At 71.9% G+C, this 54,680-nt stretch carries 58 protein-coding genes and 1 tRNA gene (2 of these 59 only partly in view); 34 read left to right on the top strand and 25 right to left on the bottom strand.

The window, feature by feature from the left end; all coding sequences use genetic code 11:
- Together GUI43_RS03515 and GUI43_RS03510 are read right to left on the bottom strand one after the other, a co-directional pair.
- Positions 1-230, bottom strand: the 5' portion of a protein-coding gene (locus tag GUI43_RS03515) for a DUF3817 domain-containing protein (protein WP_091405661.1). Its footprint begins 100 nt before the window's first position; 230 of the gene's 330 nt are visible here — the first part of the coding sequence; it begins with the start codon at positions 228-230; its stop codon lies beyond the left edge, outside the window.
- 25 nt (positions 231-255) lie between these two features.
- On the bottom strand, positions 256-678 hold the full coding sequence (locus GUI43_RS03510; protein ID WP_211326636.1) for a hypothetical protein: 423 nt from the start codon (positions 676-678) through the stop codon (positions 256-258).
- A 131-nt stretch (positions 679-809) separates the two neighbouring features.
- On the opposite strand from GUI43_RS03510, the gene GUI43_RS03505 reads away from it, so the two are divergent.
- The 3 genes from GUI43_RS03505 to GUI43_RS03495 are packed head-to-tail and all read left to right on the top strand — an operon-like array spanning position 810 to position 2,082.
- A complete protein-coding gene (locus GUI43_RS03505) occupies positions 810-1,148 on the top strand; it encodes a DUF6158 family protein (protein ID WP_373861061.1) in 339 nt (112 codons plus the stop codon).
- On the top strand, positions 1,148-1,486 hold the full coding sequence (locus GUI43_RS03500) for an SRPBCC family protein (protein ID WP_112584088.1): 339 nt from the start codon (positions 1,148-1,150) through the stop codon (positions 1,484-1,486). The genes GUI43_RS03505 and GUI43_RS03500 overlap by 1 nt, the downstream gene beginning before the upstream one ends.
- A 53-nt stretch (positions 1,487-1,539) precedes the next feature.
- On the top strand, positions 1,540-2,082 hold the full coding sequence (locus GUI43_RS03495; RefSeq protein ID WP_112584089.1) for a DUF1360 domain-containing protein: 543 nt from the start codon (positions 1,540-1,542) through the stop codon (positions 2,080-2,082).
- Positions 2,083-2,138: 56 nt separating this feature from the next.
- Here GUI43_RS03495 and GUI43_RS03490 read toward each other — a convergent pair whose 3' ends face one another.
- The 3 genes from GUI43_RS03490 to GUI43_RS03480 all read right to left on the bottom strand — a co-directional run bounded on the left by GUI43_RS03490 (position 2,139) and on the right by GUI43_RS03480 (position 3,994).
- On the bottom strand, positions 2,139-2,333 hold the full coding sequence (locus tag GUI43_RS03490) for a hypothetical protein (RefSeq protein ID WP_091405645.1): 195 nt from the start codon (positions 2,331-2,333) through the stop codon (positions 2,139-2,141).
- Between the two features lie 49 nt (positions 2,334-2,382).
- Positions 2,383-2,616 (bottom strand): hypothetical protein, encoded by a 234-nt coding sequence (locus GUI43_RS03485; RefSeq protein WP_238410902.1) that lies wholly within the window; start codon positions 2,614-2,616, stop codon positions 2,383-2,385.
- A gap of 283 nt (positions 2,617-2,899) precedes the next feature.
- Positions 2,900-3,994: a 3-deoxy-7-phosphoheptulonate synthase gene (locus GUI43_RS03480; RefSeq protein ID WP_112601399.1), complete on the bottom strand. Its 1,095-nt coding sequence runs from the start codon at positions 3,992-3,994 to the stop codon at positions 2,900-2,902.
- 274 nt (positions 3,995-4,268) lie between these two features.
- Here GUI43_RS03480 and GUI43_RS03475 point away from each other — a divergent pair, with 274 nt between their 5' ends.
- A complete protein-coding gene (locus GUI43_RS03475; protein WP_091405628.1) occupies positions 4,269-4,487 on the top strand; it encodes a hypothetical protein in 219 nt (72 codons plus the stop codon).
- Here the strand turns inward: GUI43_RS03475 and GUI43_RS03470 are convergent.
- On the bottom strand, positions 4,454-5,203 hold the full coding sequence (locus tag GUI43_RS03470) for a phosphodiesterase (protein ID WP_112697972.1): 750 nt from the start codon (positions 5,201-5,203) through the stop codon (positions 4,454-4,456). The two genes, GUI43_RS03475 and GUI43_RS03470, sit on opposite strands and share 34 nt — an antisense overlap.
- Before the next feature lie 103 nt (positions 5,204-5,306).
- On the opposite strand from GUI43_RS03470, the gene GUI43_RS03465 reads away from it, so the two are divergent.
- From GUI43_RS03465 to GUI43_RS03450, 4 genes are all read left to right on the top strand, one after another.
- A complete protein-coding gene (locus tag GUI43_RS03465; RefSeq protein ID WP_112584093.1) occupies positions 5,307-6,596 on the top strand; it encodes a M16 family metallopeptidase in 1,290 nt (429 codons plus the stop codon).
- Positions 6,593-7,930 (top strand): M16 family metallopeptidase, encoded by a 1,338-nt coding sequence (locus GUI43_RS03460; protein ID WP_112584094.1) that lies wholly within the window; start codon positions 6,593-6,595, stop codon positions 7,928-7,930. The genes GUI43_RS03465 and GUI43_RS03460 overlap by 4 nt, the downstream gene beginning before the upstream one ends.
- Before the next feature lie 177 nt (positions 7,931-8,107).
- Positions 8,108-9,133, top strand: coding sequence for an aspartate-semialdehyde dehydrogenase (locus tag GUI43_RS03455; protein WP_112697971.1), 1,026 nt, complete (start codon positions 8,108-8,110; stop codon positions 9,131-9,133).
- Between the two features lie 195 nt (positions 9,134-9,328).
- A complete protein-coding gene (locus tag GUI43_RS03450; protein WP_030488140.1) occupies positions 9,329-9,769 on the top strand; it encodes a PPOX class F420-dependent oxidoreductase in 441 nt (146 codons plus the stop codon).
- A gap of 15 nt (positions 9,770-9,784) precedes the next feature.
- Here GUI43_RS03450 and GUI43_RS03445 read toward each other — a convergent pair whose 3' ends face one another.
- Complete coding sequence (locus tag GUI43_RS03445) at positions 9,785-10,366, bottom strand: nucleotidyltransferase family protein (RefSeq protein ID WP_112697970.1); 582 nt, start codon at positions 10,364-10,366, stop codon at positions 9,785-9,787.
- A gap of 114 nt (positions 10,367-10,480) precedes the next feature.
- On the opposite strand from GUI43_RS03445, the gene GUI43_RS03440 reads away from it, so the two are divergent.
- The 7 genes from GUI43_RS03440 (at position 10,481) to GUI43_RS03410 (ending at position 16,902) form a co-directional block, all read left to right on the top strand.
- Positions 10,481-11,164, top strand: a complete 684-nt coding sequence (locus GUI43_RS03440; protein WP_112584098.1) for a TMEM175 family protein — start codon at positions 10,481-10,483, stop codon at positions 11,162-11,164.
- A gap of 73 nt (positions 11,165-11,237) precedes the next feature.
- Complete coding sequence (locus GUI43_RS03435; RefSeq protein ID WP_091405600.1) at positions 11,238-11,654, top strand: CBS domain-containing protein; 417 nt, start codon at positions 11,238-11,240, stop codon at positions 11,652-11,654.
- A 295-nt stretch (positions 11,655-11,949) separates the two neighbouring features.
- Positions 11,950-12,321 (top strand): SCP2 sterol-binding domain-containing protein, encoded by a 372-nt coding sequence (locus tag GUI43_RS03430; protein WP_112698026.1) that lies wholly within the window; start codon positions 11,950-11,952, stop codon positions 12,319-12,321.
- Positions 12,321-14,381, top strand: a complete 2,061-nt coding sequence (locus tag GUI43_RS03425; protein ID WP_112601405.1) for an amylo-alpha-1,6-glucosidase — start codon at positions 12,321-12,323, stop codon at positions 14,379-14,381. Before GUI43_RS03430 ends, GUI43_RS03425 begins: the two co-directional genes overlap by 1 nt.
- A 95-nt stretch (positions 14,382-14,476) precedes the next feature.
- Positions 14,477-15,229, top strand: coding sequence for a lysophospholipid acyltransferase family protein (locus tag GUI43_RS03420; protein WP_112584101.1), 753 nt, complete (start codon positions 14,477-14,479; stop codon positions 15,227-15,229).
- Between the two features lie 79 nt (positions 15,230-15,308).
- Positions 15,309-15,917: an isochorismatase family protein gene (locus GUI43_RS03415; protein ID WP_181518419.1), complete on the top strand. Its 609-nt coding sequence runs from the start codon at positions 15,309-15,311 to the stop codon at positions 15,915-15,917.
- Positions 15,918-15,921: 4 nt separating this feature from the next.
- Positions 15,922-16,902 (top strand): GlxA family transcriptional regulator, encoded by a 981-nt coding sequence (locus GUI43_RS03410; RefSeq protein WP_112697969.1) that lies wholly within the window; start codon positions 15,922-15,924, stop codon positions 16,900-16,902.
- Here GUI43_RS03410 and GUI43_RS03405 read toward each other — a convergent pair.
- The 5 genes from GUI43_RS03405 to GUI43_RS03385 all read right to left on the bottom strand — a co-directional run bounded on the left by GUI43_RS03405 (position 16,784) and on the right by GUI43_RS03385 (position 21,156).
- Positions 16,784-17,506, bottom strand: a complete 723-nt coding sequence (locus tag GUI43_RS03405; protein ID WP_146765856.1) for a hypothetical protein — start codon at positions 17,504-17,506, stop codon at positions 16,784-16,786. The genes GUI43_RS03410 and GUI43_RS03405 overlap by 119 nt on opposite strands.
- Before the next feature lie 72 nt (positions 17,507-17,578).
- Positions 17,579-18,292, bottom strand: coding sequence for a response regulator (locus tag GUI43_RS03400; protein WP_091405585.1), 714 nt, complete (start codon positions 18,290-18,292; stop codon positions 17,579-17,581).
- Positions 18,265-19,473: a hypothetical protein gene (locus GUI43_RS03395; RefSeq protein ID WP_181541883.1), complete on the bottom strand. Its 1,209-nt coding sequence runs from the start codon at positions 19,471-19,473 to the stop codon at positions 18,265-18,267. Before GUI43_RS03395 ends, GUI43_RS03400 begins: the two co-directional genes overlap by 28 nt.
- On the bottom strand, positions 19,463-20,641 hold the full coding sequence (locus GUI43_RS03390; protein ID WP_112584169.1) for a sensor histidine kinase: 1,179 nt from the start codon (positions 20,639-20,641) through the stop codon (positions 19,463-19,465). Before GUI43_RS03390 ends, GUI43_RS03395 begins: the two co-directional genes overlap by 11 nt.
- Before the next feature lie 119 nt (positions 20,642-20,760).
- Positions 20,761-21,156, bottom strand: a complete 396-nt coding sequence (locus GUI43_RS03385) for a VOC family protein (protein WP_112698025.1) — start codon at positions 21,154-21,156, stop codon at positions 20,761-20,763.
- A gap of 139 nt (positions 21,157-21,295) precedes the next feature.
- Between GUI43_RS03385 and GUI43_RS03380 the strand changes: the two genes are divergently transcribed.
- Positions 21,296-22,294 (top strand): hypothetical protein, encoded by a 999-nt coding sequence (locus GUI43_RS03380; RefSeq protein ID WP_146763066.1) that lies wholly within the window; start codon positions 21,296-21,298, stop codon positions 22,292-22,294.
- A gap of 35 nt (positions 22,295-22,329) precedes the next feature.
- Here the strand turns inward: GUI43_RS03380 and GUI43_RS03375 are convergent, their stop codons facing one another.
- A complete protein-coding gene (locus tag GUI43_RS03375) occupies positions 22,330-22,653 on the bottom strand; it encodes a plasmid stabilization protein (RefSeq protein WP_112584105.1) in 324 nt (107 codons plus the stop codon).
- A 365-nt stretch (positions 22,654-23,018) separates the two neighbouring features.
- On the opposite strand from GUI43_RS03375, the gene GUI43_RS03370 reads away from it, so the two are divergent.
- Complete coding sequence (locus GUI43_RS03370) at positions 23,019-23,765, top strand: GAF and ANTAR domain-containing protein (RefSeq protein WP_112697967.1); 747 nt, start codon at positions 23,019-23,021, stop codon at positions 23,763-23,765.
- 178 nt (positions 23,766-23,943) lie between these two features.
- Positions 23,944-24,441: an STAS domain-containing protein gene (locus GUI43_RS03365; RefSeq protein ID WP_167457762.1), complete on the top strand. Its 498-nt coding sequence runs from the start codon at positions 23,944-23,946 to the stop codon at positions 24,439-24,441.
- 39 nt (positions 24,442-24,480) lie between these two features.
- Here GUI43_RS03365 and GUI43_RS03360 read toward each other — a convergent pair whose 3' ends face one another.
- A complete protein-coding gene (locus GUI43_RS03360; protein ID WP_112697966.1) occupies positions 24,481-25,524 on the bottom strand; it encodes a hypothetical protein in 1,044 nt (347 codons plus the stop codon).
- A complete protein-coding gene (locus GUI43_RS03355; RefSeq protein ID WP_112584109.1) occupies positions 25,524-26,021 on the bottom strand; it encodes a SigE family RNA polymerase sigma factor in 498 nt (165 codons plus the stop codon). Before GUI43_RS03355 ends, GUI43_RS03360 begins: the two co-directional genes overlap by 1 nt.
- A gap of 830 nt (positions 26,022-26,851) precedes the next feature.
- On the opposite strand from GUI43_RS03355, the gene GUI43_RS03350 reads away from it, so the two are divergent.
- Positions 26,852-27,154 carry a MerR family transcriptional regulator gene (locus GUI43_RS03350; protein ID WP_112584110.1) on the top strand — a complete coding sequence of 101 codons (303 nt, stop codon included), beginning with the start codon at positions 26,852-26,854 and terminating at the stop codon, positions 27,152-27,154.
- A 34-nt stretch (positions 27,155-27,188) separates the two neighbouring features.
- Here the strand turns inward: GUI43_RS03350 and GUI43_RS03345 are convergent, their stop codons facing one another.
- From GUI43_RS03345 to GUI43_RS03330, 4 genes are all read right to left on the bottom strand, one after another.
- The gene (locus GUI43_RS03345) at positions 27,189-27,569 is read right to left on the bottom strand and encodes a VOC family protein (protein ID WP_244220642.1); all 381 of its coding nucleotides are present in this window, start codon (positions 27,567-27,569) and stop codon (positions 27,189-27,191) included.
- A gap of 173 nt (positions 27,570-27,742) precedes the next feature.
- Positions 27,743-28,474, bottom strand: a complete 732-nt coding sequence (locus GUI43_RS03340; protein ID WP_112584112.1) for an LPXTG cell wall anchor domain-containing protein — start codon at positions 28,472-28,474, stop codon at positions 27,743-27,745.
- 488 nt (positions 28,475-28,962) lie between these two features.
- Positions 28,963-29,727 (bottom strand): hypothetical protein, encoded by a 765-nt coding sequence (locus tag GUI43_RS34435; protein WP_249037640.1) that lies wholly within the window; start codon positions 29,725-29,727, stop codon positions 28,963-28,965.
- 59 nt (positions 29,728-29,786) lie between these two features.
- Positions 29,787-29,859 (bottom strand) — tRNA-Arg (locus tag GUI43_RS03330).
- A gap of 160 nt (positions 29,860-30,019) precedes the next feature.
- Here GUI43_RS03330 and GUI43_RS03325 point away from each other — a divergent pair.
- Positions 30,020-30,715 (top strand): hypothetical protein, encoded by a 696-nt coding sequence (locus GUI43_RS03325; protein WP_112697965.1) that lies wholly within the window; start codon positions 30,020-30,022, stop codon positions 30,713-30,715.
- A 21-nt stretch (positions 30,716-30,736) separates the two neighbouring features.
- On the opposite strand, the gene GUI43_RS03320 is transcribed toward GUI43_RS03325, so the two are convergent.
- The gene (locus GUI43_RS03320) at positions 30,737-31,732 is read right to left on the bottom strand and encodes an alpha/beta hydrolase (protein ID WP_170158669.1); all 996 of its coding nucleotides are present in this window, start codon (positions 31,730-31,732) and stop codon (positions 30,737-30,739) included.
- Positions 31,733-31,903: 171 nt separating this feature from the next.
- Complete coding sequence (locus GUI43_RS03315; RefSeq protein ID WP_112584115.1) at positions 31,904-32,323, bottom strand: HPF/RaiA family ribosome-associated protein; 420 nt, start codon at positions 32,321-32,323, stop codon at positions 31,904-31,906.
- A gap of 303 nt (positions 32,324-32,626) precedes the next feature.
- On the opposite strand from GUI43_RS03315, the gene GUI43_RS03310 reads away from it, so the two are divergent.
- The 3 genes from GUI43_RS03310 to GUI43_RS03300 all read left to right on the top strand — a co-directional run bounded on the left by GUI43_RS03310 (position 32,627) and on the right by GUI43_RS03300 (position 36,303).
- Positions 32,627-33,415, top strand: a complete 789-nt coding sequence (locus GUI43_RS03310) for a single-stranded DNA-binding protein (RefSeq protein ID WP_112697964.1) — start codon at positions 32,627-32,629, stop codon at positions 33,413-33,415.
- A 294-nt stretch (positions 33,416-33,709) separates the two neighbouring features.
- Positions 33,710-34,768 carry a cobalamin biosynthesis protein gene (locus GUI43_RS03305; RefSeq protein WP_112697963.1) on the top strand — a complete coding sequence of 353 codons (1,059 nt, stop codon included), beginning with the start codon at positions 33,710-33,712 and terminating at the stop codon, positions 34,766-34,768.
- Positions 34,765-36,303 (top strand): cobyric acid synthase, encoded by a 1,539-nt coding sequence (locus GUI43_RS03300; protein ID WP_112697962.1) that lies wholly within the window; start codon positions 34,765-34,767, stop codon positions 36,301-36,303. The genes GUI43_RS03305 and GUI43_RS03300 overlap by 4 nt, the downstream gene beginning before the upstream one ends.
- Positions 36,304-36,397: 94 nt before the next feature.
- On the opposite strand, the gene GUI43_RS03295 is transcribed toward GUI43_RS03300, so the two are convergent.
- Entirely contained in the window at positions 36,398-36,799 is a 402-nt protein-coding gene (locus GUI43_RS03295; protein WP_112584171.1) for a rhodanese-like domain-containing protein, read from the bottom strand.
- Between the two features lie 201 nt (positions 36,800-37,000).
- Between GUI43_RS03295 and GUI43_RS03290 the strand changes: the two genes are divergently transcribed.
- The 5 genes from GUI43_RS03290 to GUI43_RS03270 all read left to right on the top strand — a co-directional run bounded on the left by GUI43_RS03290 (position 37,001) and on the right by GUI43_RS03270 (position 42,270).
- Positions 37,001-37,714, top strand: coding sequence for a uridine kinase family protein (locus GUI43_RS03290; protein ID WP_425271094.1), 714 nt, complete (start codon positions 37,001-37,003; stop codon positions 37,712-37,714).
- Positions 37,715-37,782: 68 nt separating this feature from the next.
- Positions 37,783-38,928, top strand: a complete 1,146-nt coding sequence (locus GUI43_RS03285; protein WP_112601440.1) for a M48 family metallopeptidase — start codon at positions 37,783-37,785, stop codon at positions 38,926-38,928.
- A gap of 36 nt (positions 38,929-38,964) precedes the next feature.
- The gene (locus GUI43_RS03280; RefSeq protein ID WP_181518425.1) at positions 38,965-40,308 is read left to right on the top strand and encodes a dipeptidase; all 1,344 of its coding nucleotides are present in this window, start codon (positions 38,965-38,967) and stop codon (positions 40,306-40,308) included.
- Between the two features lie 77 nt (positions 40,309-40,385).
- Positions 40,386-40,592, top strand: a complete 207-nt coding sequence (locus GUI43_RS03275) for a hypothetical protein (protein ID WP_030333429.1) — start codon at positions 40,386-40,388, stop codon at positions 40,590-40,592.
- Between the two features lie 85 nt (positions 40,593-40,677).
- Complete coding sequence (locus GUI43_RS03270) at positions 40,678-42,270, top strand: ATP-dependent DNA ligase (RefSeq protein ID WP_249037639.1); 1,593 nt, start codon at positions 40,678-40,680, stop codon at positions 42,268-42,270.
- Positions 42,271-42,280: 10 nt separating this feature from the next.
- Here the strand turns inward: GUI43_RS03270 and GUI43_RS03265 are convergent, their stop codons facing one another.
- Positions 42,281-43,102 carry an SURF1 family cytochrome oxidase biogenesis protein gene (locus tag GUI43_RS03265; protein ID WP_112584175.1) on the bottom strand — a complete coding sequence of 274 codons (822 nt, stop codon included), beginning with the start codon at positions 43,100-43,102 and terminating at the stop codon, positions 42,281-42,283.
- Between the two features lie 206 nt (positions 43,103-43,308).
- Here GUI43_RS03265 and GUI43_RS03260 point away from each other — a divergent pair, with 206 nt between their 5' ends.
- Together GUI43_RS03260 and GUI43_RS03255 are read left to right on the top strand one after the other, a co-directional pair.
- Positions 43,309-44,712, top strand: a complete 1,404-nt coding sequence (locus GUI43_RS03260; RefSeq protein WP_112584120.1) for a cobyrinic acid a,c-diamide synthase CobB — start codon at positions 43,309-43,311, stop codon at positions 44,710-44,712.
- On the top strand, positions 44,709-45,278 hold the full coding sequence (locus GUI43_RS03255; protein ID WP_091405515.1) for a GNAT family N-acetyltransferase: 570 nt from the start codon (positions 44,709-44,711) through the stop codon (positions 45,276-45,278). The genes GUI43_RS03260 and GUI43_RS03255 overlap by 4 nt, the downstream gene beginning before the upstream one ends.
- A gap of 42 nt (positions 45,279-45,320) precedes the next feature.
- On the opposite strand, the gene GUI43_RS03250 is transcribed toward GUI43_RS03255, so the two are convergent.
- A complete protein-coding gene (locus GUI43_RS03250) occupies positions 45,321-47,450 on the bottom strand; it encodes a transglycosylase domain-containing protein (RefSeq protein WP_112584121.1) in 2,130 nt (709 codons plus the stop codon).
- Positions 47,451-47,571: 121 nt separating this feature from the next.
- Here GUI43_RS03250 and cobC point away from each other — a divergent pair, with 121 nt between their 5' ends.
- From cobC to GUI43_RS03230, 4 genes are all read left to right on the top strand, one after another.
- Positions 47,572-48,657 carry an Rv2231c family histidinol phosphate aminotransferase CobC gene (gene cobC, locus GUI43_RS03245; protein ID WP_112601415.1) on the top strand — a complete coding sequence of 362 codons (1,086 nt, stop codon included), beginning with the start codon at positions 47,572-47,574 and terminating at the stop codon, positions 48,655-48,657.
- A complete protein-coding gene (locus GUI43_RS03240) occupies positions 48,657-49,775 on the top strand; it encodes a nicotinate-nucleotide--dimethylbenzimidazole phosphoribosyltransferase (RefSeq protein ID WP_112697961.1) in 1,119 nt (372 codons plus the stop codon). Before cobC ends, GUI43_RS03240 begins: the two co-directional genes overlap by 1 nt.
- Positions 49,776-49,815: 40 nt before the next feature.
- The gene (gene cobA, locus GUI43_RS03235) at positions 49,816-51,057 is read left to right on the top strand and encodes a uroporphyrinogen-III C-methyltransferase (protein WP_112697960.1); all 1,242 of its coding nucleotides are present in this window, start codon (positions 49,816-49,818) and stop codon (positions 51,055-51,057) included.
- A 159-nt stretch (positions 51,058-51,216) separates the two neighbouring features.
- Entirely contained in the window at positions 51,217-52,503 is a 1,287-nt protein-coding gene (locus GUI43_RS03230) for a hypothetical protein (protein ID WP_146765855.1), read from the top strand.
- 48 nt (positions 52,504-52,551) lie between these two features.
- Here GUI43_RS03230 and otsB read toward each other — a convergent pair whose 3' ends face one another.
- Positions 52,552-54,680, bottom strand: partial view of a trehalose-phosphatase gene (gene otsB / locus GUI43_RS03225; protein WP_112584176.1) — the 3' portion only. 436 nt of this gene lie beyond the right edge of the window; the window shows 2,129 of its 2,565 coding nt (coding positions 437-2,565); its start codon lies off the right edge, out of view; its stop codon occupies positions 52,552-52,554.

Below are 54,680 nucleotides of genomic sequence, written 5' to 3'. Positions count from 1 at the left end.
GCCAGCATCACCAGCAGCATCCGCTTCAGCGGCCAGTCGGCTCGGCGGCTCAGGTCGAACGCGGCCACCAGGTAGATCATGTAGAGGAAGCCGTGCGCCGGCCCGATCGTCTCCACGACGACCGGGTTGTCGAACGCGTACTTCAGTGGCATGCCGATCACGACCAGCAGGATCAGCACCACGCCCACGATCCAGGCGATCACGCGGTACCGGGTAAGGGCAGCGCCCACCTTCGTCCGTCCTTCCGAGCCCGGCTCAGCCGGGATAGTCACCGGGCCGGGCGCCCGGATTGGCGTTCAACCATGACAGGTAGTGGTTGTAGGCGGCCAGGTCGGTGTCCTCGACGGCATCGCCGGTGGCCGGCGTCCGGGACACCCGTACCGGTCGGCGTACCGCCGGTCGGGACCCGGCGGTGACCGCCGGCGCCGGCTCGACGGCCGGATCCGCGGCCGGCGCGTCGGCCTCCGCCGCCTTGCGGCGGGCCAGCTTCACCTCACGCCACCAGACGTAGACCACGAAGCCGGCGAAGATCGGCCACTCGACCGCGTACCCCCAGCTCAGGCTGTTGCCGGCGGTGGCCCGGCTGATCTGCCACCAGCCCAGCCCGAGGAAGCCCACGACCAGCACGACCATGGCCACGTGGCGTGCGATCCACGCCGGGGTCCAGAGCCGCCTCATGACATTGAGGGTACCGGGGGCGCTACCGGTCTCCGACACCGTGTCGTAGTCGTCGCCTCGCCGGCTTGGTTTGGCATCACCACGCCTGGGCAATCGTCTAGACGCCAGCCCAAACGAGATCAAGGGGGGCGATCATGACCGGATCGGTACGTGAGGACGGCTTCGCGTCCAACGGCAGTGCGGATATGAGCCCGGAGCAGCGGGTGCCCGAGTGGGGCGGCGATCAGCTCGCCGACCCGGCCGGTGCTCCCGGCCTCGACGGCGACCTCGGCATCGACCCGACGGAGCTGACCGACGAGGACCTGATCCGCGAGATGCACAGCCTGCACCGGACCCGCCTGGACACCTTGCGGCACGCGGCAGACTCCGCACTCGCGAACCACCTACGGCGCACCGCGGAGCTGGAGACCGAGTACCTGGCCCGGCACCCGGGTCGCGAGGTCGATCCCAGCCGTCTGCGGGACGCCTGATGCCGGCGCGCGCCGTGCGCGGCATGTCCGCGCCACCCGAGGTGGTCTTCAGCACGGCCACCGACCCCGACCGTGCCTCGGCCTGGCTGCCCGAGCCGCTGCGCGGCGACGGCAGCCCCGCCGCGGAGATCAGCGGTGAGGAGCTGCGCGCCCGCTGGGGCGACGGCGACACCGACGACTGGTCCGCCGAGATCCGGGTGGAGCCGGCCGATTCCGGTGGCGCCCGGATTCAGCTCGACCTGGCCGACGGGTCCGGCGGGCCCGGTCCGGACCAGCTGGCCGACGAAGCGCTCACCAACCTGGTACGCGAGGTCGCCGACAACCTCCAGGCCGGCTGAGCTGGCCGCGCGGGACGCCGTTCCCGCACCACCACGACACGTGAGGAGATCGGGTGAGCGACACTGGCCTGCGACAGAAGGCGGCCCGGCTGCGCCGGGCGTACGCGCCGCACGAGCACCGGCCGCTCGGTGGCTACCTGGTGGCGATGGGCGCCTACGCCGGGGTGACCGGAGCTCTCGCCGGCCTGGTCAAGGCGACCGGCCGACCGGTGCCGGAGCGTCCCGCGCCGTCCGACGTGGTGCTGCTCTCCATCGCCACGCACAAGCTGAGCCGGTTGCTGTCCAAGGACGCGGTGACCAGCCCGTTGCGGGCGCCGTTCACCCGCTACGACCATCCGATCGGCAGCGGCGAGGTGATGGAGCAGGTCCGCGACTCGGGCAGCCCCACCCGGCACGCCATCGGCGAGCTGCTGAGCTGCCCGTTCTGCCTGGCGGTCTGGGTGGCCACCGGGCTGACCGGTGGCCTGGTGCTCGCGCCCCGGCTCACCCGCCTGGTGGCCACCGCGCTGACGGCGGTCGCCGCGTCCGACTTCCTCCAGATGGCGTACGCGACGGCGCAGCAGGCCGCCGAGGGTGGGCACCAGGACGACGACTGACGAGCAGGACGCAAAAAGGGGGGCCGGTAGACACCGGCCCCCCTTTCGCGTACGCCTCAACGTTGCATGCCGGACCAACCGTGCGGCGACTCCGGCTCCCGTTCGTCCTCGTCCGCCCCGGTGATGATGTCCCGGTCCACCGCCGTGCGGTCGTGCTCGTTGGCGAAGTCCGGCTCGGGCGTGGTGTCCCGGCCCTTCGGGGGCTGACCCAGCGCCGGCACCTTCTCGTCGTGGTCCTCGTGGTGCGTCATGTCGGTGTCCCTCCTGCGGTCATTCACGCGATGGTGCCGCCCAGGTCGCTCAGCCGATGGAACCGCCCAGCAGGTCGCTGGCCTCGTCCACCGCGTACTCGCCCTCGGGAAGCGCGTCGATGCGGGCGAGCAGGTCCGGTGGAAGCTCGGCGGCCACCGCCCGGCGATAGATCTCCGCCTGGGTGACCCGCTCCTGCGCCCGGAAGATGTCGTCGAGCAGGTCGTCGAGGGCCTGGGTGTCCGGCTCGTCGGCCACGGATGCGTCGTCGGTCACGTCGATCAGCTACCCGGGGCGGAATCGGTCAAACGTCACCCCGGGCGGCCTGCGCTCTCGGTCGGGTCCGTGGGGTTCGCCGAATACAGACAGCGCCGCCCCCGGCCTTGTGGGCCGGGGGCGGCGCTGGTGTCGGTGTGCAGGTCGCCTCTCGGCGAGTGGCACTACGCGGCTCCAGCCGGACGGTATTCCGCGAAGGCTATTTAGGTGAGGCCCGGGGACACTGGACACACCGACACCCCAGTCAACGAGCCGACCCCCGCTCGTGTTCCGCAGGTGGTGGTGTCGGCGGTCACACCGTCGTCGGCAGGATGGCCCGACGGGCCCGCACGGCCGAGGCGAGGTGGTCGAGCACCTCGGCGGTGTCGTCCCAGCCCAGGCAGGCGTCGGTGACCGACCGGCCGTACTCCAGCTCCCGGGTCGGGTCGAGCTCCTGCCGACCGGGCAGCAGGAACGACTCCAGCATCACGCCGGTGATCCCCCGCTGGCCGGCGGCCAGTTGGGCGGCCACGTCCGCGGCGACCAGCGGCTGGTTGCGGTGGTCCTTGCCGCTGTTGGCGTGACTGGCGTCGATCACCAGCCGCTCCGGCAGGTCGGCGGCGCGGAGCAGGTCGAGTGCCCCGGCGACCGACTCGGCGTCGTAGTTCGGTCGGCCGCCCCCACCGCGCAACACCAGGTGCCCGTCGGTGTTGCCCCGGGTGTGCATGATCGCCGGAGTGCCGGAGAAGTCGATGCCGGGGAAGACGTGCGGCACACCGGCGGCGCGGATCGCGTCCACGGCCGTGCCGATGCTGCCGTCCGGGCGGTTCTTCATGCCGATCGGCATGGACAGGCCGGAGGCGAGCTGGCGGTGCACCTGGCTCTCCACGGTGCGGGCACCGATCGCGCCCCAGGCCACCGTGTCCGCGATGTACTGCGGGGTGATCGGGTCGAGGAACTCGCAACCCACCGGCAGACCGAGGCGGAGCACGTCGAGCAGCAGCGCCCGGGCCAGCCGCAGACCGGTGTTGACGTCCCCGCTGCCGTCCAGGCCGGGGTCGTTGATCAGGCCCTTCCAACCAACGGTGGAGCGCGGCTTCTCGAAGTAGACCCGCATGACGATCAGCAGGTCGTCGGCGAGCCGGTCGGCTGCCGTCCGAAGACGCTGCGCGTAGTCCAGGGCGGCGGCCGGGTCATGCACCGAGCAGGGACCGACCACCACCAGCAGGCGGTCGTCCTCGCGGTCCAGAACGCGACCGACCGCGCGGCGGCCGGTCAACACGGCCGACGCGAGCGGAGCGTCCAGGGGTAACTCGTGGTGCAGCAGGGCGGGCGTGGTCAGCGGCACGACACGGTCGATCCGCTGATCGCTGACCCGATCGGTCTCCGGGGTCGTCACGGTGGGCATCCTTCCGCCGACCGTGCCCGGGGCCGGTGCCCGGGACGAGCCGGCTGCTCGTACGCAAAAGGGCAGGAACGACAGCTCCTGCCCAGCCGGCTCGGTCCGTGGTGACGTCAGTTCATGGTGAAGTCACCGGCGTGCGAGCCGGCTGCCTAAACCATCGATAGGAACGCGTCACCGGGCCAGCGTACCCGACCGGACGCGGTCACCCGTCCTGTCGTCCCAAGATGCGGAGCGGGAGATCGCGTGCCGGGGGCGCGGTCGGGGTAACAGGGGTGCCATGACACACGAGCAGAGCGATCAGGAGCGGGTGGAGTCCCGCGCGCACCACCTCCTGCCCGAGGAGGAGGCGGTGGGCAGCGACGACCCGGAGGCGCAGGCGGAGGCCATCCTCGCCGATTCGGACATCCGCGAAGCGGACCAGAACGCCGCACCGGACACGGTGCTGGAGCGTCGTACCTCGGATCAGACCGTGGTGGCGGTCGAACCTCCGGACTGAGCGGTCGCCCCGCGGGCCCGGCGCGACCCCCGGTAGGTCTGGTCCCGCAGCCAGGCCAGCGGACCTGCCACCCGCAGTTCGGGTGGCAGGTTGCGCACCGGGTCGAACGCGAGCGCCGCGTCCTCCGCGGCGCTGAGCTGGGTGCCGAGGCTGACCTGCCCGACCAGCCGCCACGGCCCCACCGCCGACGCGACCGCGAGCACCAGGCGCGGGGTGTCCGTCCGGGTCACGGCGGCCGCCGTGGCCAGGCTGCGGCCGAGGTCGGCCGAGTCGGGGTCGGCCAGGGCGGCCAGCCAGAGGCGGCGCCGACCCGCGCGGTAGTACGTGATCGTGCTGTACGTGCCGGTGAAGCGACGTCGGGGCAGCGGCAGGTTCCGCAGCACCGGGGCCGCGCCGCTGGAGCTGACCAACAGGTCGAACGGCTGGCCTCCGTCGCGGTGCAGGCGCAGCGCGAGACCCAGGACATCGGGCCAACTGCCGGGCGTGGGCGTCCCCTTGGAGAGCCGGATGGTGGTCCGGTACCGGCCGGGGTGGTCCAGCAGAGCGACCCCGGTGGGCGGTCCGGGCGTACCCCAGATCACCGTCTCGCCGACGAACGAGCGACCGGCCGGATGCAGCAGCCGGCCGCGGCGCAGCCGGCCGAGTGCGGTGCTGGCGCGTACGACGGCGGTGGCGGCCCGGCCGGCGGACCGGGACGGAGGCGGGGTGACGGTCATTGCTCTCCGGTACCCCACGCGGCGGCTCCGATGCCGCCCGGGTCGGCTCGCCGACCGACAGCACGTCACCTTTCCGCCTCCGAGATCGGATAGCGTCGGGGGCATGCCCGACAGCGGTTACCCCTGGCCCATTCAGACGTCCCGACTGGACAACGGCCTGCGCGTGGTGGTGAGTGAGGATCGCACCGCGCCCGCCGTGGCCGTCAACCTCTGGTACGACGTCGGCTCCCGGCACGAGCCGGCCGGGCAGACCGGTTTCGCCCACCTCTTCGAGCACCTGATGTTCGAGGGCTCGGTGAACGTGGCGAAGACCGAGCACATGAAGCTGATCCAGGGCTCCGGCGGCTCGCTCAACGCCACCACCAACCCGGACCGGACCAACTACTTCGAGACGGTCCCGGCCGAGCACCTGGAGCTGGCGCTCTGGTTGGAGGCCGACCGGATGGGCGGCCTGGTCCCCGCCCTCACCCAGGAGACGCTGGACAACCAGCGGGACGTGGTGAAGAACGAGCGCCGGCAGCGCTACGAGAACGTGCCGTACGGCGACGCCTGGCTGCGGTTGCTGCCGCTGCTCTACCCGCCGGGGCACCCCTACCACCACGCGACGATCGGCTCGATGGCCGACCTGAACGCCGCCGACCTGGCCACCTTCCAGGCGTTCCACCAGACCTACTACGCGCCGAACAACGCGGTGCTCACCGTGGTCGGCGACGCCACCGCCTCCGACGTGTTCGCGCTCGCCGACAAGTACTTCGGCGCGCTGCCCGCCCGCGACGACATCCCGCCGGCACCGGACGGCCGCAGCGTCCCCGCCACCGGGCAGACGGCCGTCGAGTCGGTGAGCGCCGACGTGCCCGCGCCACGGGTCTACATCGCCCACCGCAGCTACCCGTTCGGCAGCCCGGGATACAACGTGATCACCGTGCTCGCCACCATCCTGGGCAGCGGCCGGGGCAGCCGGCTCTACCAGCGCCTCGCCGACGGCGAGCGGATCGCGCAACCGGACCTGGTCGGGGCGTACGGGGTGGACCTCGCCCATGCCCCGGCACCGCTGATCGCCACCGCCACCGCCCGCCCCGGGGTGAGCGCCGAGCGGCTGGCCGAGGGGCTGGCCGAGGTCGTCGACGAGCTGGCCACCGTGCCGGTCACCGCCGCCGAGCTGGATCGGGCCAAGGCGTTGCTCAGCACCGGGTGGTGGCGTCAGCTGTCCACCGTCGACGGCCGCGCGGACCTGCTCGGCCGGTACGCCACGCAGTTCGGTGACCCGGCCCGCATCGCCGAGCAGTTGCCGGCCCTGCTCGCGGTCACCGCCGAGCAGATCGCCGAGGCCGCCGCCGACGTGCTCGCCACCGACCGGGTGACCCTGACCTACCTGCCCGAGGAGACCTCATGACGCTGATCGCCGACCGTCCCGGCCCGGGTGCCGCCCGCCCGTACCGGTTCCCGCCGGTGGTCCGCCGCGCCGCGGCCGGTGGTCAGGTCGTCGCCGCGCACCTGCCGGGGCAGAACCTCGCCGTGGCCCTGCTGCTGCTCGACGTGGGCGCGGGCCAGGAGCCGGTCGGCAAGGAGGGTCTGTCCGGCGTGCTGGCCAAGGCGTTGGAGGAGGGGACCGCGCAGCGGGACGCCGCCGCGTACGCGCTCGCCGTCGAAGGGCTCGGCACCGCTTTGTCGACCGGTCTGGACTGGGACTCGTTCCAGGCCAGCGTGGTGATCCCGGTGGACCGGCTGAGCGCGGCCGTGGAACTGCTCGCCGAGGCGGTCCGGACGCCCCGGCTCGACCCCGCCGACGTACGCCGGGTCCGCGACGACGAGGCGACCGCGCTCCGGATGGACTGGGCCAACCCCGGCCCGCGGGCCGACGCCGCGTTGCGCGCCGACCTGTTCGGCGCGCAGAACCGCTGGGGACGGCCGATGCACGGCGACCCGGAGTCGGTCGCCGGGTTGGACGTGGAGGACGTGACGGTCTTCCACTCGGAGTGGTTCCTGCGCCCCGGCACCCTGATCGTCGCCGGTGACCTGGACCGGATCGACCTGGACGCGCTGGCCGCTGCGGCGTTCGCCGGCACCGGTGGTGGTCCCGCCGAGCGGGGTGGCCCCATCGAGGTGCCGCTGCACAGCGGTCGTCGGATCATCCTGGTGGACCGGCCCGGCTCGGTGCAGTCCACGCTGCGGCTGGGCCACCCGTCGCCACACCGGGCGCACCCCGATTACGTGCCGATGACGCTCGCCGGCACGGTGCTCGGCGGGGCGTTCACCTCCCGACTCAACCACCTGCTGCGGGAGGTGCACGGCTACACCTACGGCATCCGGGGCGATTTCGCCGCGTCGCGGCGGTTCGGTCGTTTCGCTGTCAGTTCCGGCGTGCAGACGGCGGTCACCGCCCCGGCCCTGGTCGAGGCGGTGGGCGAGATCACCCGTACCCAGGCCACCGGGGTGACCGAGGAGGAGCTGGAGGTGGCCCGCTCCTGGCGGGCCGGGCAGCTCTCGGTCGAGTTGCAGAGCCCTCGGGCGATCGCCTCCGCGCTGACCACCCTGGTGGTGCACGACCTGCCGGACGACTACCACGCGCGGTTGCGCGAGTCGCTGCTCTCCGCCGACGTGGACCAGGTCTCCGCGGCGGCAGCCACCCACCTGCACCCGGAAGCCCTGACCCTGGTCATCGAGGGCGACGCCGCAGTGATCCGCGACGACCTGGAGGCCACCGCCCTGGGAGATCTCCTCCCCTGACCCCCCTGACCCTCCGCCCCCCCGACAAACGCCGTTGATCAAGAGGTTTGCGTCATCCGGAGCACGGTTCCTGACGCAGATCTCTTGATCGACAGCTGTAGGGCGGGGTGTGAGGTGGGACCCGGGGGGTGGGAAAGGGGTCCCGGTTTCGGGGGTGGGGTCGGTAGCCTCGCGGGCATGAGGATCGGCATTGTGGGGGCCACCGGCCAGGTCGGTGGCGTGATGCGGCAGGTGCTGGCGGAGCGGGAGTTCCCAGCGGAGCAGGTGCGGTTGTTCGCCTCGGCGCGGTCCGCCGGGCGTACGCTGCCGTGGCGCGACGGTGAGGTGACAGTCGAGGACGCCGCGACCGCGGACTACTCCGAGCTGGACATCGTGCTCTTCTCGGCCGGTAAGGGCACGGCCCGGGAGTTGGCGCCACGGGTCGCCGAGGCCGGCGCCGTGGTGATCGACAACTCGTCGGCGTTCCGGATGGACCCGCAGGTGCCGCTGGTGGTCGCCGAGGTCAACCCGCACGCCGCCCTGGACCGGCCCAAGGGCATCATCGCCAACCCCAACTGCACCACGATGGCCGCGATGCCGGTGCTGCGTCCGCTGCACGCCGAAGCTGGCCTGATCGGCCTGGTCGTCTCCACCTACCAGGCGGTCTCCGGCGCCGGGCTGGCCGGCGTCGCCGAGCTGGACGAGCAGGTCCGCAAGGTGGCCGAGCACGCCGCCGGGCTTGCTTTCGACGGGTCGGCCGTGGAGTTCCCCGCGCCCCGCTCGTTCACTCAGCCGATCGCCTTCAACGTCCTCCCGCTGGCCGGTTCGATCGTCGACGACGGCTCGTTCGAGACCGACGAGGAGCAGAAGCTCCGCAACGAGAGCCGCAAGATCCTGGAGATCCCCGACCTGAAGGTGTCCGGCACCTGTGTCCGGGTGCCGGTCTTCACCGGCCACTCGCTCCAGATCAACGCCCGGTTCGCCCGGCCGCTCACCCCGCAGCGCGCCCACGAACTGCTGGCCGACGCGCCCGGGGTGGCACTGACCGACGTCCCGACGCCGTTGCAGGCCGCCGGCCAGGACCCGACCTACGTGGGCCGGATCCGCGCCGACGAGACCGTCGAGTACGGGCTGGCGCTGTTCTGCTCCAACGACAACCTGCGCAAGGGCGCCGCGCTGAACGCGGTGCAACTCGCCGAGCTGGTCGCCGCCGAGCGCCGCTGACCGGCGCTGTCGAATTCTCACCGAGCCCTCGCCGTCCGTCGGCGAGGGCTCGGTGCCGTTCCGGGTGGTCGCCTGCCGTTCCGGGTGGTCGCCTGCCGTTCCGGGTGGTCGCCTGCCGTTCCGGGTGGTCGCCCGCGGCGGCCGGCAGGTCGTGCTTGGATGGGTCGGAGACGATCGTCCAACCTGGAGGACACCATGCCGGATGACCGCACCCAGCAGGCGTTGACCGATCTGGTGGCCGGCCGCTCGATGGGCGTGCTCGCCACCATCAAGCGGGACGGGCGTCCGCAGCTGTCCACGGTGCTCTACTCCTTCGACCGGGACGCGGGCCTGATCCGGGTCTCGGTCACCGACGGCCGGGCCAAGACCGCCAACCTGCGCCGCGACCCGCGTGCCAGCTTCCACGTCAGCAGCGAGGACGGCTGGGCGTACGCGGTGGTCGAGGGTCGCGCCGAACTGACCCCGCCGGCCACCCAACTCGGCGACGAGACTGTCGAGGAGTTGGTGGCGCTCTACCGGGGGCTGAGCGGCGAACACCCCGACTGGGACGAGTACCGCCAGGCCATGGTCGACGAGGGGCGGATCGTGCTACGCCTGCACGTCGAGCGGCTCTACGGGATGCCGCCCCGAGGCTGACCCGCCCACAGCCGATCAGCCCGGCTCGATCACTGTCACGCCGGGCCAACGCTGCGCCGGCCGGTGCCGTGCCAACCGCTGCCGCGACCGGGCCACGTCCACCCGGGCCGGGTTGTGTCGCCACACCCCGGCCAGCAGGTCCGTCAGGCCGTACGGGGCGCAGACCTTGAGCCGGCCGGTCGGGTCCAGGCGGACGGCCACCGCTGTCGCGTACTCCGGCCAGGTGGCGACCGCCTCGGCCACGCTTCGGTACGGCTCGATCGGGTCACCGCCGAACTTCGCCGCGTACCAGGTGTGCACCGCCGCCTGGTTGCGCGCCTGCCACGGCGGCTGCGGCCACATCCCCGCCAGCCGGGCGGTGGCCCGGTCGTCGTCGGCGCGGGTCAGCCTCGCCGGGTCGAAGAAGACAACGTCCACGTCGCGGACCCGCGCCGGGTCGAACCCGTCGCCGTACCGCTCGCCCCACACCAGGTCGCGCAGGGCGCCCGCGCCGATCCAGGCGTCCGGCAGCCCGGAATCACGCACCACTGTCAGCGCCCGGGTCAGCCAATCGCTGCCGGAAACCAGTTCCCGCAGCTCCTCCTCGCCCGTCATCATCCGCCCACGGTAGGCAGCGGAGCCGGTGCGCGCCGCCGGTAGGTGGGTGTGCCGCCCGTCGCCGGGTATACCGCCCTGCTTTGCCGTTGCGGGACGTCGGGGAGGGAGTGGGCGATGGGCGCCGGCACGAGCAGCGACGAGACCGGCCCCGCGGGCCCGACCCTGCGGCGGGAAACCTCCCGGCTGCTGTCGTTCAGCGACGGGGTCTTCGCCATCATCATCACGCTGCTGGTGCTCGACCTCCAGCCGCCTCGGGTCGGCCGCGGTCAGCTACTGCACGCGCTGGTCGAGCAGTGGCCGGCGTACCTCGCCTATGTCACGTCGTACGTGTACGTGGCGGTGGGCTGGCTGAACCACCGAGCCGCCTTCAACCGGGTGGAGAACAGCGGAAAGGCCCTCCAGTGGTACAACCTCGCAGTGCTGTTCAGCACCGCGCTGCTGCCGTTCGCCACCTCGGTCGTCTCGCAGGCCATGCGGGACGGCGACCAGGCGGACCAGCGGACCGGCGTCGTCGTCTACGGTCTGGTCGGCGTCCTGGTCTCGGTGAGCTGGCTGGGGCTGTACCACTACCTCGCCCGGCACCACGATCTGCTGGACCAGACGGTGCCGCTTCGGTTCTTCCCGGCCGAACGGGCCCGGGCCGCGATCGGCCTCCTGGGCTACGCGCTGGCGATCCTCGTCGGATTCTTCACCGGCCCGCTGTTCGCGCTGGTGATCTTCCTGCTGCTGCCGGCGTTCTACAGCCTGACCAGCAGCGGCCTCTACGAACTGCGGCGCCTGCGGCACCCGCGTCGATAGGCCGGGGCCGTATGCGTTACCCCCTCCCCGGCGGCGGGTAGACGGGCCGTGCCGACACCGAGAGGGGAGCACCATGACAACGGTCGGAGAGTTCATGACGACCCGGTTGGTGACGATGGACGGCAACGACACGCTCATCGCCGCCGCGCAGGAGATGCGTGACAGTGCGATCGGCGATGTGGTGGTGACCGACGGCGACAGTGTGGTCGGCATCGTCACGGACCGGGACATCACGGTCCGAGGTGTCGCGGAGAACATGGACCCGGGCTCGACCCGGTTGAGCCAGATCACCACTCGCGACGTGATCACGGTGAGTCAGTACGACGATGCTGTGGCCGCCGCGGACCTGATGCGGACGTACGCCGTACGCCGACTTCCGGTGATCGACGACGGGCGCCTGATCGGCCTGGTGTCGATGGGTGACCTCGCGGTAGAGCGCGAACCGCAGTCGGTCCTGGCCGACATCAGCGCCGACGACCCGAACAACTGACCCGTCCGCCGCGGCACGCGCCGGCTCTCCCATCCGGGAGGGCCGGCGCTGTGGCGTCTCCACCCCTTCGGTGATCAAGAGCTTCGCGTCACGACACGCCGGAAGCGATGACGCAAAGCTCTTGATCACCGGCGCGGGGCGGGGCGGGGGTGGGACAGGGCGGGTCACCCGAATTGGGCGAGGTTGACCGGGGGAGCGGCGGGGACCCGTGCGGGGACGTGCAACGCCGGCCGTCCGTGCGACGCGAGCGCGGTGGGTGGGATCCCCGGCCCGGCAACTGGGAGGAGTGGACCCGATGGTGGACGCGACCACGAGGTTCTTCGAGGACCTGGACCGGCGGGGGTACGAACCCCTGCTGGCCAAGACCTCCGGGACGCTGCGGATCGACCTGCACGAGGGGGCGCAGACCCGGCACTGGCTGCTGAGGATCGACCACGGCCGGCTGAATGTGAGTCAGGAGGACCAGGAGGCCGACACGGTGATCGGCGCGAGCCCGGTCCTCTTCGACGACATCGCCTCGGGGCGCGAGCACGGCTTGGCCGCGCTGTTGCGGGGGGACATGACGGTGTCGGGCGACGCGCGTCTCGTCGTACAGGTGGAGCGGGTCTTCCCGGGTTCCCCGGACGCCCGTGGACCGCGTCGGCGATTCGCCGGGGAGGTGCACTGATGGGGCAGAGCAACACGATCCGGATCCTGGACGGCAACACGTTCGTCGTCTGCGAGGACACCGGTGACATCGAGGCGACGCCGAGCGAGCCCACCGGGCTCTTCTCCATCGACACCCGGTTCCTGTCGACCTGGGTGCTGACCGTCAACGGCGAGCGACTCAACTCGCTCTCCTACGACGACCTGCAGTACTTCGAGTCGCGATTCTTTCTGGTCCCGGGGATGGCCACGCACTACGTGGACGCGAAGCTGTCGATCATTCGGGAGCGCACGGTGGGCGGCAGCTTCTGTGAGCAGCTGACCATCCTCAACCACGACGAGAAGCCGGTCGACCTGGAAGTACGGATGGACGCGGCGTCCGACTTCGCCGACCTGTTCCAGGTCAAGGACGAGATCCTGAACAAGAAGGGCGAGATCTACACCGAGGTGGAGTCGGACCGGCTGCGGCTGGGGTACCGGCGGGGGAACTTCCGTCGGGAGACGATCATCTCGTCGTCGATGTCGGCCCGCTACGACAGCAGAGGCTTCGCGTACACAGTGCACCTGGAGCCCAACGAGCAGTGGGATGCCTCGATCGACGTCCAGACCCACGCGGTCGGGCCCGGCGGCCGGGACCTGCGGTTCGGGCTGCGCCAGCACGGCACCGAGCGGCTCGCTCTCCAACACGACCTGGAGAAGTGGATCGCCGACGCACCCAAGGTCAACAGTGAGCACGGCCGGGTGGCCAGCACGTACCGGCGCAGTCTGATCGACCTGGCGGCGCTGCGCTTCTCGCCGCTGTCGCTGGGCGGCGCCACCCTGCCCGCCGCCGGTCTGCCCTGGTTCATGACCATGTTCGGCCGGGACAGCATCCTCACCTGCCTGCAGACACTGCCGTTCACCCCGCAGCTGTCGAAGACGACCCTGCGCATCCTGGCGTCCCTGCAGGGCAGCCGGTTCGACGACTTCCGGGACGAGGACCCGGGCCGCATCCTGCACGAGATGCGCTACGGCGAGACCGCGGCCTTCGAGGAGCAGCCACACTCGCCGTACTACGGCTCGGTCGACGCGACGCCACTGTTCATCGTGCTGCTCGACGAGTACGAGCGGTGGAGCGGTGACGTCGCGCTGGTCAAGGAGTTGGAGCAGGAGTCCCGGGCCGCGCTGAGGTGGATCGACAACTACGCCGACCTGGTCGGCACCGGCTACATCTGGTACGAGCGACGCAACACCGACACCGGCCTGGAGAACCAGTGCTGGAAGGACTCCTGGGACTCGATCTCCTACTCCGACGGCACGCTGCCACCGTTCCCACGGGCCACCTGCGAGGTGCAGGGGTACGCGTACGACGCGAAGGTCCGCGCCGCCCGGTTGGCGCGGGAGTTCTGGGGTGACCCGGAGTTCGCCGACCAGTTGGAGCGGGAGGCGGCAGAGCTGAAGGAGCGGTTCAACCGGGACTGGTGGGTGGACGACGGCGAGTACTTCGCCCTGGCCCTGGACCCGGACGGCCGGCAGTGCGACATCCTCAGCTCCAACATCGGCCACCTGCTGTGGAGCGGGATCGTCGAACCCGAGCGGGCGGAGAAGCTCGCCGCGCACCTGGTCGGGCCGCGGCTCTTCTCCGGCTGGGGGGTGCGCACCCTCGCCGAGGGGGAGGCCCGCTACAACCCCATCGGCTACCACAACGGCACGATCTGGCCGTTCGACAACTCGTTCATCGCCTGGGGCCTGCGCCGTTACGGCTTCGCCGAGGAGGCCGCGACCATCGCCAACGGCATCCTGGACGCGGCCACGTACTTCGACGGCCGGTTGCCGGAGGCGTTCGGCGGCTATCCGCGGGAGCTGACCAAGTTCCCGGTGGAGTACCCGACGGCGTGCAGTCCGCAGGCCTGGTCGACCGGTACGCCGCTGTTGCTGCTACGCACCATGCTCGGCCTGGAGCCGCACGAGGGTCACCTGGCGGTCGAGCCACGGCTGCCGGTGGGGATGGGTCGCATCGAGGTGCTGGACATCCCCGGTCGGTGGGGTCGGGTGGACGCGTTCGCCCGGGGCCGAATGGACCTGAACAAGCTCGCCGACTGACACGCTCGACCGCCGAACCGGCGGTGGCGCGCCACCCGCGTCGCCGCCGGTTCTCCACCCAGCCGATCCCCAGCCGGTCAGGGTAGATTCTGCGAATGCCGGAGCTCGTGTACCCGCCCGTTATCGCCGCCGCCAAGACGCTGTTCCGGGTCCTCGACCTGAAGATCACCATCGAGGGCGCCCACCACGTACCCCGCACGGGCGGGGCGGTGCTGGCCAGCAACCACGTCAGCTACCTCGACTTCATCTTCGCCGGTCTGGGCGCGAACGCGTCGGGCCGGCTGGTCCGCTTCATGGCAAAGGATTCGGTCTTCACGCACAAGATCTCCGGCCCGCTGATGCGCGGGATGCGGCACATTCCGGTGGACCGGCAGGCCGGCGCGGCCTCGTTCCGCGCCGCCGTGGGCGCTCTCAAGCAGGGCGAGGTCGTCGGCGTCTTCCCCGAGGCGACGATCAGCCGGTCGTTCACAGTGAAGGAGCTCAAGAGCGGCACGGTCCGGATGGCCCGCTCGGCGAAGGTGCCGGTGCTGCCGGTCGCGTTGTGGGGCACCCAGCGCCTCTGGACCAAGGGCCGCCCGCGCACTCTGACCCGTCGGCACACGCCGATCACCATCCTGATCGGCGAGCCGATCGACCCGGCGGACTTCCCGGACCCGAACGTGCTGGCCGCCGAGCTGACCACCCGCCTCAGCGCCCTCGTCGACCGGGCGCAGCGGGATTATCCGGACACTCCCGCCGGCCCGGACGACACCTGGTGGCAGCCCGCGCACCTGGGCGGCAGCGCGCCCACACCGGAGGAGGCCGCCGCTCTGGACGCCGCCGCCGAGCACCGCGCCCCCAGCGCCTGACGCCAGTTGGCCGGATCGTTCCGCACCCGGACAGAATGGTGTCTGCCGGCGCGAACGCCGTCCGACCAGGATCGACGTCATGAGCAGAGCAGCACTCGTCGTGATCGACGTGCAAGAGTCCTTCCGTCAGCGCCCGATCTGGGCGTACGGCTCCAACCCCGACATGATCCGCCAGGTCGACCGGCTGGTGGCTGCCGCCCGGCAGCGCGGCGACCTGGTGGTCTGGGTCCTGCACTCGGAGCCTGGCACGGGCGGGTTGTTCGACCCCGCCCGCGGGTACGTCCGGCTGATCGACGGGTTGGTCCCCGCCGAGGGTGAGCCGACGCTGGTCAAGACCGCGCACAACGCGTTCACCACCACGAACCTCCAGCAACAGCTCACCCAGGCGGGCATCACCGACATCACCGTCTGCGGCATCCGCACCGAGCAGTGCGTGGAGACCACCACCCGGGTCGGCGCGGACCTCGGCTACCTGATGACCTTCGTCACCGACGCCACGCTGACCTTCCCCATCCCGCACCGGGACCTGCCGGAGACCGCCACGGTCGCGGAGATCCTCGCTGACCCGCGCACCCTGACGAACGAGGAGATCGTGACCCGCACCGAGTACGCGCTGGCCGGCCGCTTCGCGACCATCCGCACCGTGGACGAGGTCACCGGCGCGACATTCGCCGGCAGCCGGGGCTGACGTCGTGACCCGGGTCGTCTTCCTGCTGGTCCCGCAGCTGCACCTGCTGGACCTCGCCGGGCCGGCTCAGGTCTTCTCCAGCGCCGCCGACCTCGGGTACGACTATCAACTGCACTACGTCGCGGAGCGCGAGCAGGTGCCCACAGTGCAGGGCGTACCGCTGGTCGCCGACACCCGGTGGCCCCAGCTGGCCCCGGACGACCTGGTGATCGTGCCCGGTTGGCGGCCGGCGGCGCACGGGCCGCAGGGGCCGGTGTCGCCCGGCGATCTGCGGCGGCTCGCCGAGCACCACGCGGCCGGTGGCGCGGTGGCCAGTGTCTGCGCCGGGGCGTACGCGCTCGGGCGGGCCGGGCTGCTCGACGGCCGACGCTGCACCACCCACCACGAGGTGCAGGACGACCTGGCCCGCCGGCACCCGGCGGCCCAGGTTGTCCGCGACGTGCTGTACGTGGTGGACGACCGGGTGGTCACCTCGGCGGGCATCGCCAGTGGCATCGACGTGGCGCTGCACCTGGTGGCGACCCGGCACGGCCCGGCGACCGCCGCGAAGATCGCCCGCACGCTGGTCGTCTACGCCCGCCGCAACGGGCACGAGCCGCAGGCCAGCGCGTTGATGCGGCACCGCTCACACCTGTCTGATTCGGTGCACCGGGTGCAGGATCTGATCGACAGCCGGTATGCCGAGCCCCTGCCGCTGGCCGAACTGGCCGCCGCTGGCGGTGTGGCCGAACGAACCCTGACCCGACTCTTCCGGGCGAGCACCGGCCTCACTCCGCTCGGCTACCAGCAGCTGCTCCGGGTGGAACGGGCCGAGCACCTGATCGGGCACGGCGCCACAGTGGAAGCCGCCGCGCGGGCTGTCGGCTTCACCGATCCCCGGATGCTGCGCCGCCTGCGAGCCCGCCCCACGAGGTCGGATCCGGTCGCGAACGGTAGTAGTCGTCCCGGGAGTGGAACTCCACCGGCAACGAGCCGGGCAGCGTGACCCGGGTGTCGCCGGCGAGCAGACCGGGGCCGGCCCGCAGCAGCAGCACGTCGCGCTCCTGGGCCGAAAGGTCGACCAGTTGTGGACGGTTGAGCCGGAACATGGCCACCGCCCGGCGAACCTGCCGCGCCAGCGCCACGACCTCGGCGGTCGTTCCGCTGAGGGCCAACGCCGGCTGCTGAATGGTGCGCAGCGCGTCGCAGACGATCAGCAACTGCGCCGGGGCGTCCGGCGCGCTCGTCGGCAGCTCCAACCGGGACGGCCACTGCCAGCGGATCTGACCGCTCATCAGGCCGTTCAGTCGAGCCGGCGGTCGGGCCCGGTGCGTGCCGTCGGCGACCAGCGACAGCTGCGAGCCACTGCCCACCCAGCAGATCCGCTGGTCGGTGACGGTCACCGCGACCGGCTCGGGCAACTGCCAACGGCGTCGCACCTCGCTCGGCCCGAGCAGGTAGCCCGCGACCAGCAGCCGGTGTCGCCCGAGCAACCGTTCGCCGGGCATCGGTCGCAGGTTGTAGCGGCGGTCCAGGGTCGGGCCCACGTCGTCGTCGGGGGCGTCGAACCGGTGGGGACCGATGAAGAAGGGGGACGCGTCGGCGTGCATCGTCACGACCTTCCGGTCAGCTGGCTGTGTACTGAAGCCTTCCGGACCGGAGTGCCCCTGTCATGACGCCTGTTAGGGGGTCGGCCGGTCGTGTGTCGCCTGTGACCGGTAGATGCCGATCTCCTCCGGGCGGACGAGACCGTCCTCGATCGCACGGGCGAGCAGTGCCGCCTTTGTGGCGGCTGGTCGCCCCGCCCGGGTGTACTTGATCCGCGCCCGGTCGACGTACTGCTTCACCGTGTGCTCGCTGATCTGCATCCGCCGAGCCACCGACGCCTTGGACATCGACTGGAACCAGAGCAGCAGCGCCTCACGCTCCTTGTCGGACAACATCGGCCGGTCCGGCCGCGGGTCGCCGACCATCGCACCGGCCAGCGCCGGCGGCACGTACGGGCGGTCGCTCGCGGCGGCCAGCACCGTTTCCACGCAGTGTTCCCGGCCCTCGTGCTTGGCCAGGAACGCCACCGCCCCGGCGTCCAGCGCGGCGAGCATCGTCTGCGGGTCGGTGTGCTCCGAATAGACCACCACCCGCCGCCCGGCGGCGCTCAGCTCGGCCAACTTGTCCAACGCCATCCGCCCGTGCAGCCGCAGGTCGAGCAGGATCACATCGGCGTGCGGCGCCGCCCGCAACACCGCGTCCGGGTCGTCGCCGGTGGCGAGCACCGTCAGACGAGGCTCGGTGGCGAGCCAGGCGCGGACCCCCTCGACCACCACCGGATGGTCATCGACGATCGCCACCCCGACCGGCCGATCGCCGGTCACCGCCGCCACCGGGTCTGCGCCCATCTGATGTTCCCGTCCCGTTCGTAGAGGTACTGCACCGGCCCGTCGTCGTGCTCCCCGGGGGGCGGGCCGGTCGACTCCGGTCCCTCCCGGTCCGGGGTGACGAGGCTGACCACCACCTCGTCCGGGCCGGAGACCACTGTCAGTCGCGCCCATCCCCGGGCGTCGGCGAGGGTGCCGGTGAGCGGGTCGGCCAGCCGGCGGCGGACCTCCACCGGCAGCGGCGGCGGGGTGCCGATGGTGACCAGGTCGATCGGTAGGCCGTTGCGTTCCGCCAGGTCGGCGGCGGCTCGCAACTCGTGCAACAGCGGGTCGGGCACATCGTCGGACTCGGCGATCAGCCGGCGCAGCCGGGCGGCGGCCAGCATGCACCGGCGCTGCACCTCCGGGTCGTCCGGGTCGGCCTGGCCGCCGGCCAGGTCCCCGAGGACCCGCCCGGCCGCCGAGCTGACCAGGGCGAGCCGGTCCCGGCGTTCGCGAAGGCCCCGCTCGGCGGCATCCCGCTCCGCGGCCATCGCGTGACCGGCGGCCGAGACGGCGGCCCGTTCCCGAGCCAGGCCGACGATGACCGTGCTGCCCACGAAGACCGCCACCGGCAGGGAGAACGTGCCGTAGACGTACATCACGTAGCGGGCCACGTCGGCCGGATCGGGGCCGTGCACGAGCACGGCGACCAGGGCGATCAACGCGTGCGTGCTGAGGAGCGCGATCAGGCCCACGACGCGCCGACCCCACACCGCCAGCACGAAGAACCACCCGAGCGTGCCCCACACCCAGTTGGCGGCGGTGAACAACTGCCGCTCACCGGCCGCGGCGAAGACGGCCGCGTCGACGACCAGCAGCAGCCCGGCCAGCGGCCACGGCGGCAGTGGCGAGCCTTGCAGCAGCCGTACCCCGGCCACCGCGCCGGTCACGGCGACCAGGATCCAGGCGCCGAGCACCACCGCTGGCGCGGCGAACTCCGCGCGGGCGGACAGCACCGCCGGCAGCGCGATCGCGACGTGCCAGGCCAACGCGATGGCGACGGCGGCGATCCGGGCACCCCGGTCGGACGCGTGCGCCACGGCGGCCGGCGCGGCGAACGCTGCGGGGGAGTCCGGCTCCCTGGGTGTCGAGACACTGGCGCGGTTCGGTGTCTCCGACGCGTCGGTGGGGTGCGCCGGGGCGTTCAGGTCAGCCGACACCGGGCCACTCCAGTCGAATCCGGGTGCCCGTGCCGACGGCCGAGTGCACGACGGCCCGCCCACCGACCGTCGCCATCCGGCCCCGGATCGACTCGCGCAAGCCGTACCGGTGCGGTGGGACGGTGGCCAGGTCGAAGCCGGGGCCGTCGTCGGCGACCTCGACCACGACGCCGATCGCGTCGCGGCTCAACCGCAGCGTGGCCCCGGCGCCCGGCGCGTGGCGGACCACGTTGGACAGTGCCGCGTAGGCGCTCTCGCTGATCGCGTCGGCCACCCCGACCGGGACGGCGCAGGACGCCAGGTCCAGCCGTACCGCAAGCTCGGGCAGCCGGCCGACCACCAACCGCAACCGCCCGTCGAGCGGCACCGGGCCGTCGCCGGCCACCGGGCCGGCGTCGGTGAGCGAGACGAGGGTACGCAGGTCCGCCGCGCACCGGTCCCGGAAGGCGACCGAGGGCCCCGCCACCGCGCCCAGCCCCACCATGGTCAGCGTCCCGAGCACGGTGTCGTGCAGGTCGCGGTTCTGCTGGCGTTCGGCCTCGCGGGCGGCGCGCGCGACCAACGCCTCCCGGGTCATCCGCTGGTGTTCGACGAAGGCGCGGTCCGCCCGGCCGATGCGTCGGCGCATGACCGCCGCCATCATCGCCGTGCAGGCGGTCTGCGCCAGTAGCGTGGCCGCGTGCGCCCGAGCTTCGGTGGGGTTGCCGGCGGCCTGCGCCCCGGTCACGTAGGTGGCTATCACGAGTAGCCCGGCCGGGATCGACCAGCGCGCGGAGGTCGTGGCCTGTGTGTTGATCACCGTGGTGCTGGCCAGCACGGCGATCCAACTGCCCTCGCCGGGCAGCACCTCGGGCGCCACCAACACCGGGATGAGCAGGCAGGTCAGCGCGGTGACCGCCACGTCACCGGCGACGAGGCCGGGGCCGATGCCGTGGCGCAACGCGCGGTGCGCGTACCACAGGGACCAGCCGGTCAGCACTGCCACAGCGGGCAGCAACACCGCCTGCTCCACCGGTGGGGTCTGCACCGACACGGCCACCGCCGCGCCGAACAGCCCGCAGCTCAGCCGCAGCAGCGCTGGCAACGTGGTGAAGATGAGGCCCAGGGCCCCGCCGGCCGGGTTGTCCAGCGTGGGCGGCGGCACGGTTGGGGTGGCAACGGCCGGCATCGGGAAGTGTCCTTCCGACAACGACCCGGTCCGGGTCCACGCGGCGTAGATCGACATCGGACAATAGCATGGTGGACCGTGACGGGGTGATCCTTTGCGTGCGGAGTGTCGCTAATGTGTCACTCTGTGCTGCGGGGCTGGAGGAGGTCCCAGCGGTTGCCGTAGATATCGACAAACACCGCTACCGAACCGTACGCCTCGTGCCGCGGTTCCTCCAGAAAACGCACCCCGGCCGTCACCATCCGGGCATGGTCCCGGGCGAAATCCTCGGTGTAGAGGAACAGCCCGACCCGGCCGCCGGTCTGGTCGCCGATCCGAGCCTGCTGCTCGGCGCTGCTCGGCCGGGCCAGCAGCACTGCCGTCTCCCGGGCCCCCGCCGGGCGGACCACCACCCAGCGTGAACCGTCCGGTCGGGCGGTGTCCTCCACCAGCTCGAAACCGAGGTCGCCGACGTAGAAGTCGATCGCCTCGTCGTACTCCCTTACCAGCAGCGCGACAAGTCCCAGATGTGCCATTCGGCCATTCTGCCGGCGGATGCCCCGGGCCCAGCCGGCGACGTCCCCACCGGTCACCCGCGTCACGCTGCGGCCCGGTCGGCCGGAACCAGACGCGTCTGGTGTCCGTCCCATCCCCGGGTGGAAGGTGGTGAGCCGGATGCGTTCGTCCCGGACGGTACTGGCGGTGGCACTGCTCGGCATGGCGCTGGGCGGCTGTGGTGGCACGGCGATCGGGCCGGGCGATCCGAGGGCGCCCGGTCCGGCCCAGATCGTCGACGGGTGGACCTCCTGTGCGAAGGCGGCACCCCGGGCGGGCGAGGTGATCACGGGGCCGACCACGGAGACGTCACCGCCGACCGTGAAGGAGCCGACGATCGGTCGCATCGACCCGGCGTTCACAGCGGTCGCGGCCGTGATCTGCGGGCGCGAGATTCGGCCGGGCCCCAACGGTGGTCAGGAACAGATCGCCACCGAGCGACGCGCCGAGCAGATCGCACCGCTGCTCACCGCGCTGCGCCTGCCCAGCGAGCAGACCGGCGGGGAGGTCGCCTGCACCCTCGAGATGGTCATCCCGCCGTGGTTGGCCCTGGTGGACGACCGGGGACGCTGGCTGCGGCCCCAGATCCCGACGGACTCCTGCGGCAAGCCTCGCGCCGAGGTGATCGCCGCGCTGGCCGGGCCGCAGTGGACCACTGTGGGCACCCGTACCATCCGGCAGATCGAATCCGCGGCCGCCGAGGCCGCCGGATGCGCGCAGCAGTGGACGGACATGGTGTGGGTGGAGACCCGGAACGGTAACCCCGGGCCGGCAGGGCCCGGGCTACCGCCGGCAGCCGGGCCGCTGCGCCTCTGCGTCTACCAGGTGCCCGCGTCGCTTCAGGAAGGCGAGAAACCCGCGGGCGACTTCGTGTACGGCGGTCCGCTGCCGATCGAGCGTCAGGCGGGCGTGCTCCGGGCGCTGTCCAATCGCCGGGCGGTGGTCGACTGTGCCACCCCGGCGACCCGCTTCGCGGTGCTACGCCCGCTCGAAGGTGCAGGCCCCGACCGGTACGTGGAACTCGACGGCTGCCGCCGGTTCCTGGTCGCGCCAGCGACGGGCGCTGCGCAGCTCGGCCAGGGCGACGACGCGCTTGTCGCCCTGCTGGGGCCCGTCTGAGCTGGCTCGGCGAGTCCACGACGCCCGACCGGTGGCTACTTCGACAGGGCCCGCTCCAGCTCGCTCTTCGACATCGACGAGCGGCCCTTGATGCCGCGTTGCTTCGCCTCGTTGTACAGCTGCTCCTTGGTGCGACCCTGGGCGCCGCTGTGGGAGCGCTTACCGCCACGGTGCCCGGACGACACGTCGTTCCGGGAGGACCGGCTCGCCGTTCGGGACTCACCCGAGCGGGCCCGTTCCTTGTTGACAGTGCGGGCCGCGATCTCCTTGGCCCGCCCGGCGGAGGCGCCCCGCTCTTGCGCGCTCTCCTTGATGTGCTCGTACTGTCGTTCTCTCTTCGGGCTCGATCCTGCTGGCATCGGTGCCTCCCACCTCCGCTGTCGGTGCGGTCGAGGCCCGGCTCGCACGCTTCTGAGCTGACATCGGCACGTTCCGAGCCGGGGCGCGGTGTTCACGCTGTCTGAGCACGATGCCCCGCCGTCCGCAGGGCCAAACAAGAGCGCCCGAGCCGATCCGGCTGCCTCGGGTACGTTCCACTCCGCGTCGTATAGTTGTCGCCGCAGCCGACGCCTGGGCGTCGGTCAGTCAGCGTCCAGCAGCGGGCGCCCGGGCTCGGTTGGCGAGTCCGTGCGGCGCCCCGTGCTCGCGGGTGCGCCATCACCACGCGCGCTGCCGTCGCCTTCCTGCAACCGGTACGCGCCCCGGGCACGAGGACCTTGAAGTCATGGCACAGCAGCCCATTGATCCCAATGCGGCGATCTCCGAACTCGGCCAGATCAAGCTCGGCGAGACCGACCTGTCTGGAGTGTTGACCCAGGTCTCCGAGCTGGCACGGCGAACGATCCCGGGCGCCGAGGAGGTGTCGGTGACGTTGCTGAAGCAGGAGGGTGCGCACACCGCCGCGTTCAGCGGTGAGATGGCGCTGCGACTCGACGAGCTGCAGTACGAGCATGGTGAGGGTCCGTGTCTGGAGGCGGCCAGAGACTCCGCCGTCGTGTCCGTCCCCGACATGTCCGAGGAGGTCCGCTGGCCGCAGTGGGCGGCCGAAGCCGTGCAGGGTGGAGCTCACAGCTCACTGTCGATCGGGTTCCCGATCCAGGAGTCGGTGCTCGGTGCGCTGAACATCTACGGGGCCGAGGCGGGTGCCTTCGACGACGACGCGGTCGCCCTCGCAGAGACGTTCGCGGGGTACGCCGCTGTCGCCCTCGCCAACGCCCACCTCTACGACACCACCGCCACCATGGCCGCGCAGATGCAGTTGGCCATGCAGAGCCGGGCCGTGATCGAGCAGGCCAAGGGCATCATCATGGGCGAACGCCGCTGCACCCCCGACGAGGCGTTCGCCGTCCTCGCGAAGGTTTCCCAGGACTCCAACCGCAAAGTGCGGGAGGTCGCTGCCGCCCTGGTGGAGAGGACCACCCGGGCACCGGGTCTCAAGCGTGATCGCGGTACGTCCGGAAACCTCCCGTAAGCGTTCGGCAACCGGCTGCTGTGCCCCGGACGGTGACGGCCCGCCAGCGCAGCGCCGACTGAGGTCGGCCGGAAGCTGACGCGCCGAGTGGCGGCCGACTGTCCAGGCGGTTATCGTCGAGGTTGGTCAAGCCATGCGCCAATCCTGTTACGGATTTCAACAGGAGGCGTGTGCTCCTATGACTGAGCGTTCCTGGTTCTTCCAGAGCCACTTCGACAGATTCCCGACGGCAGTCACCCTCGGTCAGGTCACGTCAGCGGCGCTCGCCGGCAGCCGGCGAGATGGCCGATTCGACCTCGATTCCTCCGGGCCGTCGTTCCAGGTGACCCGCTACACCGAGCCCACGAACCTGTCCGCGACCATCTCGGCCGACCGGATGGTCGTCGCCCCGGTGGGGTACGTCGACATGGACACGGCCCCACGCCTGGCCACGGCCCTGATGAACGCGATCGACAGTCATCCCGAAGTCTGTTGCGACCTGACCGGCGTCGGCTTCTTCAGCGCCGCCGGTGTGCGTGTACTCCTACTGGCGCGGCACCGGGCGGACCAGGTCGGCTCCCGCTTCTCGATCCGGGGCGCCGGGGGGATCACCCAGCGGGTGCTGCGGATCACCGGGGTGGAGCGCCTGCTCCTGGGCCCCGAACAAGACACCGGCCCAACCGCGCGGCTCGGCTGATCCGCAGCTCATGAACCACACCCTCGCCATGCGGTGGCGTCACCAGGTGTCCGGGCGGTCGAGGTCGCGGGCCGGCTGGTACCCGCCGAGGATCGCCAAGCCCTCCGCCTCGGTGTAGCCGTTCCCCCAACCCTTACGGAACGCCTCGACGTGGCAGGGCTTGACCACCATCTCCAGCACGTCACTGCCTTGCCGGCGGGCCCGGTAGGGCCCGGCGACAAGATCTCCGCGCCGGGCGTCGTCGCCGGCCGGGGCGGGTTGCGCCCGAACGGTCAGCCAACGGCCGGATGCGTCACCGACCACCAGAGAGCCCTCGACGAAGGAGTCCCGCGCCGACCGGCCGAGCGTGACCGAGCACTCCAGCAGCCGTCCGTCGGGCGGCAGCGACTCCAGGCGGAACGGCACGACGCAGCGGTGGGCACCGTTGAACCGGACCCGGCTCGCGGTGCCGGCCGCCTCGTCCCGGGTGGTCGCGTACACGTCCACCTGGGCCCAGAGCCCGTCGGTGGGTTGCCAGCGGACGAACCACAGCTTCCGGTCGCCGGACGGATCGAACCAGGCGACCCCCGAGCGGTCGCCGACCCGCACCTCGGTCCGTCCCTGCGGTCGCCCCTGCGAGGACAACGTCTGCTGGAGCCCGTCCAGCAACCCTTCGGTGCGCGCCAACACGAAACGGGCCTGACCGGTCGAGCCCCGGAACTCGACGCTCTCGATGCCGCGCCCGGTGCGCCACGACGCGAAACTGGCATCGCTGACCAGCGTGTCGGTCGAGAAGTGCACAGTCGTTGGATCGGCACCGACCTCCTCGGGGCGTACGGTCCCATCGCTCTGTGCCTCCGGCAGCATCAGCGCCGCGGCCGGCATGATCGGGTCATCGGTGCCCCGAACGCCCGGGGTCACCAGAACCACCGAGGTGAGAGCGGCACACGCCGCTGCCACGCCACCGGCGATCAGTCCTCGTCGCCGCCATCGCAACCGCCGGCCGCGATGCCGGGCCTGTTGCACGATCGGTGTCGGATCGATGTCGCCGCCCGCCCGATGCTTGAGCGTGGTGGCGAGCTGCTCATCGAGGTCACTGAACATCAGAGCTCTCCTGCCCATGCGTGGGTTGCTGCAACCTGACGCTGACGCAGCGCCGCCAGGGCCCGCCTCGCGTGTGTGCGTACCGTCCCGGTCGAACAGGCGAGGATCTCGGCGATCGACGTGTCGTCCAGATCCTCGTAGTAGCGCAGGACGATCACGGTGCGCTGACGCGCCGGCAGAGCACAGACCAACCGCCACAGTGCGTCGCGCTCGGCGACCCCGGCGGCCTCGTCCACGTCGCCCGCCCGATCGAGGACCGCGGCAACCGAGATCTCCCGGCTGCTGAGCCGACGCCACCACGAGTTGTGGGTGTTGACGAGCATGCGCCGGACATAGGCATCGGGACGGTCCGTCCGCGAGATGCGGCCCCACCGGGCGTACGCCCGCGCGAGGACATCCTGAACCAGATCCTCGGCTCGGTGCTCGTCACCGGTCAGCAGCCGGGCGAGCCGCACCAGCGCCGAAGTGCGAGCGAACGCGTACTCCTCGAACGTCACGCCCTATTAACGCCGTCGGCCGGCCCGTCCGTAGACACCTGCCGGGCACTTTCTGCCGAGCAGGGCGTCGTGGCGGGCCTACTCGCCGACGTAGGCGCCCCGCTGCGGCACTGTCATCACCAGTCCACGCTCTAGAGCTGTTGGACGATCTGGATCGGGTTGCCGTCCGGGTCGTCGGTCCAGAGGATCACCGCAGCGGTCTTGTGCCGCACGGATGGCTGCACCGACAGGACTATCTCCGTCCTCGGAGAGAATCTATGAGCGAAGCGCTAGACATTCGCACCGTCGTCAACTAACGTTCCTGTGGTCGAGAACAGAGCAAACAAAGACGCTGACGGTGCCGCCCCGCACGAGGGCGAAGGAGTGGGGCCCAGGGAACCTGTAGGGCCTGCTCAGCTCGGCGGCAGACATCTGCCGCAGTTGGCTAGTACGCAGGAATGCGTGTGACAGCGGGTGGGGCCGACGCTTGTTCAGGGCTTCACCCGAGGTGAGAAGAGTTCGTCGTACGTGTTGGGGCCATGAAGTCGCGTGGGGCTCGGACACCGACGGACAGCACGGAGTACGGCAGAGGAAATCAGAGGCAAGGGAGGGCATTACACCGTTGGATCGCCCGCTACCAGTCGCATTCACGGGCTGGGCGCGGACACCGCAGTTTCCCTCGAACGAGAGGTGGTCTCCGGTCACGCTTACGCGATCCTCGCACCCGAAGCCGTCCCTGACGGCTGGTGCGGACAAGACAAGCCGACGTTCTGTCGGTAGATGGTGTTCCTGACCCACAACCCTTGGGCCCCGGTGCTTCCGAGCACCGGGGCCCTCGTGATGGAGGTTCCATGGCTCAACCCGACGACATGCTCGACGATGAGGACTACCCCGCCTACACGATGGGCCGTGCCGCCGAGATCCTCGGCTGCTCGCAGGACTTCCTACGCCGACTCGGCGCTGCGAAACTGATCGACCCGCAGCGGTCCAGTGGGGGGCACCGCCGCTACTCCCGCTACCAACTGCGACTTGCCGCGCGAGCTCGGGAGATGTGCGACCAGGGCACCGACCTGGCCTCGGCCTGCCGGATCATCATTCTTGAGGACCAACTCGAAGAGGCCCTTCGGCGCAATGAGCGTCACCAGCAGGGCTGAGCACACGTCCGGGCGGGCCTGCCAGACGAGACCGTCAGAGCTGTTGGACGATCTGGATCGGGTTGCCGTCCGGGTCGGCGGTCCAGGCGATCAGCAGGCGATCAAGCCACCGGTGTGGTGCGGCCAGTGCGGGGGCGCCGTCCGCCGTGAGTTCGGCGTACGCGGCGGCGGTGTCGTCGGTCCAGAGGATCACGGCGGCCCGCTGGCCCTGGGACACGGGGTCGAGCCCGTGGTCGTCGCGGGTGGAGGCCACCGAGGCGACGCCGATCTTGTAGCCGTCGAGCACGAGATCGATGTGGATCGGCTCACCCTCGGCCGGCACCCGGAAAGTCTCGGTGAAGCCGAGACCGGTGTAGAACTCGGCGGCGCGGGAGACGTCCTCGCTGAAGAGGATCACCTGGGGAGTGCGGAACATCGACACCGTCCGACGCTATCAGCGCAGCGACTTCTCGCTACGCGGGCAGGTCCGACGAAATGGCGCAAGCGGGCGTTCGCCCAGTACGACCGCCCCCGCTGCATCCGCGACGGCCACGAACGGCGTTGACACGCCCGGCTCGACGACGCGTCGAGCCGGGCGCGTCAGTTGCGCTATGCCACGAAGCGGGAACGGCGTCGGCGTCCGATCAGGTAGCCCGCGCCGCCGAGGAGCAGGAGCACACTGCCAATGCCGGCCACGGTCGCGGTGTCAGCACCGGTCACGGGCAGCCCACCGCCCTCGCCACCGTCGCCGCCGGGTGCACCCGGGCTGCCGGAGACGGTAGGAGTCGGTACAGCGGTCGTCGTGGCGCTGGGCGTAGCGCTCGGTGTGGGCTGAGCCGTCGGCGTCGGGGTGGGCTGAGACGCGCAGTCAAGCTCACGGGCGGCGTACAGGCCGTCGTTCAGGTAAGCCAGGTAGGCATCGACGGTCGCCTCGCCGAGCACCTTCTGTGCGGCCGCCTCCACGTTGGCACCGGCGTCCGTCAACGTTCGGACCACAGTGATTCGCAGAGCCGTTGACCAGGCATTCTGCACGCCCGTCTTGAGGAATGCGCGGAGCTCGTCCTCAGTGCCCTTCAGCGCATCCTGGATGGCGCCGGGCAGAACGGGCAACGAGTCGGCGTTCGCCGCGGCCAGGATCTGGGCGGCCAACACCCGTACCTCCTGATCGGTGGCGGTATCCAGGTCGATGGTGACAAGTTCGCGGATGTCCTTGTACACCTTGCGCTCGACCGTCTGGCAGGCCTCGTTCAGCCCGGGCGATTCGATGTGAGCCACCGCCGGTGCCGCCGGAATCAAAAAGGCCAGCGCCAATAGGGCGCCGGCCGGGAACTTCCATCGCATGTGGTCTTCCTCCCCGTTGCAAGCAAAAACACGGAGATATTACCGTCAGTGGGCGGAAAAGCAAGGCCGGATGCACGTCCAAGACTTCGCAATGAACAAGACGCGGCAGGATTCGCTGCTCAACCCCTCCATAAGGGATGAAAAATGGTCCAGTGGTCCGCCGCAGGGGACAGGCTGTAGGCGTTGTGATGGTGGCCTTTATGCCGCCCGGCGTCAAGGCCTTACGCATCGGCGCACCGATGAGCTGCGACCACCCTTGGCCCCGAACGGGCTTCGCAGTCCGTGGCCCCTATCCAGGGATGGAGACAGACTGGCGGCACCTTCCGCAGAGGAGGCCCGGACGTCACCCCTACTACTCCCGCAGGTACTCGGTAGCGGGGTCATGTCACGGAGAAGTTGCGAATCTCCTCGCCGAGCTTGGGCAAGCAGCCGGGACTACCGGAAGGCGGCTGGTTAACCACGCTCGGCGAGGAGATTCGCTTGCCACCTTAGGACGAGGTGAACCAACGACAGGTGTCCTCGCCTGCGTCATCTTCGCAGATCTTCACGTCGTAAACTCCCACGCTCCAGACGCGCGTCCCGCAGCCAGCACTGCTTCCGTTGCCGTCACCGACCTTGATCGAGGCCGTGTGGTAGATGCCGCTGTAGAACCATGCATACACACCGTTGCCGTCGGCCTCGTTGTCACACACCTCAAGTTGGGCCTGCCCATTAGAGAGGTTGATGAAGCACGCTCGGTCGGAGCCCTCGTAAACGCATCCAGAGTTTGCTGCATTGGCTACCCCAGGAACGGTCATCATGATGCCGATCCCGAGGGCAGAACCAATCGCCGCCAGTCGCTTAATTCCCACTAGTTCCCCCGTTGATGGTTTGTAAGCGACAGCCCTTGAGCTGCCGTCAGTGCCGGGAAGACTATATGGACGGTCATAATGCTGCAACCCCGCACGACACGTGCAGCTTGTCGTCAAGCCATCCCGATGCCATTGACGAGGTGACGGATTTGCCAGCAGGTCGAGCGTGGCGCGGGTGCGCGGGTTGCGCCGCTCATCCACTTGGACCAGCAGTCGGTTACGGGCCTTCTCGGCTTCCTCGGCCGCGGTGCGGCCGGCAGGGGTGGCTTCGGTCAGGTAGTGCCGCTTCCCGTTGATCGGGTCCGACCCGGCGTAGACCTTCACCCGCAGTGACCCACTGGGCAGGGTATCGATCTCGCCGCACAGGCGCTGCTGCGTCCGCTCGAGGCTGCCACGGGCCACCGGAGCGCGCTCGCACCACGAGTTGCCCCATGGAGCTGGTCAGAGGGAGGGCTTGCCTGTGCGCCCGGCAGGATTCGAACCTGCGGCCTTGGGATTAGAAGTCCCCTGCTCTATCCGCTGAGCTACGGGCGCGTGTGGCGTGGATGTCGCGCCCAGAGGGTACCGCCGTCCCACTGCCCGACGGCGAAAAGGGTGCCCGCGTCCACGTTGCCGAGCAGAGTCTCACGTCCGCCTCGTAGCGGGCATCCGGGTTACCGCGAAGCGGCCTCGCCGCGGACCGTACCTTTGGCTGGTGTTGCTGGATTCCGACGCCGAGAGCGACGTCGCCTACGAGTTGTGCCAGGTCGTCGGTCGCGCCATCCTGCCGTACCGGTCATCGAACGACGTCGGTACCGCGTTCTTCTTTCAGGGCGGCGACGACCCGGTGGGGGAGTCGCTGCTGACGGCGGCCGACCTGGTGAGCGGTTCGGGTGGTGAGTTGAGCCTGCGGGCGAGCGTCACCGAGCCGGCGGGGGTGGCCCCGGCCGTCATTGTCGAGACCGAGATCGTGCCCGGTTGGGCTCGCTTCGCGGGCGACGGGGTCGCGGTGTTGCCGACCGCCGGCCTGCACCGGTACGCCGGCGACGGCGGCTGGCGGTGGCGCGTCCAGCCGGTGCCGGCGGGGATCGCCGCCGGGCCCGAGGTGGTCGCCCGCCTCGGCGCCGACGCCAGTTCCGCTTTCGTGCTGGCCCATGGGGTACGCGAAGACGGCTCGCGGCCGCTGGAGGTCGCGATCGAGCGGGTGGTCCGCGACGGGGACGCCGTGCTGATCACCACCGAGCTGCCGCCGGGGTACGTCGGCGCGCCGGTCTTCATCGTTCAGGCTGAACCCACCGGTGAGGTCTCCCCGTACTGCCTGGGCCTGGTCCTGCCCGGTGTCGACGCGCACCCGGTGGCGACCTTCGACCGGATCCGTGCCGTCCTCCCGGCGACGCCCGGCGATGTCTGAACCGCGTGCCGTCCGGCCTGGTCAGCCGCCGGGCGTCGCCGCCCTCGCCGCATCGGCCGGGGCGGTGGGGCCGGCGGCGAGGAACGCCTCGGCCCAGCGGCCCACCTCGTCGAAGACCTTTGTCCGTACGGCGGGGCCGGAGAGCGTGAGATCGTGCAACCCGCCGTCGAAGCGGGCCAGTGTGACGTGGCGACCGAGGCGGGGTGCGTAGCGGACCATGTGCTCGACGTCCAGTACGGCGTCGGCCAGTGTCGCGTTGTCGTGCCACTTGGTGCCTCGGAAGGACCGGTTCGAGCAGGCCAGCAGCACCGGCACCTGGATGTCCAGCCCGGCGCGCAGCCGGCGTTGCCCGGTGCGGATCGCGTTCAGCCAGCCGGCCCGGACCGGGAACCCGGCCAGCGGCTTCCACGCCAGGTCATAGGTCCACTCGCCGCGGTGGTCGGAGTGGATGCTCTCGCCGTACACGGTGCCCAGCCCGAACGGGAGGATGCGGTGCGGCGCCCTGCGGCCCAGCCGGGACGCGGCGGCCGCGAGGGGTCGGCGGACCGCCCAGGGAGCGTTCAGGTCGAAGAAGGGGCTGTTGAGCACCAGGCCGTCGATGGTGCCGGTGTCGCGGCGGGCGTCCGCCCAGAGCGAGATGATCAGGCCGCCGGTGGAGTGACCCATCGCCAACAGGGTGTCGTGCCCGTCGTCCTTGCGGATGATCTCGGCGGCGGCGTCCAGCTCGGGGAAGTAGTCGCTGATGTCGCGGCAGAAGTTGGGGGTCTGGGCGGGGAGCAGACTGCGGCCGTATTTGCGCAGGTCGAGCGCGTAGAAATCCCAGCCTCGCTCGGCGAAGAAGTCAGCCAGATGCGTCTGGAAGAAGTAGTCGACGAAGCCGTGCACGTAGAGCACGGCCCGCCCGGTGGGGCGCTCGGCCCGCCGCCGGACCAGTGTCGCGACAACGGGGCCTTCGTCGTCGGTGCCCAGGTCGATCGTCTGCCGCTCGTAGGGCGGCCCCAACACGTCCGGTTCCACGAACGCGACGCTACGCCGCCAACCTACTGAGCGGTAGCCCGCGCCCGCCCGCTCCACTCACGTCCGCTCACCCCACTCACCCCCGCGGTCTTGCAGTTTCTGTCCCGACATCAGGGGCAACAGCCGCTGTTCGGGAGCCGAAAGCGCAAGATCGCGAGGGTGGGGCGTGGGTCAGACCGTTTCCGCGTCGGCGCGCGGGGCCGGGTTCTCGGACTCGTCAGCCTCCATCTGCGGCTGCGGGAGGTCGCGCAGGTGCTTGTTGTGACGGGGCTCCTGGCGGGTCTTGGCGTCGTTGAGCCGACGGCGCAGGTCGTCACGGACGTCGTTCAGGGCCGCGTGCAGGTCCTCCTCGGCGGAGGTGGTGACGATCTTCTGCCGGCCGGCGATCCAGCACTCCAGGGTGACCTTCTGACCACGCGCCTCCCGGTCCTTCACCGACACCTCCAGCTCGGTGGCGTCAGCGTGGAAGCTGGCGAGCCGGGCGTCGAGGGTGGCGAACTGCTCGGCGATCCAGTTGCGGTCGCCCTGGGAGAACCCGGCGCCCACCCGCAGGCACTCAGCCACGGTGGCCGGGTTCGCCACGGCGCTCACCGCTGCGCCTCGGAAGCGTTCGCGGAGCCGATGGTAGTGATCATCATGGCGCTGACCTCTCGTCGACGTGGAGCTGTCGGTGGTGCGTTGATCAAGTCCTTACCCAGTTCCGGTGGCCACGGAAACCGTGGCCGGCGGGTCGGGCGGGTCGGGCGTACCACATCCGGGCGTGATCAGGGCGTTGTCCACAGGTGGGTTCGTCATCCACAGGTCGGGGGTGGGCGCTCACGAAGGGCGTCCTCAGTGTCGATGCTCGGTGTCGAGTCGACTCGCGCTGGCAGCCCCGATCCCCCTGGAGGGACGATGTTCGACACTTACGTGACAATCGTCGGCAATGTGCTGACTACGCCCGAGTGGCGGCGTACGACCCAGAGCAACACCCTGGTGGCCAACTTCAAGGTCGCCTCGACCGCCCGCCGACTCGATCGGGACAGCGGCCGGTGGGTTGACGGCAATTCGCTCCGCGTCCGCGTCAACTGCTGGCGCAAGCTCGCCGAGGGGGTGGCGGCCTCCGTCATGGTCGGCGATCCGGTGGTGGTCTGCGGGCGGCTCTACACCCGCGACTGGACCGACGACGGCGGTAACCACCGCACGCTCTACGAGCTGGAGGCGGTGGCCGTCGGCCACGACCTGTCCCGGGGGCGCGCCCGCTTCCTGCGCAACCGGCCGAGCATGGCGACCAGCACCGTGGAGGACGCGGAGGCCGAGAGTCGGGTGCACGGCGAGCCCACCGAGCCGGTGCCGGCCGGGCAGGCGCCTGTGCTGCCCGACGACCGTCCGCTGGACGACGACTTCGAGCTGCCCGACTACGCGGAGCTGCGGACCAGCCCGTTCGGCAACGCCCCGGCGGGCGACGACAGCTCCCCGAGCGGCGGGGTCTTCGGTGACGGCGGAGCGCTTGCGAGCGGCGGGCAGGCCGACGTTCCGCCGGACCTCGACGACGAGTTGGCCCCTCCGCCCGAGGCGGACGACGACAACGCCGACGGTGACCTGGACATCGAGTTGGGGCCGGTGCCCGACGAGGGGCAGCCGGAGCCGGCGCAGCCCGGTCGGGGGCGGCGTGGTCGGGGCCGGGTCCCGCAGCCAGCCTGACCGATCGGCTCGGCCGTCGTGGGTTGGGCGGCGGTCGAGCTGGCCAAGGCACCGTCTCGGTCACGGGTGCTGCGGCAAAAGGGCACCACCCGGCACGGCACGGTGCGGCACGACGGGGGCGGGGTGGCGGCGCGACAAGCGTCGTCACCCCGCGTGACGGGCGTCGGCAGGTTGGCCTGCCTGTTCGCTCCACGGGTTCTCGTTGCCGGTACGGGACCGTGGGTTGGGCTGGTTCACGGAGTGCTCGTCTAGGCTGGCCGGCCGGAGGTGGTGCGGGTGCGACGGACAGCGCCAATGGCGAACGCGGTGGGGCTGCTGGCCGGGTACGCGCTGGACAGGGTGCTCGGCGACCCCCGCCGGTGGCACCCGGTGGCCGGCTTCGGGCAGGCCGCTGGCGCGCTGGAGCGCCGCCTCTACCGTCCGGACCGAACGGCGGGTGCGGCATTCACCGCGCTGGCCGTGGGCGGGCCGGTGTTGCTCGGGGCGGTCGCTGCGGCGGCTACCCGGCACCGGCCGGTGACCCGGGCGGTGCTGGTGGCGGCCGGCACGTGGACAGTGCTGGGCGGTCGCACGCTACGGCACGAGGCGACCGTCATGGGTCGTACGCTGCGTGACGGTGATCTGCCCGCCGCCCGGCGACGCCTCGGTCACCTCTGCGGGCGGGACCCGTCGACGCTGGGCGAGTCGGAGCTGGCCCGTGCCACAGTCGAGTCGGTCGCGGAGAACACCTCCGACGCGGTGGTCGCGCCGCTGCTCTGGGGCGCGGTCGCCGGTCTGCCCGGGCTGTTGGGCTACCGCGCGGCGAACACCCTCGACGCGATGGTCGGGCACCGGTCGACGCGTTACGCGCGGTTCGGCACACCGGCCGCTCGGCTCGACGACGTACTCAACCTCGTGCCGTCCCGACTGACCGGGCTGCTCACCATCGCCGTCGCGCCGGTCGCGCACGGGGACCGGCAGCGCGCCTGGCAGGTGTGGCGGCGGGACCGCAACGACCACCCGAGCCCCAACGCCGGTCAGTGCGAGGCGGCGATGGCCGGTGCGCTCGGGGTCCGCCTCGGTGGTCGCAACGTCTACTTCGGGCGCTCTGAGGTGCGGCCGTTCCTCGGCGACGGTCCCCGCCCGGAGGCGCGGCACCTGAAGCGGGCCGCCCGGATCTCCGGCGCCGTGGGGCTGGCCGCCGTCGGGTTGGCCGCCGCGTACCCGGTGACGCTCGGCCGGCTGGTCGGTGCGGTGAGCAGGCGTGCACTGATCGGCGCGGTGGGTCGACGAGGGCCCGCAGAGGCGGCCGGAGGGCGCGGGCTGGCTGGCGTGGCTGGGCGCGTCGGGGCGCGGCGGAGGAGTGGGCGGTGAGCGGCGGGCTGCTGGTGGCCGGCACGACGTCCGACGCCGGCAAGAGCGTGCTCACCGCCGGCATCTGTCGTTGGCTGCACCGGCAGGGTGTGAAGGTGGCGCCGTACAAGGCGCAGAACATGTCGAACAACTCGGCGGTGGTCGTCGGGCCGGACGGGCGCGGCGGCGAGATCGGGCGGGCCCAGGCCATGCAGGCAGCGGCGTGCGGGCTCGCACCCGACCTGCGGTTCAACCCGGTGCTGCTCAAGCCGGGCAGCGACCTGGCCAGTCAGGTGGTGCTGCTGGGCGAGGCGGTCGACACGATCACCGCGGGCACCTTCCGGCAGCTACGTCCCCGGCTCGCCGAGACCGCGTACGCCGCACTGGCCGAGCTGCGCGAGACGTACGACGTGGTGATCTGCGAGGGCGCCGGCAGCCCCGCGGAGATCAACCTGCGGGCCGGTGACTACGTCAACATGGGGCTGGCCCGGCACGCCAACCTGCCCACCATCGTCGTCGGCGACATCGACCGGGGCGGTGTCTTCGCCTCGATGTTCGGCACAGTGGCCCTGCTCGACCCGGCCGACCAGGCGCTGATCGCCGGATTCGTGATCAACAAGTTCCGGGGCGACCTCGGGCTGCTCCAGCCGGGCCTGGACATGCTGCGTCAGGTCACCGGCCGCCCCACGTACGGGGTGCTGCCCTGGGCACTGGACCTGTGGCTCGACGCGGAGGACTCACTCGCCTACGGCCGGGTGCTCGGCCGACCCGCCGCCCCGCACGGAAGCGAATGGCTGGACGTGGCCGTCGTCCGCCTGCCCCGGATCAGCAACGCCACCGACGTGGAGGCGCTCGCCACCGAGCCGGGCGTCCGCGTACGCCTCACCATCGAACCGGCCGAACTGGCCGCCGCCGACCTGGTCGTCCTGCCCGGCTCCAAGTCCACCGTCGCCGACCTCGGGTGGCTGCGCGAAACCGGTCTCGCCGACGCGGTGGCCACCCATGTGGCGGCCGGCAAGCCCCTGCTCGGCCTCTGCGGCGGCTTCCAGATGCTCGGCCGCGCCATCCACGACCCGGTGGAGAGCCGGCAGGGCAGCGTCCCGGGTCTCGGTCTGCTGCCCATCGACATCACCTTCGACCCGCGCAAGACCGTCCGGCAGTCGGTGGGCACCGGCCACGGTGGCCTGCCGGTGCGGGGCTACGAGATCCACCACGGGTACGTCTCACACGCCGACCCGGGCCTGCCCCCGCTGCTGACCAGCGACGACGGTGTCGGGGAGGGTGCGGTGCTCGGCGTGGTGCACGGCACGCACTGGCACGGGGCGTTCGAGTCCGACGAGTTCCGCCGGTGGTTCCTCACCGAGGCGGCTCGCCTGGCCGGCCGCAGCGGGTTCCGGGTCGCGCCGGCCACCAGCTTCGCCGCCGCCCGCGAGCGCTCACTCGACCTGCTCGGCGACCTGGTCGAGGAACACCTGGACACCGATGCCCTCTGGCGTCTCATCGAATCCGGTCCACCCGCCGACCTGCCCTTCATCCCACCCGGCGCCCCGTCCTGACCGGCGCCCCGTCCTGACCGGCGCCCCGTCCTGACCGGCGCCCCGTCCCCTGGGGCGGGTGCAGGCGGGACCGCGCATGGCAAGGCTGGGGATATCAGGGGCGGATGTCGGCGGGACGGTCGGTGGTGGGCAGGCCGGCGGCGAGCCAGGCGTCCACGCCGCCGATCATGTCGGTGGCCCGGCGCAGGCCGAGGGTCTGCAGGCTGGCCGCTGCCAGGCTGGAGCTGTAACCCTGTCGGCACACCAGGATGATCTCCCGGTCGTACCCGGTGGCCTCCGGGATCCGCCAGGCGCTGGCCGGATCGAGACGCCACTCCAGTACGGTCCGGTCGATGACGACAGCGCCCGGCAGGTCGCCCTGCTCGCGGCGTTGTAGTTCGGTACGGGTGTCGACCAGCAACGCGCCGCCGCGGACCGCCTCGACGGTCTGCTGCGGAGTCAGTCGGTGCAGCCCGGCGCGGGCCTGTTCGAGTAGGGCGTCTATACCGGGGCTCATCACGTCTCGGAGCACCACCCGATCATGCCGATTCGCTGGCACCCCGGGCGGCGAACGGGCCGCCCGTCACCCGTCGCCGCACCAATTCCCCCGGACGTGACGGTGACCGGCCAGGGCGGTCAGCCGGACGTGTCAGAGTGGCCCACGCCGACCCCGCAACCGGCACGATCGACACGGGCCAACAGGGATACCGCGACGTCGATGAACCCGAGTCGATCACCCTGCCCAGCAGCGGTGGCGGCATACTTCGGTCATGCACCACGGGAGGCTGCGCTGAACCCCGGAACTGGCGGACCGACCGTTGCGGTTGTCGAGGCGTACGCCGAATTGGCTCGTCGGGTGCTCGCGGGCCCGGCGCGGTTGGGGCGGACCCGGTTGGTCGCTGTCGACGGGCCGAGCGGCGCGGGCAAGAGCCGGTTCGCCGCGCGGCTCGCGGATGCCCTGGCGGGGCCGCTCGGCGGCCGACCGCCGGTGGTGCACACCGACGACCTGCTCGACGGGTGGGACGACCAGGTCACCTTCTGGCCCCGGCTCGACGAGGGGGTGCTCGCCCCGCTGCGTAACGGGGAGCCGGGCGCCTACCGGCGGTACAGCTGGGTCCGGCAGTGTTTTCTGCCCCGGCCGGTTCCGGTGCCGGTGGCTCCGGTGCTGGTGGTCGAGGGGGTCAGTGCCGCCCGGGCGGTCGTCCGGCCGGAGCTGACGCTGGCCGTGTTCGTCACCGCGCCCACGTCGCTGCGGCTGGCTCGCGCTGTCGCCCGGGACGGGCCGGAGATCCTGCCCGAGCTGCGCCGCTGGCATGACGGGGAGCGGGCGCACTTCGCCGTCGACGAGACCGCGACCCACGCCGACCTGTTGGTGGACGGCGCGCCGACACTGCCGTACGACGCGGACCGGTACTACGTGCGGCTTCGCTGAGCGGGGCATGGACGTGGGCCACCGACTGCGGCACGATGCGGGAGAGCTACGGCGAACGGGGAGCCACCATGACGGCAGCGGACGCGCCAGCGCGGCGTCGGATCACCCTCAGCGGCATCAGCTCGCGGGCCTGGGAGCATCCGGCCGACCGAGGTGCCCTGGTCGCGCTGCGGGAGCTGCGCGGTTTCGACGACGTGGTGCGGGCGTTCTTCGGGATGTGGAACGAGCGGGGTTTCCGGCTGTCCGTGCTGGCCTCCGGCATCCGGGTCGACCACAGGCAGTACCCGGCGGTGTGGCAGCGCTACACCGAGGCCGCGGCGGCGCTCGACGTGGCCGAACTGCCCGAGCTGTACGTGACCCAGTCGCCCTGGTTGGGCGCCGAGGCGGTCGGGCTGGAGCGGCCGTTCATCGTGCTGAACTCCGCCTGCGTGCAGCAACTCGACGAGGACGAGCTGCGCTGCCTGCTCGGCCACGAGTTGGGGCACGTGGGCAGCGGGCACGCGGTCTACAAGACCATGCTCATGATTCTCACCCGGTGGGCGGCCAACCTGAGCTGGTTGCCGGTCGGCGCGATCGCGCTGCGCGCCATCATCGCGGCGATGCTGGAGTGGTGGCGTAAGGCGGAACTCTCCGCCGACCGGGCCGGCCTGCTCGCCGGGCAGGACCCGGCCGCCGCGCTGCGGCTGCTGATGAAGCTCGCTGGCGGTGGTGACCTGTCCCAGGTCGACACCACCGCCTTCCTGGAGCAGGCCGCCGAGTACTCCGGTGGCGGCGACCTGCGCGACAGCCTGCACAAGATCCGGATGACCGCGTGGAGCACCCACCCGGTGCCGGTGGCGCGGGCGGCGTCGCTGCGCCAGTGGATCGACTCCGGGGCGTACGGGCAGGTGCTGGCCGGGGACTATCCCCGCCGCGAGGACGACAGCTCGACAAGCGTGTCGGAGGAGATCAAGGCGGCGGCCGCGTCGTACCGGGAGGAGTTCAGCCGTTCCACAGACCCGCTGGTCGGGTTGCTGCGCCGGCTCGGCGACGGCGCGAGCGACGTCGGCGAGTGGGTGGGCGGCACCGCCGGTCGGGCCCGTTCCTGGATGGACGCCGCCACCGAGGCGGCGGGCCGCGCACACCGCGCCGGGCGGGCCGCCCCGGGCGCGCGGGCCGGCGCCGGCCCCGCGGACAGCGGTGACGGTACGGGCTCCGCCGGCACGCCCCGGTAAGGCCGGCATACGATGCCGGTCATGACCTCACCGATCATGTCCGAGTCCGAGGTGCGGGCCGCCGTCGAGCGGGAGATGCCCGGCGTCCGGGCCGACCTGGAGCGCCTCGTCCGCATCCCCGGCATCGCCTTCGAGGGCTTCGACCACTCGCACGTGGAACGCTCCGCCGAGGCGGTCGCCGAGCTGCTGCGTGGCTGTGGCCTGGACGTCGACATCGTACGAGCCGGCGGCCAGCCGGCGGTGATCGGCCGTCGGGCCGCCCCGCCCGGCGCGCCCACCGTGCTGCTCTACGCCCACCACGACGTCCAGCCGGTCGGCGACCGGTCGCTGTGGGAGTCCGACCCGTTCGAGCCGGTGGAACGGGACGGCCGGCTCTACGCCCGGGGTGCGGCCGACGACAAGGCCGGCATCATGGCGCACGTGGCGGCGCTGCGCGCGTACGGTGACGCGTTGCCGGTCGGCGTGGTCCTCTTCATCGAGGGCGAGGAGGAGTACGGCTCCGACTCGCTGGAGCAACTCCTGGCCGAGCACCGCGACGAGATCACCTCGGACGTCATCGTGATCGCCGACTCCGGCAACTGGGACATCGGCGTACCGGCGTTGACCACCTCGCTGCGGGGCATCGTCAATTGCTTCGTCGAGGTGCGCACGCTGGACCACGCGGTGCACAGCGGCATGTTCGGCGGCGCCGTGCCGGACGCGCTCACCGCGCTGGTCCGGCTGTTGGCGACGCTGCACGACGACGCCGGTGACGTGGCAGTGGACGGCCTCGTCGGCCGGGAGGGCGCCACCGTCGACTACCCGGAGGACCGGGTCCGAGCCGAGGCGGGGCTCGCGGACGGCGTGCAGTTCATCGGCACCGGCCGGATCACCGACCGGCTCTGGACCAAGCCGGCGCTGGCCATCCTCGGTGTCGACGCGCCGTCCACCGGCGAGGCGCCGAACGCCCTGGTCCCGGCCGCGAAGGCGAAGCTCAACGTCCGCCTCGCCCCGGGCGACGACCCCAAGCGGGCGTACGCGGCGCTGCGCGCGCACCTGGAGCAGCACGCGCCGTGGGGTGCGCAGGTGACGGTCACCTTCGAACACGACGGCGACCCGTGCGTGATCGACGCGTCCGGGCCGATGTTCGATGCCGCCCGTTCGGCCTTCCGGACCGCCTGGGACGGCACCGCCCCGGTGGACATCGGCGTCGGCGGCTCGATTCCGTTCATCGCCACCTTCCAGGAGATGTTTCCGAAGGCGGCGATCCTGGTGACGGGCGTGGAGGACCCGCACGCCCGCGCGCACGGCCCGAACGAGAGTCTGCACCTGGGGGAGTTCGCCCGGGTCTGCCTCGCCGAGGCGCTGCTCCTGCGCAACGTGGCGGCGGTCGGCGGTTAGGTGTCAGAACGGCAACTTTGGGCCTGATCTGGGAGTTTACGGCGTGTCGGATGGTCGGCTGTTATAGCCTTTCGTACATGAGTACGAACGAGGTGATGGCCCGGTTGGGGGCCGCTGTCAGCGCGCTGGGAGATGTCGATGTCTCCGCGTGGTCCGAGGACACGCTCAACGAACAGCTCGGTGAGCTCTCCGCCGCACTGGTCGCCCTCGACTCGGTGCTCTCCCGGGTCGCCGGCGAGGTCCGCGCCCGAGGGTTGCGCATCGAGGAACCCGTCTCCGCCTGAACCGTCGCCCGCGTGAGTGGGTGGCACCCTGCCGACACCGCCCGGGCACGGCAATGCCCGGGCGGTGTCGGAGGTGACTGGCAGGATGAGCTGCGTGCGGTTCCTCGATCTGGCAGCCACCTCGGCCGCCGTCGGCGCCACCAGTGGCCGACGGGCCAAGGTGGAGCTGCTCGCTGACGCGCTGCGTCGGCTCGACCCCGGCGAGGTCGAGCCCGGCGCCGGCTATCTCGCCGGTGAGCTGCGCCAACGGCAGACCGGCGTCGGCTACGCGAGCCTGCGCGACCTGCCACCGCCGGCCGCCGAGCCGACGTTGACGGTGGCCGCCGTGGACGCGGCCATCGCGCAGATCGCCGCGGTGCACGGCTCGGGCTCACAGGCTCGGCGTCGGGCGCTGCTCGGTGCCCTCTACGCGGCGGCGACAGCCGACGAGCAGCGGCTGCTCACCGGCCTGTTCAGTGGCGAGCTACGGCAGGGCGCCCAGGCCGGGCTCCTCGCGGACGCGGTGGCCCGGGCCGCCGAGGTGCCGGTGGCGGCGGTCCGCCGGGCGTTGCTGCTCGCCGGTGATCTCCGGGCCGTGGCGGTGGCCGCGCTGGCCGGAGGTGCCGCCGAGTTGGCCGGGTTCGGTCTGCAGGTTGGCCGCCCGCTGGCGCCGATGCTCGCGCAGAGCGCCCCCTCGGTCGACGAGGCGCTCGCCGCTACCGGCACGCCGGCGGTGGTCGACGTGAAGCTCGACGGCATCCGCATCCAGGTGCACCGCTCCGGCGCCGACATCGCCGTGTTCACCCGCAGCCTTGACGAGATCACCACCCGGGTGCCCGAGGTGGTCGCCGCGGTCCGTGCCCTGCCGGGCCGGGAGTTGGTCCTCGACGGCGAGGCGATCGGCCTGGACGAGACCGGCCGCCCACTGCCGTTCCAGCAGACGTCGAGCCGGGCCGCCCGACGCACCACCCCCAGCACCACCGGGCGCACACCGGTCGCCCCGGCGGTGCTCGCGGCGGCCGCCAGCACGGGCGCGACGGTGCTCACCCCGTACTTCTTCGACCTGCTGCACCTCGACGGTGAGGATCTGATCGACCTTCCCGGCCGGGAGCGGTGGGCCGCCCTCGCCGGTTCGGTGGATTCGTCGCTGCTGGTCGGCCGGATGGAGGTCGACGGCCCGGAGCAGGCCGCCGCCGCGTTCGCCGCCGCGCTCGACGCCGGGCAGGAGGGCGTGGTGGTCAAGGCGCCGGACGCCCCCTACGACGCCGGCCGGCGCGGTGCCGCCTGGGTCAAGGTGAAACCGCGGCACACCCTCGACCTGGTGGTGCTCGCCGTCGAGTGGGGCAGCGGCCGACGCAAGGGCTGGCTGTCCAACCTGCATCTGGGTGCGCGTGACGCGCGCACCGGTGACTTCGTCATGCTCGGCAAGACGTTCAAGGGGCTCACCGACGAGTTGCTGCGGTGGCAGACCGAGCGGTTCCTCGACCTCGCCGTGGAACGCGGCGACTGGGTGGTCCGGGTCCGGCCCGAGCAGGTGGTGGAGATCGCCTTCGACGGGGTGCAGACGAGTTCGCGCTATCCCGGTGGGATGGCGCTGCGGTTCGCCCGGGTGGTGCGCTATCGCGACGACAAGTCCGCCGCGGAGGCGGACACCATCGACGCGGTCCGTGCCATCCACGCCGGCCGCGTGACTGGCTGACCGGGCGAGGTCAGGCGGAAGCGGTCGGCGTCGGTTCGGCGGCCCGGTCCAGCGGAGCCGAGGTGGCACCGATGCCGGCGGCCCGGCGGGCCTCCCGACGGGCCACCCAGCCATAGCCGAAGAGGGCCATAACCGCGAACAGCCACCACTGCACGACGTAGCCGAAGTTCTGCCAGTTGTTGGCGTGCCCCACCGGCACCGCCTTGAACACCGGATCGGCTGCCGGGGTCTGCTCGTCGAGCAGCAGATACGCACCGTAGACCGGGTAGGGAAGCTCGCCGGCCAGCCGCGACACCCCGATCCGCCGGATCTCCAGCAGCCCGTCGCGTCGGGCCACCGCGCCGGCGCCGCTCTCGGTCTCGTGCACCCGGCCGACCACCGTCACGTCGCCGGTCGGCGCGGCCGGCACCGACGGCTGGGCGGTCGCCCCACCGGGCGCCGGCGGGATCCAGCCCCGGTCCACCAGCAGCGCCGTGCCGTCGGCGAGCACCAGCGGGGTGAGCACCTCGAAACCGACCCGGCTGTCCACCGTCCGGCCGCGGACCAGCACGGTGTTCGTGGGGTCGTACCGGCCGGTGACGGTGACCCGGGTCCAGACCTTGTCCTCGGCGGGGGCCGGACCGGCTGTTCCCGCACCGCCGGCGGGAGCGCGCAGCGCGTCGGCGAGCGGCACGGGAGCCATCCGCTGGCCCGCGTCGATCCGCTCGTTGACCTCGGTGCGCCCCCGGTAGCGGTCCAGCTGCCAGTTGCCGAGGAACACCATGACGGCGGCCGCGACCAGGGTCAGCGCGAGAGCGCCCAGCCAGCGTGGGCTCAGCAGGAACCGGTACACGGCACCGAGGCTACTCGTATGACCGGCGCCACTGACCTGGACCGGGCCGGACCGCGCCGGGGTCGACGCCCCGGGGCACTGCCAGGGCCCGGCCGCCCACCCCGGTTGGCGGTGCTCGCGCCTCCAGCCGGGCGGGTATCGTCACGCCGACGGATCGGCCTCGGTCGTCCCGTCGCGTACCCGCCGCCGCTCGCGAGGAGTCGATGATGACCGTCGTGCCGCGCCTGGTGCTCAGCGCGCCGTCCTCCGGGCACGGTAAGAACGCGCTGGCGATCGGGCTGCTCGCCGCCCTGGCCGAGCGAGGGGTCGACGTCGCCGGGTTCAAGCTCGGGCCGGACCATGTCGACGCCGCCTACCTCGGCCTCGCCTCCGGTCGGCCGGGTCGGGTGATCGACCCCCGACTGGTCGGCCTCGATCGGCTCGCCCCGCTGGTGGCGCACGGTGCCGCCGGCGCCGGGCTGGCCGTGGTGCAGGGCAGCATGGGGCTGTACGACTCGGTCGGTGGCCGTCCCGAGCAGGAGTCCACGGCCGCCGCGGCCGCCGCGCTGCGCAGCCCGGTGGTGCTCGTTGTCGACGTGGCCGCGATGGGCCAGTCGGTGGCGGCCCTGGTGCACGGTTTCCGCTCGTACGACGAGCAGTTGTGGCTCGGCGGGGTGATCCTCAACCGGGTGGCGTCGTCGCGACACGAGGGGATGCTGCGCGAGGCGTTGGACGACGTGGGGGTGCCGGTCTACGGCGCGCTGCGTCGACAGGACCTGCCGGCGGTGCTGCCGTCGCGGCGGCACGGGGTGGCACCAGTGGTCGACGACTCGGCCGACGCCGTCCGTGCGGTCCGCCGGCTGGGCGAGGCCGTCGCCGCCACTGTCGACCTGGAACGGCTGCTCGGGCTGGCCCGCTCCGCCCCGGCGCTGCCGGCACCGGCCTGGTCTCCCGAGGAGGCCCTCGGCACGTTCACACCCCCGGCGAACCGCCCACTGGTGGCGGTGGCCGGTGGGCCGGGCGGCAGCTTCAGCCACCCGGAGACCACCGAGTTGCTCCGGGCCGCCGGCGCCGAGGTCGTCGTCGTCGACCCGCTGCGCGACGAGGCGCTGCCGGTCGGCACCCGCGCGCTGGTCGTCGGCGGCGCGCTGCCCGAGGCGTACGCCGAGCAGTTGTCGGCCAACCGGCGGCTCTGCATCGCGGTGGCCGAGTTGGCGCGGACCGGGCGTCCGGTGATCGCCGAGGGCGCCGGGCTGCTCTGGCTGGCCCGGGAACTGGACGGGTTGCCGATGTGCGGTGTCCTGGACGCGGTCGGTGTCAGCCGCGACGGGGTGGTGGCCGGCTACCGGGAGGCGACTGCCCAGACCGACAGCGTGGTCGCCGCCACCGGCACGGTGCTGGTCGGGCACAAGGCACACCGTGCGGTGCTCACCCCGCGCGCTGGTCAGCGCCCGGCCTGGAGCTGGGACGGCGGCGCGCCGGAGGGCTTCGTCTGGCGCAACGTGCACGCCTCGCAGCTCGCTCTGCACTGGGCGAGCCATCCGGCGACGGCGGCCCGGTTGGTCGCCGCGGCGGCGGCCGACCCGACGAGCGAGGTGGTACCCGCGCAGCCGGGCGAGGTGTCGGTGTGATCGGTCAGGTGGCGGTGCGCCGTTTCCCGGCGTTGACGGTCTCCACCCCGCGTACCGAGGTGCGTCAGCTCACGGCGGCCGACGCGGCGGCGGCCGGGGAGATCTTCGCCGACAAGCTGACCCGGCGTTGGCTGCCGCTGCCCGACGACTCCGGCCCGATCGACGGGCTGGCCTGGTGCACCGATCTGGCCCGGCAGCGGCGCGACAGCGGGGAGGGCGACCACTACGCGGTGCTCCGGCGGGAGGACGACCAGGTGGTGGGCTCGCTGTGGACCCGGCGCACCGACTGGGGCGCCCGCCTCACCGAGATCTCCTACGCGATGGCTGCGCACGCGCGGGGTTTCGGCTTCGCCGCCGAGGCGGTCGACGCGGTGGCCATCGCGCTGATCCTGGAGCACGGCTTCCAGCGGGTCGAACTGCGGGTGGCTCCCGGCAACCTGGCCTCGCGCCGGGTCGCCGAGAAGGCCGGGTTCAGCTACGAGGGTCTGCTGCGGAACGCCGGGTTCGTCAGCGGCGGCCGGGTGGATCTGGAGCTGTGGTCGTTCGTCGCCGCCGACCTGCGCTGAGTCGCGCCGAGCCCCGCCGACCTGCGCTGACTCTCGCGCCGGTCAGCCGACGATGGCGTCCGACGGTGGGGTGAACTGGCGGGTCGGGGTGCCCTTCAGGCCGTCGCGCAGGGTCTCCGAAACCGCCTTGATCGGGATCTGGGACTGCCCGTCACCGACCGCGTTGAACGGGTTGTCCGGGTCGGATATGAAGCTCGCCGCGGCCAACTCCGGGGTGTAGCCCACGAACCAGGCCGATCGGGTGCTGTCGGTCGTACCGGTCTTGCCGGCCACCGGGCGTCCGACGGTGCCCCGCACGCTGTCGGCGGTGGACCATCCGCCGCAGCTGCCGCGCGCCGGGGTGTCTCCGGTCGGGCAGCGGGCCGCGTCGGTGGCCGCCCGCGCGGCGTCCGCGCTCACCACCTGCCGGCAGCGCGGCTTGGCCACCTCGCGGTGCAGACCGCCCGGGGTGGCGTACGTGGCGGGTGTGCCGTCCCTGTTCATGATCGCTTGCACCGGGATGGCCTCGCAGTAGCGGCCGTCGGCCGCGATGGCGGCGTACGCGTTCGCCATCTCCAGCGGGGTGGCGTCGGAGACGCCCAGGGTGAAGGCACCCCACTTCTTCGCCTTGGCCGGAGACGCCTGTTCCCGGTCGACGTCGGTGCGCCACCGAAGCCCGAGCTGTTCGGCCAACCGGACCGCCCGGTCCGCGCCGACCTTCTCCTCCAGCCACACGAAGTACGTGTTCACCGATTTGCCGAAGCCGGACCACATGGTCTGCTGGCCGGTCATGGCGCCGCTGGCGTTTGAGGGCGCCCAGCCGTCGTACACTGCCGACTTGTAGCGGTACGGCGCGTTGAACGAGGTGGAGAGGGTCATCCCCGAGTCCAGCGCGGCCAACATCGGGAACATCTTGAACGTCGACCCGGCCTGGTAGCCGGCCAGGTCACCGCCGCCGAGCAGCGGTGCCACAGTGTTCGGGTAGTTGGCTTTCACCTTCGGCCCGGCCTCGGGGTTGGAGCTCTGCGGGTTCTCGGCCAGGTCCAGCGAGTACGTCCGGTTCACCGCCATGGCCTTCACCCGCCCGGTGCCGGGCTCGGACACCACGATGCCGTTGGCGAACGGGCTGCCGGTGGCCTCCTTGGTGCCCACGCTCTTCTCCGCGGCCTCCTGGATCTTCGGGTCGAGGCTGAGCACGATGCGGTAGCCGCCCCGGCGAAGGTTGTCCATCCGTTCCAGCCGGTTCGCCCCGAACGCGGGCTGCGCGCTCCACCAGTTCTTCAGGTAGTCGCAGGCGAAGCCCCAGCTGTTGTACTTCTCCGCCACCGCGGCGCAGTCGTGCGGTGGGGTGGTCAGCCTGAGCCGGATCGGCTCGGACTTGGCGGCGGCGGCCGAGTCGGGGGAGAGGTAGCCGAGTTGGCTCATCCGGTCCAGCACGTAGTTGCGCCGCCCGGTGGCCTCCTTCTGGTCGGAGTCGGCCGGGTCGTACTCGGACGGGGACTTGACCAGTCCGGCGAGGGTGGCGGCCTCGACCGGCGTGAGGTCCTTTGGGGTCTTGGAGAAGAAGATCTCGCTGGCCGCGTAGATGCCGTACGCCCGGTGCCCGAAGTACGCCGAGTTCAGGTAGCGCTCCATGATCTGTTCCTTGCTCAACTCCTTCTCCAGGTCCAGCGCCATCCGCATCTCCTTGACCTTGCGAATGCTGGTCTGCTGGGTGGCTTCCTGGACCTCCTTGGGCGTGGTCGCGCTGTCCCGCAGGGCCATCCGGACGTACTGCATGGTCAGGGTCGAGGCGCCCTGGGAGCCGCCGGAGCGGGCGTTGGAGACGAAGGCCCGGGCCACGCCCTTCGGGTCGACGCCGTGGTGCTGGTAGAAGCGGGAGTCCTCGGCGGCCACGATCGCCTGCTGGATGTTCGGCGACATGTCCGACAGCTTGGTGTACTGCCGGTACTCCTCGTAGAACATGGTCAGCACGGTCTTGCCGTCCGGGCCGTAGACGTACGAGGTCTCGGCGGGCAGGGCGGTCTTCAGCACCCGGGTCTTCTGGTCCACGGCGTGCGCGGTGGCCTTCGCGCCGAGCCCGGTGAGGGCGACCAGTGGATAGGCGACGGCGGCGATCACGATTCCGGCGATCAGTCCGGCGCGGAGGAGAGGGACGAGACGACCAGCGGCAGCAAGGGGTCGGTTGCTCACCTGGCCAAGTTATGACATTTCCGATTCGTACATGAGAAGAACTCTTAAACCGGCGAGTGGTGACGCGGCTTACGCTGAGATCGACTGTCCCACCGGCCACCTTCCCGGCAGGATCGCGGACATGTCTGATCAGCCGAGCGCGGTCGCCCCACCCACCGGGGTCGAGCCGGACCTCGCCCACCACGGCGACGCGGAGGCGACCGCCGGCCTGATCGACCTCGCCGTCAACGTCCGTCGGGCGCGTCCTCCCGCCTGGCTGGCCGACCCGATCGCCGCGACCCTGACCGACCTGGCCCGGTATCCGGACCCGGCGCCGGCCCGGGCGGCGGTCGCCGCCCGACACCGCCGTCACCCGAACGAGGTGCTGCTCACCGCCGGCGCCGCCGAGGGCTTCGTGTTGATCGCCCAGGCGCTGCGTGGCGTGCACCGCCCCGTGGTGGTGCACCCTCAGTTCACCGAGCCGGAGGCGGCGCTGCGGGCCGCCGGACACCCGGTCGAGCGGGTGTTGCTCGACGCCGCCGACGGCTTCCGGCTCGACCCGTCCCGGGTGCCCGCCGACGCCGACCTCGTGATGATCGGCAACCCGACGAACCCGACCTCGGTGCTGCACCCCGCCCAGACCGTGGCCGCGCTGGCCCGCCCCGGCCGGGTGCTGGTTGTCGACGAGGCGTTCGCCGACACCACCATCGTCCCCGGGCACCCCGGCGAACCGGAGTCGCTGGCCGAACGCCGCGACCTGCCCGGCCTGCTCGTGGTGCGCAGCCTCACCAAGACGTGGGGCCTGGCCGGCCTGCGGATCGGCTACCTGCTCGGCGCCACGGAGCTGGTGTCCCGGCTGGCCGCCGTCCAGCCGCTCTGGGCCGTCTCCACGCCCGCGCTGGCGGCCGCGTCGGCCTGCGCCAGCGCCGTCGCGGTCCAGGCCGAACGCGCGATCGCCGCCGAGCTCGCCGCCGACCGCGAGCACCTGGTCGCGCGCCTCGCCGAACTGCCCGGTGTACGCGTCGTCGGCCGTCCCGCCAGCGCGTTCGTCCTGCTGCACCTACCGGGCGCGACACCGATCCGGGCCGCCCTGCGCGAGCGCGGCTGGGCGGTGCGCCGAGGCGACACGTTCCCCGGCCTCGGCCCGGACTGGCTGCGGGTGGCGGTACGCGACCGAAACACCACCGACGCGTTCATCGACGTGCTGCGCGAGACCATGGAGGCATGATGCTGGAGACCACGATCGCGGCGATCCGTGCGGCGGACGAAGCGGCCATGGCCGCCGCCCGGGAACTGCACGGCCGGCTGACCAAGCCGGCGGGATCGCTGGGCGCGCTGGAGGAGCTTTCGGTACGCCTCGCCGGCCTGGCCGGAGTCTGCCCACCACCGCTGCCCGAGCCGGCCGCGGTGGCGATCTTCGCCGGCGACCACGGGGTGCACGCCCAGGGGGTCAGCCCCTGGCCGCAGGAGGTCACCGCGCAGATGATCGGCAACTTCCTGGCCGGTGGAGCGGTGGTCAACGCATTCGCTCGGCAGGCCGGCGCCTCGGTCACAGTGGTCGACGTCGGCGTGGCCACCCCGCTGCCCACCGACCCGGCCGTGCTCGACCCGGCCGTGCTCGACCCGGCCGTGCTCGATCCGGCCGTGCTCGACCCGGCGGTGCCCCGGCTCGTTGTCGCGTCCGTCCGCCAGGGCACCCGCGACCTCACGGTGACCGCCGCGCTGACCCGGGACGAGGCGCTGGCGGCGGTGCAGACCGGCATCCGGATCGCCGACGAACTGATCGACGCCGGTGCCGGCATCCTGCTCACCGGGGACATGGGCATCGGCAACACCACACCGGCCGCCGTGCTGATCGCCGCGTTCACCGGCGCCGACCCGCTCGACACCACAGGTCGGGGCACCGGGGTCGACGACCCGACGTACGCGCACAAGGTGGCGGTCGTGCGGGCCGCCCTGGCCCGGCACACCCCCGACCCGGCCGACCCGCTGGGGGTGCTGGCCGCCGTCGGTGGTCTGGAGCACGCCGCATTGGCCGGGCTGATCCTGGGGGCCGCAGCACGCCGCACGCCGGTGCTGCTGGACGGCGTGATCGCGGTCTCGGCCGCGCTCGCCGCCGCCGCGTTCGCCCCGGCGGCGGTCGACGCCATGGTCGCCGGCCACCGCTCGGCCGAGCCCGGTGCCACTGTCGCACTGCGCCACCTCGGCCTCGACCCGCTGATCGACCTGGGGCTGCGCCTCGGCGAGGGCACCGGCGCGCTGCTGGCGTTGCCCGTGGTCACCGGCGCGGTCCGGGTGCTGCACGAGGTGGCCACCTTCGACTCCGCAGGGGTGGCCGAAAAGTGAGCACGCGCAGCGAACGAGCCGTCCGCCTCGGTGGTGCGGCGTGACCTCCAATCCGTACCCCCTGGGTTTGCGGCTGCACGGGCGGCGGGTGGTCGTGGTGGGTGGCGGCGCGGTCGCCACCCGGCGCGTACCCGCGCTGCTGGACGCCGGTGCGGACGTCCTGCTGGTGGCCCCGGAGCTGACTCCGGCGCTGCGTGCCCGGGCCGACGCGGGTCGGCTGCACTGGGTGCCGCGCCGGTTCGTGCCCGAGGACCTGGACGGCGCCTGGCTGGTCCAGGTCGCGGTCGACGACCCGATAGCGGCGGCCTCGGTGAGCGCCGTCGCCGCCGAGCGGCGGATCTTCTGTGTCCGGGCCGACGACCGGACGGCCGCCACCGCCTGGACCCCGGCCGTGACCCGGCACGGCCCGGTCACCGTGGCGGTGCTCGGCGGCGGCGACCCGCGCCGGGCGATGACGGTTCGCGACGCGATCCGCGACCTCCTCGCCGTCCGCCTGGCACCGGACGGGATCGCTGGCCGGCCCGACGCTTCCACCGGGACGACCGGTGGGCAGCAGGCCGGGCGGGTGGCGCTGGTCGGGGCGGGGCCGGGTGACCCTGAGCTGATCACCGTGAAGGGCTGGCGGCTGCTCACCGAGGCTGACGTGGTGGTCGCCGACCGACTGGTGCCCGGGCTGCTCCTCGACGAGCTGCGCCCGGACGTCGAGCTGGTGGACGCCTCGAAGATTCCCTACGGTCCGTCCCGGGCCCAGGAGGAGATCAACCAGATCCTGGTCGACCGGGCCCTGGCCGGCGCCTTCGTGGTGCGGCTCAAGGGCGGTGACCCGTACGTCTTCGGCCGCGGCGGCGAGGAGCTGCTGGCCTGCGCGGCCGCCGGCGTGCCGGTGACAGTGGTGCCCGGGGTGACCAGCTCCATCGCCGCGCCGGCCGCGGCCGGCATCCCGGTCACCCACCGGGGGGTGGCGCACGAGTTCACTGTGGTCTCCGGGCACCTGGCACCCGACGCGCCGGCTTCGCTGGTGCGCTGGGACGCCCTCGCCGGTCTGCACGGCACCCTGGTGATCCTGATGGGGTTGAAGAACCTCGCGGCCATCACGGCCACCCTGATCGCCCACGGTCGGTCGCCCCAGACGCCGGCCGCAGTCGTCCAGGAAGCCACCACCGGCACCCAACGGGTCCTGCGGTCCACGCTGGGCGCTGTCGCGGCCGACCTGAGTGCGGCCGACCTACGCCCGCCCGCCGTCGTCGTGGTGGGCGATGTGGTGGGCGCGCTCGACGGCTGACACGTGACCGGACGCGGCGGTGACCCGTTCGGCGGCGGACCCGGGCTTCGGAGGGCACTGACCCGGTAGATCTTGGACGGTTTCCGTTGACGCGTAGCGGAAACTGTCCAAGATTGCCAGCTGCGGCGGTTGTCGGTCGCTGTGGACACAATGTCGCTCATGCTCACCCTGAAGGACCCTCACGAGACGTGGCGAACGGAACTGCTCACCCCGGTCGCGCTGCGATGTGGGCGTCCCGGCCTGACCACCAGCTTCGAGGACCTTCCCTCGCGATGGCGCGATGCTCCGGTCCGGACTCTGAGGTGCGCGGACGCGGACGGCTCCTGGGCCGTCCTGGTCACCGTGGTCCGTGGCTATCGCCAACAGCCGGGCGACTCGCTCGTCGGCAATGAGTTCGGCCGTGACCCGCACACCGGCTACAACCTGGACTCGCCCGGCGACCTGGTGTACGAGCTGCAGGTGACCGAGGACGACGGGTCCGACGAGCACGAGCTGCTGGCGTTCCGGCTCTTCGGCGACCCGCAGACGGCCGGGGCGGAGGCGCTGCGGTGGGCCGGGAAGAAGGCGGCGTACTCGGTCAGCCCGTCGGTCGAGCGGGCCGAGATGCGTCAGCGCCGGGACCGTCGACAGTTCGACAACCGCCAGGCCAGTGCGGCATCGCCACTGGTCCGGGTCGGCGTGGTGTCGGACGAGGCCGCCGCCGACCTCGACGCCCTCGATGCGTCCTCGTTGTGCTGGCACTTCCCGCGCGGGAACACCGGCGCCTACCTGCGGTCCGCGGTGGTCGCACTGGCCGGCTACGGCGAGCAGCGGTCGCACCTGCGGGGCCGGTGGCTCACCGCACGGGTCGAGGGTGAGGAGTTGGTCGTCGGCATCGACGACCTGATCCCGGCCAACCAGCGGCACCGCTGGGACAACGCCCGTTGGCTGTGGGACCGCCGAGCGGCGAACACCCCGGCAGGGCTTCGCTGGCAGGTCGATCGGGTCGAGCAGGCCGCCCCTGCGGTAGCGGCCGTCCGCCGTGGCGCGTTGCCCGAGGCGCTGACCAACGCCGGGGTGGAGACGGATCCGGAGCTCGACGCGTTGCTGACCGGGGTGCCGTACCGGCTCTCCGACGCCGAACTCACCCCGACCTGGGTGGCGAACCTGTACCGCGGTCTCGCCGACCTCGCGCCCTGGCGGCTGGACGCGGCGTACCGGGGTTGGCGTGACGCCCGACAGGCACAGGGGCTTCCGGTCCAGGACTCGGTTGTCCTGTTCGGCCTCGGCGGCGTCGGCGCGGCCCGTAAACCGAAGCTCGCGCTCGACCACACCGGCGACGCCCCACTACTGCGCCTGATCCACACCGGCAGCAGCGCGGTGCTGCCGTACGCGCACTGGACGGTGCCCACCGACCTCGGCGCCCGCCTGTACGGGTGGCAACCGAGCCTGCCGTACCCGCAGTGACCAACGGGGCCGGAGCATGCGCTCCGGCCCCGTCACACGAGCTGTCGACTACTGCTTGAGCATGTTGTCCAGCAGCAGGGCGCAGCGGATCAGACCGAGGTGGCTGTACGCCTGCGGGTGGTTGCCCAGGCCGCGCTCGGCGAGCGGGTCGTACTGCTCGGGGAGCAGCCCGGTCGGGCCGGCGGTCAGCACCATCTGCGCGAACAGCTCCTCGGCGTCGGTGCGGCGGCCGGTGCGCAGGTACGCCTCGATCAGCCACGCCGTGCAGATGTGGAAACCGCCCTCACGGCCGGGCAGGCCGTCGTCCCAGTGGTAGCGGTAGACGACCGGGCCGCTGCGCAGGTCCGCCTCGATCCGCAGGACGGTGGACAGGAAGCGCGGGTCGTCGCCCGGGAGCAGGCCGGAGAGGCCGATCCAGAGCGACGAGGCGTCCATGTCCTCGTCCCCGTACGCGACGCTGTACGCCTCGACGTCGGAGTGCCAGCCGTGCTCCAGCACGTTGGCGCCGATCCGGTCGCGCAGGTCCTTCCACTCGGGCCGGTCCTCGCCGCCGTGCTCGCGCATCACGTGCAGCGCGCGGTCGACGGTCATCCAGCACATCACCTTGGAGAAGACGTGGTGCCGGGGTGGCAGCCGGGCCTCCCAGATGCCGTGGTCGGGCTCGTGCCAGCGGCGGCGGACCGCCTCGACCATGTTCTCCAGGACCCGCCACTCGTCGTCGCGGACCGAACCGCGAGCGTCGGCGACGGCCGCGATCAGGTCGGCGATCGGGCCGAAGACGTCCAGCTGCAACTGGTGGTTGGCGAGGTTGCCGACCCGGACCGGCCGGGAGCCGGCGTACCCGGGCAGCGTGTCGATGACCGCCTCGGCGCCCAGCTCGTAGCCGTCGATGGTGTAGAGCGGGTGCAGGCGTTCCGGGTGCCCGCCGGTGCGCTCGATGCAGCCGTCGACCCAGCGCAGCAGCGCCTCGGCCTCCTCGACGGAGCCCAGGTCGACGAGTGCGCGGGCGGTCAGCGCGGCGTCGCGCAGCCAGCAGTAGCGGTAGTCCCAGTTACGGACGCCGCCCAGCTCCTCGGGGAGCGAGGTGGTCGCCGCGGCCAGGATCGAGCCGGTGGCCTCGTGGCAGAGCCCGCGCAGGGTGAGGGCGCTACGCGCGACCAGGTCCCGGGCGGTGGACGGCAGCCGCAGCGAGGCCACCCAGTCCTTCCACGGCTGCTCGGCGGCGGCCTGCCGCTCGTGGATCGGCACCCGGTGGTGCTCCAGGCTGTGCGTGCCGAAGCGCAGCTCCAGCACGACCTGCCCACCGGCGGCGGAGAGGTCGACGATGGCCTTGGCGGTCTCGTACCCTCCGTCGTTGCCGACCTCCCACTCCACGCCGGGGGCGTAGAGCGCGACCGGTTCATTGGAGCCGAGCACCAGCAGGCCGTCGCCGAGCGGCTGCAACTGGACGGCGACCTGGCCGAACTCCGGCCTCGGCGCGAACTCCACCTTGGCCTTGCCACTGCCGGTCAGCACCCGGACCAGTGTCGAGTCGCCGGTGATGACCGCCGGGCTGTCGTCCGGGGTGGTCTCCCGGGCCGGCTTGTCCAGCCAGTCGGTGACGGTGAGCCCGGACCAGCGGGTCTCCACTGTCATCGTGCCGGAGCGGTAGCGCTGGCCCAGCGGGATGCCGCCACGTTCCGGGGCAACGCTGAAGTGGCCGGCCGGGCTGCCACCGACCAGGTCGGCGAAGATCGCCGCCGAATCGGGCTTGGGGTGGCAGAGCCAGCTGACCTTGGCCTCGGGGGTGAGCAGAGCGACGGTACGACCGTTGGCCAGCATGGAGTGCCGTTCGATCGGCACCGCCCGCTCACCGAACAGCCAGTGCCGCCGGGTCTCCAGCAGCAGTGCCAGCGCCCGGGCGGCCTCCAGCGGGTCGGCCACCCGGTAGCTGGCCTGGGTGTCGCCGGGGCCGATCTTGATGCCGAGGTCGGGACCGTGCAGGTGGGCGAACCCGTTCTCGTCGGTGATGTCGTCACCGATGAACAGCACCGCGCTGGAGGCCAGCTGGGTCCGCAACTGGTCGAGTGCGGTGCCCTTGTGGGTGGCCACCACGGAGAGTTCGATGACCTCCTTGCCCTGGGTCACCGTGACGCCGTCGAAGGTGGCCGGACCGTTGCGGACCGCCTCGATGGCGG

Origin of the sequence: Micromonospora noduli (assembly GCF_003264365.1) — a bacterium.
Lineage (GTDB): Bacteria > Actinomycetota > Actinomycetes > Mycobacteriales > Micromonosporaceae > Micromonospora > Micromonospora noduli.
Note: the sequence above shows the minus strand (reverse complement) of the source record. Positions and strands in the feature narration are given on the sequence as shown.

Coding starts and splice junctions, on each gene's coding strand:
- GUI43_RS03510 (WP_211326636.1), bottom strand. CDS start 678: ATGAGGCGGCTCTGGACCCCGGCGTGGATCGCACGCCACGTGGCCATG.
- GUI43_RS03500 (WP_112584088.1), top strand. CDS start 1,148: ATGCCGGCGCGCGCCGTGCGCGGCATGTCCGCGCCACCCGAGGTGGTC.
- GUI43_RS03490 (WP_091405645.1), bottom strand. CDS start 2,333: ATGACGCACCACGAGGACCACGACGAGAAGGTGCCGGCGCTGGGTCAG.
- GUI43_RS03480 (WP_112601399.1), bottom strand. CDS start 3,994: ATGCCCACCGTGACGACCCCGGAGACCGATCGGGTCAGCGATCAGCGG.
- GUI43_RS03475 (WP_091405628.1), top strand. CDS start 4,269: ATGACACACGAGCAGAGCGATCAGGAGCGGGTGGAGTCCCGCGCGCAC.
- GUI43_RS03470 (WP_112697972.1), bottom strand. CDS start 5,203: ATGACCGTCACCCCGCCTCCGTCCCGGTCCGCCGGCCGGGCCGCCACC.
- GUI43_RS03465 (WP_112584093.1), top strand. CDS start 5,307: ATGCCCGACAGCGGTTACCCCTGGCCCATTCAGACGTCCCGACTGGAC.
- GUI43_RS03460 (WP_112584094.1), top strand. CDS start 6,593: ATGACGCTGATCGCCGACCGTCCCGGCCCGGGTGCCGCCCGCCCGTAC.
- GUI43_RS03455 (WP_112697971.1), top strand. CDS start 8,108: ATGAGGATCGGCATTGTGGGGGCCACCGGCCAGGTCGGTGGCGTGATG.
- GUI43_RS03450 (WP_030488140.1), top strand. CDS start 9,329: ATGCCGGATGACCGCACCCAGCAGGCGTTGACCGATCTGGTGGCCGGC.
- GUI43_RS03445 (WP_112697970.1), bottom strand. CDS start 10,366: ATGATGACGGGCGAGGAGGAGCTGCGGGAACTGGTTTCCGGCAGCGAT.
- GUI43_RS03440 (WP_112584098.1), top strand. CDS start 10,481: ATGGGCGCCGGCACGAGCAGCGACGAGACCGGCCCCGCGGGCCCGACC.
- GUI43_RS03435 (WP_091405600.1), top strand. CDS start 11,238: ATGACAACGGTCGGAGAGTTCATGACGACCCGGTTGGTGACGATGGAC.
- GUI43_RS03430 (WP_112698026.1), top strand. CDS start 11,950: ATGGTGGACGCGACCACGAGGTTCTTCGAGGACCTGGACCGGCGGGGG.
- GUI43_RS03425 (WP_112601405.1), top strand. CDS start 12,321: ATGGGGCAGAGCAACACGATCCGGATCCTGGACGGCAACACGTTCGTC.
- GUI43_RS03420 (WP_112584101.1), top strand. CDS start 14,477: ATGCCGGAGCTCGTGTACCCGCCCGTTATCGCCGCCGCCAAGACGCTG.
- GUI43_RS03415 (WP_181518419.1), top strand. CDS start 15,309: ATGAGCAGAGCAGCACTCGTCGTGATCGACGTGCAAGAGTCCTTCCGT.
- GUI43_RS03405 (WP_146765856.1), bottom strand. CDS start 17,506: ATGCACGCCGACGCGTCCCCCTTCTTCATCGGTCCCCACCGGTTCGAC.
- GUI43_RS03400 (WP_091405585.1), bottom strand. CDS start 18,292: ATGGGCGCAGACCCGGTGGCGGCGGTGACCGGCGATCGGCCGGTCGGG.
- GUI43_RS03390 (WP_112584169.1), bottom strand. CDS start 20,641: ATGCCGGCCGTTGCCACCCCAACCGTGCCGCCGCCCACGCTGGACAAC.
- GUI43_RS03385 (WP_112698025.1), bottom strand. CDS start 21,156: ATGGCACATCTGGGACTTGTCGCGCTGCTGGTAAGGGAGTACGACGAG.
- GUI43_RS03380 (WP_146763066.1), top strand. CDS start 21,296: ATGCGTTCGTCCCGGACGGTACTGGCGGTGGCACTGCTCGGCATGGCG.
- GUI43_RS03375 (WP_112584105.1), bottom strand. CDS start 22,653: ATGCCAGCAGGATCGAGCCCGAAGAGAGAACGACAGTACGAGCACATC.
- GUI43_RS03370 (WP_112697967.1), top strand. CDS start 23,019: ATGGCACAGCAGCCCATTGATCCCAATGCGGCGATCTCCGAACTCGGC.
- GUI43_RS03365 (WP_167457762.1), top strand. CDS start 23,944: ATGACTGAGCGTTCCTGGTTCTTCCAGAGCCACTTCGACAGATTCCCG.
- GUI43_RS03360 (WP_112697966.1), bottom strand. CDS start 25,524: ATGTTCAGTGACCTCGATGAGCAGCTCGCCACCACGCTCAAGCATCGG.
- GUI43_RS03350 (WP_112584110.1), top strand. CDS start 26,852: ATGGCTCAACCCGACGACATGCTCGACGATGAGGACTACCCCGCCTAC.
- GUI43_RS03345 (WP_244220642.1), bottom strand. CDS start 27,569: ATGTTCCGCACTCCCCAGGTGATCCTCTTCAGCGAGGACGTCTCCCGC.
- GUI43_RS03340 (WP_112584112.1), bottom strand. CDS start 28,474: ATGCGATGGAAGTTCCCGGCCGGCGCCCTATTGGCGCTGGCCTTTTTG.
- GUI43_RS03310 (WP_112697964.1), top strand. CDS start 32,627: ATGTTCGACACTTACGTGACAATCGTCGGCAATGTGCTGACTACGCCC.
- GUI43_RS03305 (WP_112697963.1), top strand. CDS start 33,710: ATGGCGAACGCGGTGGGGCTGCTGGCCGGGTACGCGCTGGACAGGGTG.
- GUI43_RS03295 (WP_112584171.1), bottom strand. CDS start 36,799: ATGAGCCCCGGTATAGACGCCCTACTCGAACAGGCCCGCGCCGGGCTG.
- GUI43_RS03290 (WP_425271094.1), top strand. CDS start 37,001: ATGAACCCGAGTCGATCACCCTGCCCAGCAGCGGTGGCGGCATACTTC.
- GUI43_RS03285 (WP_112601440.1), top strand. CDS start 37,783: ATGACGGCAGCGGACGCGCCAGCGCGGCGTCGGATCACCCTCAGCGGC.
- GUI43_RS03280 (WP_181518425.1), top strand. CDS start 38,965: ATGTCCGAGTCCGAGGTGCGGGCCGCCGTCGAGCGGGAGATGCCCGGC.
- GUI43_RS03275 (WP_030333429.1), top strand. CDS start 40,386: ATGAGTACGAACGAGGTGATGGCCCGGTTGGGGGCCGCTGTCAGCGCG.
- GUI43_RS03270 (WP_249037639.1), top strand. CDS start 40,678: ATGAGCTGCGTGCGGTTCCTCGATCTGGCAGCCACCTCGGCCGCCGTC.
- GUI43_RS03260 (WP_112584120.1), top strand. CDS start 43,309: ATGACCGTCGTGCCGCGCCTGGTGCTCAGCGCGCCGTCCTCCGGGCAC.
- cobC (WP_112601415.1), top strand. CDS start 47,572: ATGTCTGATCAGCCGAGCGCGGTCGCCCCACCCACCGGGGTCGAGCCG.
- GUI43_RS03240 (WP_112697961.1), top strand. CDS start 48,657: ATGCTGGAGACCACGATCGCGGCGATCCGTGCGGCGGACGAAGCGGCC.
- GUI43_RS03230 (WP_146765855.1), top strand. CDS start 51,217: ATGCTCACCCTGAAGGACCCTCACGAGACGTGGCGAACGGAACTGCTC.